The sequence below is a fragment of the Paraburkholderia sp. BR10882 genome (assembly GCF_040948855.1).
In the GTDB taxonomy this organism is placed as follows: domain Bacteria; phylum Pseudomonadota; class Gammaproteobacteria; order Burkholderiales; family Burkholderiaceae; genus Paraburkholderia; species Paraburkholderia nodosa_A.
Map to the genome: position 1 here is coordinate 341659 of NZ_JBFPKP010000005.1, position 57161 is coordinate 398819.

Consider the following 57161-nt stretch of genomic DNA (forward strand, 5'->3'; position numbering starts at 1 on the left):
GTTCGCGCGCCGCGATGTCGGTCGATGCGGTGCGCGCTGTGCGCGACGATTGGTGACGCGATGAGACGGCGCACGTTTCTCTTATCGTCGCTCGCCGCGCTGTCGCAAGGCGTTGCATGGGCGCGCATGCCGGATTTTCCGGCGGTGACGAGCGGACAGCCGCTCGTGTTCCCGCGCGACTATGGCGCGCATTCGAGCTACCGCACCGAATGGTGGTACGTGACCGGCTGGCTGCAACCGGACGCCGACGCGGTTGCCGATGCATCGCTGGGCTTCGAAGCGACATTCTTCCGCACGCGCCCCGCGCTCGACGAAGCGAATCCGAGCCGCTTCGCGCCGAATCAATTGCTGTTCGCCAACGTGGCGCTGAGCGATCCGCACGCGGGCAAGCTGCAGCACGACCAGCGGATTGCGCGCCGCGGATTTGGTCTCGCGCAAGCGAGCGAGACGGACACGGCAGTCCACATCGACGACTGGTCGATCGAGCGCAACACGGATGGCCGCTACCACCTGAACGTCGCTACGCCCGACTTCACGTTCGCCTTGACTCTGGCGCCGACGCAGCCGGTGCTCGTCAACGGGCAGGGCGGGTACAGCCGCAAAGGCCCGCTGCCGGACGAGGCGAGCTACTACTACAGCGTGCCGTGGCTGCAAGTCGACGGCATGCTCAAGCGCGGTGGTCAATCGACTGGCCATGCCGGGCACGTGCGAGGGCACGCGTGGCTCGATCACGAATGGTCGTCGGCGCCGCTCGCAGACGGCGCGGTCGGCTGGGACTGGATCGGCATCAACTTCGACGACGGCGGCGCGCTCATGGCTTTGCAGATTCGCGACAAGGCAGGCCACAAGTTCTGGGCTGGCGGCACGCTGCGCGCCGCCGATGGCAGCACGCATAACCTGTCGCCCGATAGCATCCGCTTCACGCCGCTGCGCCAGTGGCGTTCGCCGCATACCGGTGCACAGTATCCGGTGGCGATGCGCGTCGATGCGCAGGACGTGCATCTGACGCTTGCGCCGCTCATGGACGATCAGGAGTTCGACAGCCGCGCGACCACCGGCGCGGTGTATTGGGAGGGGGCGGTGACGGCGTTTCAGGCGGACGCGGCGAGCACCGATGCTGAGAAAACCGCGACGAAACCCGCAGGAAAACCGCTGGGACGCGGCTATCTCGAACTCACGGGCTATGTTCAGCGGCTCGAGCTTTAGACCTGTCAACCTACCTCGAACGACGTCACGCCGAAGACGCGATCGATCGCAATCGCGGGCGCGTTTTTCGTGTACATCCGCGCGGTTTCGAAGACGCTCGTCATACCGTGCCGTTCTGCCAGCGCGACGGCCGCAGGGTTCGTCTCCGGCACGTCGAGCACGATGACCTCGCCCGGCATGCTCGCCGCCAGCGCGCGAAAGAGGCCCGTGGCGACGTCCGCATCGTCGGCGAAGAGCGGCCCGATCTTGCAGCCCGCCTCGCAGCGACGCACGACGCCGTATCCGGCAACGCGGCCCGCCTCGACCGTTGCGAGCGCAACGGCATCCGGCTGCGCGATCCAGGCGCGGAGGAAACGCTCGCGCCCCGCGGGAAAACAGGCGCGATCGTAGGCAAGCAACTGCTCGAACGGCACGTCGGCGGCTGGCACGACACACGCGCACCCGATGCCGCTCACGCGCCCCTGATAGCGGATGTTGCGGTACGCGAGCCGGAATCCGGACTTCCCGTAGTTCGCCTGTTGGGCGACGACGCCATCGAGACCGATGTTACGGTCTCCCAGGTAACGCATGCCGTGCTGCCAGATGCGCATGCCGAAGCCCTTGCCGCGAAATCCGGGTTTCACGATGTAGAGGCCGATGAAGCCAAAGCTGTCGTCGTACGCAACGGCACAGAGGCTCGCGACGGGCTCACCGCGCAAAACGCCGACGAGGAAGCCGTCCGGGTCCGCTTCACGGAAGCAGCGCGGGTCGTGCCACCCGGGGTTCCAGCCCTCAGCGGCTGCCCATTCGACCGCCAGTGCCACCTCGTCGGTCGACATGGTGCGTACGATGAAGTCGCCGGTTTGATCCATGACGTTCATCCAATGCGCAAGGTCGTGTCGATGCGCGTGCCGCGCTTGATGAAGAGCGTGACGGGCGTCTTTTCGCAAATTTCGGCCAGGCGCGCGCGCTGCGCTTCTTCAAGCGGTCCGTCGACTGCGACGCCGCGCCGGATGTACTGGGTCCCGTCGTGATCCGCATGCAGGCTGACCTCGACGGCGATCGCGGCGGCCGGCCAGGTCTTGCGCTGCATGTACATGCGCAGCGTGGCGGCCGTGCACGCGGCAAGCCCGGACAGCACGAACGCGAATGGCGCGGGGCCGCGGTCCTGGCCGCCTTCGTGCGGGCCTTCGTCGCCGGTCAGCGGGTGGCGGCCGGCCTCGATGGCGACGACGTAGTTGGGCGCGTCGGCGGCGAGGCTGGCAGTAGCGGTAGCGAGCGGCATGGGTAACTCCTCGGTGGTGGGGTCTCGCGGGCGATCACATTAGCGAAGCGGGGGGAGCGTAGCTTACTCGATCGGCTTCCATGGCCAGCCCGTCTTCATCGCAGGCGTAGGTGAAGTTCCGCCGTTCTCCTCGTCATCATCGTTCACCGCTGTCGAGGCGTGCGCCGACTTATCGAGTTCGAGTCCGAACCAGCTGACCTTCTGCCTGATGTAGGCGGCGTACGATGCCCAAGCTAGCGGATCGTCCGCGAAGAGTTCGCGCTGCACCGTCGAGGCGAGCTCGGCGCGATCGAGTTCGGTCTCCAGAAGCGCCCTTGGCCAGCTCGCGTAGGCGCTTGCGGCCCGTTCAAGAAAATCTCTTGCGCGCAAGCGAGGCGACATGTGCTGCAGAAAGGGCAACGCCTGCAAGGAAGGCTCGCGCGAAGCAAGGAGCGCAACGGGCGAAAAGGCTTGAGTCGCGCCGACGTTGCGCATCGCTTCCAGAACATCTCCAAGGTGCAGCAACAGTTCGCGCCGGTCGAATCGGTCGTCCACAATACGTTCCAGGTCATATTCCCCGGCGCGGGCGTACCGCCGCGTGCCGGGGAAAGGGTGATGAGGGGTAACAGCAGGTGCGTTTTGGCAAGCCATTGGCATGCCCGCACGAGAAGTTTACCGACTCATCGTGCACAGAACGTTTCGAGTTGTATCAGGGAACTGAGAGCCTGTCCCTCAATGAGGTCGAGCTACTGGCCGACGAATTCGACTATGTAATTCCGCGCAGGTCAGTGCTTGTGCACCTTTTCCAGTCCATCGGCGGGTTGCACCGCGTGCTGACCGTCTTTCTCGCTTTCGACCTCGTAATACGGGTCGTCCTTCGACGCGGCGACAGTGTGGCCTTCCAGTTCCGTATCCCTGATGATACGGCGGACGACCGTGCCCGTCGTCATGCCTTCCGGGGTGTTCCACGTGACGCGATCGCCTGTTTTGAGTCGATGGGACATGATTGTGCGCTCCGGTGGTTGAATCCCCCTCCGGAGTCGCATTCTTCGTTCCTGCGGCTGAGGTCCCGGCGACGCATAAAAAACGCCAACCCGATTGAGTTGGCGTTTTTACGTCGGGAATGACAGGTGTCAGAACTGATTCATCGTGTTGTCTTTACCCGCCGCCTTCAGCGCCGCTTCGCCGCTGAAATAGTCCTTGTGGTCGTCGCCGATATCCGAGCCGGACATGTTCTGGTGCTTGACGCAGGCGATGCCCTGACGGATTTCCTTGCGCTGCACGCCAGCGACATAACCCAGCATGCCCTGGTCGCCGAAGTATTCGCGGGCGAGGTTGTCGGTCGACAGCGCAGCGGTGTGATACGTCGGCAGTGTGATGAGATGATGGAAGATACCGGCTTCGCGCGACGCGTCGGCCTGGAAGGTGCGGATCTTTTCGTCCGCGGCCTTCGCCAGTTCGCTCTCGTCGTACTCCACGCTCATCAGCTGGGCGCGGTCGTATGCCGACACGTCCTTGCCCGCGGCCTTCATCGCGTCATACGCCTGCTGGCGGAAGTTCAGCGTCCAGTTGAACGACGGGCTGTTGTTGTACACCAGCTTGGCGTTCGGGATGACCTTGCGAATCTCGTTGACCATGCCGGCGATCTGGGCGATATGCGGCTTTTCGGTTTCGATCCACAGCAGGTCGGCACCGTTTTGCAGCGAGGTGATGCAATCGAGGACGCAGCGTGCTTCGCCCGTGCCGGCGCGGAACTGGAACAGGTTGCTCGGCAGGCGCTTCGGACGCAACAGCTTGCCGTCGCGCTTGATGACGACGTCACCGTTGCCCAGCGCGTCGGCCGCGATTTCGTCGCAGTCGAGGAACGAGTTGTATTGGTCGCCCAGGTCGCCCGGCGTGTGGGTCACGGCGATCTGCTTGGTCAGGCCGGCGCCCAGCGAGTCGGTACGGCACACGATGATGCCGTCGTCCACGCCCAGTTCGAGGAAGGCGTAGCGGATCGCGCGGACCTTGGCCAGGAAGTCCTCGTGCGGCACGGTGACCTTGCCGTCCTGGTGGCCGCACTGCTTCTCGTCGGACACCTGATTTTCGATCTGGATGCAGCATGCGCCCGCTTCGATGAACTGCTTGGCCAGCAGGTAGGTGGCTTCCGCGTTGCCGAAGCCCGCGTCGATGTCGGCGATGATCGGCACGACGTGGGTGACGTGGTTGTCGATCTTCTCCTGGATGGCCGCCTTGGCCGGGCCAACAGCGGCGTCCAGCTGACGGAACAGGCCGCCCAGTTCACGGGCGTCGGCCTGGCGCAGGAAGGTGTACAGTTCGCGGATCAGCGCGCTGACGGAGGTCTTCTCGTGCATCGACTGGTCCGGCAGCGGGCCGAACTCGGAGCGCAGCGCGGCCACCATCCAGCCCGACAGGTAAAGGTAGCGGCGCTCGGTGCTGTTGAAGTGCTTCTTGATGGAGATCATCTTCTGCTGGCCAATGAAGCCGTGCCAGCAGCCCAGCGACTGCGTGTACTTCGATGGATCGGCATCGTAGGCGGCCATGTCGGCGCGCATGATCTTCGCCGTGTACTTCGCGATGTCGAGGCCCGTCTTGAACTTGTTCTGGGCCCGCATGCGTGCGGCGGATTCGGGGTTGATGGCATTCCAGGCGCTGCCTTGTTTCTCCTTCAAAGCAGCCACTGCCTTGATGTCGTCCTGATATTGAGCCATGTGTATCTCCTAAGTCTCCGAAGAGCAAAGCGCGATTGAATGAAAGGGGTTCAGCGTGCCGCCACGTACGTCGAAGCGAACTGCATGGCTCAATTGTAGGGGCTTCCTGATGCGTCGCAGCAAAGTCTTATATAAGACATATGAGTTATTTATTCCTTATTTATCAACTAGATAGCGAACAATTTTTGCGCTGTAGAACATGTTTTCACAAAGCGAAACGGCGCCGCTTCGGGAATTCAAGCTGAATTTCACGATGTGAAGTGCGCTTTCGGTGGCCGGGGCGGGCGAGCGCGGATGGCTCGAGCAAAGAGAGGCGGGGGTTTGGGTAGACGTCCGTTCTCACGAACGGACGTCTCAGCGCGCGTCACTGCTTCAGATAGCGATGCGCCAGGGCTTCATACAGCGGCGGCGCGAACAGCTTCGAGACCTGGCTCGACACGAGCGCCGTTGCCATCAACGAGATCACGAGTGCGTGCCCGTCGATCATTTCGATGACGATGACGAATGCCGTGATCGGGCTTTGCGTGACGGCGGCCAGATAGCCGACCATGCCGAGCGCGATCAGCATCGGCAGCTGCATCTGCCCGAACACCATGTGCAGCGCATTGCCGATGCCGGCGCCGATCGCCAGCGACGGCGCAAAAAGGCCGCCCGGCGTGCCCGGCAGGTACGAGCCCACCATCGAGGCCATTTTCAGCACAGGATAAGCGGCGCCGAGCTGCGAGTGGCCTTCGAGCATGCCGCGCGCTTCCGAATAGCCGCTGCCGAACAGGTGGCCGCCGCTCGCCACGCCGATCACGGCGATGAACAAACCGCACAGCGCGCCGAACGCTACGGGGCTGTCCTTTCGGAGAATGAACAAGCGTGCGGGCATCCATCGCTCGGTATTGAGCAGCAGCCAGCAGAACACGCCGCCCGCGACGCCCGTGATCACGCCGACGAGAATGACGGCGACGGCGAGCAGATCGGGAAAATGGCCGCCGATGGCGATGGTGCCGAAATACACATAGTTGCCTTGCAGCGCGAGTGAGACGACGCCCGCAAAGATGATGGCCGTGATGATCACGCCGCTGGTTTTCGCCTCGAAGCTGCGTGTGAGTTCCTCGATGGCGAAGACCACGCCCGCGAGCGGCGCATTGAACGCAGCGGAAAGTCCGGCGGCCGCGCCCGCGAGCGCGAGCTTGTATTCGAGGCCGACGCCGTACATGCTGCGCAGGCGCGCCGGGTAGAAGCGCCGCAGACTGTACATGAGCGCCGCGCCCACGTGGATGGTCGGCCCTTCGCGGCCAATCGTGAATCCGCCGAGAATCGCGAGAAACGACAGGGCGATCTTGCCGATCAGGATGCGCAGCGTAAGAAGGCGCGGGCCGAGTCCGCGCACATCGTGCAACGTCGCGATGACCTGCGGGATGCCGCTGCCCTCGGAACCCGGAAACCAGCGGCGCGTGGCCCAGACGCTGAACGCGGCGATGGCCGGCGTGATGACAAGCGGCAACCACCCGTTATGGGCGGTCATCTTCACAAAGACGTCGAAGCCGAAGTCGATGAGCCGCGCGTACATGACTGCGATGAGCCCTGTCGCGATGGCGCCGGCCCAGAAGACGCCGAAATAGCGCCAGCGCCGATGGCTTCGCACAATCGTGCGCCGATCAAAAATGTTCGAAAATCGCATGGATGGCCGGAGAAAATGGCATTTAAGGCACATTGTGACATAAATTGCCTTTTCCCCCGCGCCAGACCAATAGATCCGCTGCGGGAAGGGCTAGCTGCCGGCCTCGTCGAACACCCAGCCGAACGCGCCATAGACCGCCTTGTGCTCGGCCGCGAGTTCGAGCAGGAACATCTCGCCCTTCGCCGTGAGATGGACCTGCACCTGGCGCCGGTCGGCGGGATCGGGTTTGCGCGTCACGAGCCCGGCCGATTCGCAGCGCGAGACGAGCGCTGCAGTGCCATTCGGGGCCGCCTGTAACCGCTCCGCTAGTTCGCCGACGGTCGCCCAGTTGCGATCGGGAAAGCCGCATACGTGCAGCAGCAACTGGTACTGGAGCGTCGTGATGCCCGCGGCGTTGGCGATTTCTTCGGACGCCCGCAGAAACTTGCGCAGGTCATACCGGAACGCCGACATCGCTTCGAGTTCGCGCTTGCCTGGCAGCCCGCGTCTGGTTGATTTGCCTGAATTCATGTGCGGTTCCTGATGCGTTGCCGGTCGTGCGGAGTGCCTCGCCGGGCGAAGGGGGTGCTGCGGACCGGTCGTCGGGGAGGTTGTGTCGTACTCAATGCGCAGTTCGCGCAAATCCAGCCAGGAGTGCAAGCAGCGTGACAAAGGAGGTTCCTTGACGCTAACGTCAAGGCACGATCACAACGGAAGCGGCCGGTCCTGAAAGATGCTCTTCATCACGAGCGTCGATGTCAGCCGCAGTACCGACGGCAGCGGCAGAAGCCGGCGATCATAGAGGGTTTGGAACGCCTTCAGATCCCGCGTGACGACATGCAGCATGTAGTCGGGTTCGCCGAACAGACGCTCCGCGCGCGTGATTTCGGGAATGTCGATGAGCGCGTCCTCGAACGATTGCACGTTCTCACTGCTGCCTTCGCGCAAGGTCGCGAAGACGATCGCGGAAAAATTCAGGCCGACTGCCGAAGCGTCGATCGTGGCGCGGTAACCGCTGATCACCTGCTCGCTCTCCAGCGCGCGCAGCCGCCGCTGGCATGGGGAGACGCTCAAGCCAACCCGCTCGCTCAGCTCGGTGAGGGAAATTCGTCCATCCTGCTGGATCTCAGCAAGAATTTTTCGATCGATCGCGTCCATGCGCTAAATATTAGCGTTCAGCGCCCGCAACACGCAAGACATAGGGAGCACTTTTCGCGTCCCAGGCCCTACCATTTGCGCCTTCGGGCGGTGGCGCCCGCCTGACAGGAAGCGAGTGTAGAAGTGGAAGCCAGTTTGTTGACGGCGTTCTGGATCGTATCGATCTCGCTGGTGATGGTCCCCGGCGCGGATTGGGCGTACGTGATTTCGGCGGGACTGCGCGGCGGCGCGGTCGCACCCGCCGTTGGCGGCATGCTGGCCGGCTATCTCGCGATCACGCTGATCGTGGCAGCAGGTGTGGGAACGCTGGTGATGAGCGTCCCCGGCGTGCTTCCCGTACTGACTGCCGTTGGCGGGGCCTACCTGGTTTGGCTCGGTATCAGGACATTCATGCGGCCTTCGGAACTCCCGGCTGGACGGGCGCAGGACGAGAGAAGCCGGTGGCGATGGACGTTGCGCGGCTTCGCGATCAGCGGTCTCAATCCGAAGGCCATTCTGTTGTTCGTCGCGCTCCTGCCGCAGTTCACGCGGCGCGATGCCTTGTGGCCGGTCTCCACGCAGATCGTGGCGCTGGGTCTGCTGCACATGATCAATTGCGCGTCGGTGTACTCCGTCGTCGGCGTGGGATCGAAGGCCATTCTGACGACCCGGCCAACGGCTGCCCGCAGGGTGAGCCAGCTGTCCGGCGCGACGATGATCGTGGTTGCGGTCATTCTGTTTGCCGAGCAGGCTTTTGCTTTCATGCGTTGACGGCCGCAGGCGGCTCGACGCCGCTTGCCGAACTACGCCGTTTTCATGGCCGCCGCTTCCGGTCCGCTCAAATAGTAGTCGCGGAATCGTTCGTCTACCCGCTCCCACATCAGTGCCGAAAATAGCAGCGCAGCCTCGAGCGGCCGGTGGTTGATGACGACCGAGTCCGTTTCACCGTTCTCGTTTAAATGCGCGACGACTACGGTCTCGATGGGTTGTCCGTGGATCTGCGACCGGTAGGACTCCAGATAGAGGCTGTCGCCGATTTCCCCTTTGTAGCTGTGATGCTGGAACTCATAGAGAGAAACGGCATGTCTGATCACGGAAAGGATGTCCGCGCGGCCCTCTATCGGACGCTTCAGGACGGTTGCTTCCAGCGTTGCATTGTCTGCCAGTCTCGCCAGCCAGAGCGGCGGCGTGTTCTCGGGCGCCAATACAGGCGCAGTGTCGTTGAATTTCATGTCGGATGTTCCTTCGGTTTCAGGTCGGCGCCGGAAGTCGCGTCCCGGCGCCTTGGAGAGATGGCAGCGCGTTATTGCTGCCGCAGCGGCCGCAAGCCCGCTCGCACCTCTTGCGCGAACAGTTGCGGCTGTTCCCACGCCGCAAAGTGGCCGCCCTTGTCGGGCCGGTTGTAATAGATGAGGTCGTGATAGGCGCGCTCGGTCCAGCTGCGCGGCGCCTGATAGTTCTCGCGTGGGAAGACGCTCACCGCGGCCGGCACCGATACATCGGCGGCGGCCAGGAAATTGAAGTGCGACTCCCAGTAGAAGCGAGCGGCCGAGATGCCCGTGTTCGTCAGCCAGTAGAGCGTGATGTCGTCGAGGACGTCGTCGCGCGTCATCGCCCCAGCCGATTCGCCGTTGACGTCGCGCCCGTATACGGCCGAGGTGAGCGCCGCAGCCGGCTGGATATAGCCGTCGCCGTGATCGAGCAGCCAGCTGGCCAGCGCGATCGGCGAATCCGAGAGCCCATAGAGCGTTTGCGGGCGCGTGCCCTGTTCGAGCGCGTAGGCGCGCCGCGATTTGGCTGCGCTCGCCAGCTGCTCGTAGGCGTGCTTTTCGTCGTCGCCGAGATTGGTTGGCGGGGGCGAGCCGGCTTGCAGCGCCTTGGCGATTTCGGGCGGAATCGTCGCCGGGAAATTCACGTGAATGCCGAGCAGTTCAGGCGGCGCCTGCTTGGCCATCACGTTCGCGACGATACCGCCCAGGTCGCCGCCTTGCGCCGCGAACTTGTCGTAGCCAAGGCGCTTCATCAGCACGACCCACGCGCGCGCGGTCCGCTCGGGGCCCCAGCCCACTTCGGTCGGCCTGGCCGAGAAGCCATAGCCCGGCAGCGACGGAATCACCAGATGAAAGGCGTCTGAGGCGCTCGCGCCGTAAGCCGTGGGATTGGTCAGTGGATCGATGATCTTGAACTGCTCGATGACCGAGCCAGGCCAACCGTGCGTGACGATGAGCGGCATCGCATTCTCGTGCTTCGAGCGCACATGAATGAAGTGAATATCGAGTCCGTCGATTTCGGTCACGTAATTCGGCAGCGCGTTCAGCTTCGCTTCGCAGCGGCGCCAGTCATAGTCGGTCGACCAGTGGCGGGCGACCTCCTGCATCATCGCGAGCGGCACGCCTTGCGAATCGTCGTTCACTGTTTCCTTGTCGGGCCAGCGCGTGGCCTTGATGCGGCGTCGCAGATCGACGAGCTGCGCTTCGGGCACATGCACGCGCAGCGGGCGAATCGCGGTCTTGTCGCCGTTCGGTGCGGACTTGACTTCGGTGATGCCTTGCAGGGTTTGCGAGAACGCCAGCTGGCTCAGCGAGGCTGCGGCCACGGCGGCCGCGGTCGCGCCCATGAAGCGGCGGCGCGATGGCGACGGGATGAGAAAATCGTCAGACATAGGTACTCCGTTTTTCTGATATTGGAGGCAGAGCGCATGGGCATGCTTCGCAATACCAGGCGTAGTGGTGCTGGCGCGCGCATGTGCTGCAGTTTTGCATCGCTCGCCAACGGAATTCGCGCCGGATGTCCCGGCACGCAAACGCACATCGCATCAGGCCGATGTCGTGCCGCCCGAAAATGCAGCGGCGTGGTGCGTCACGAACTCGCGCATGCCGATCGGCGCCTGACCCGTGAGCTTGCGCAGGTCGTCGGTCATGCGGTCGTAGCGGCCTTGCGCATGCAGTTCGGCCATGACCACGAGATGCTTGACGACGTGCGCGGTTATCCCGAGCTCGCCCAGCTTCGCAGCCCATGCCTCGACGGGCACGTCGCGGTAGCGGATCGTGCGGCCCAGGACCTCGGAGAAGAGGCGGGCATAGTGGTCCATATCGCGGGACTCGAGGCCCGTGAGGTGATAGATCTGGCCGATATGCGGCGCCGGATTGTCGAGGATCTCCGCGACGGCACGCGCCACGTCGAGCGACGAGATCGGCGAGGTCCGGCCTTGGCCGAGCGGCAGCACGAGTTCGTCGTGCTTGCGCACGCCCTCTGCCGCTAGAAGCAGGAAGAAGCTCTCCAGAAACACCGTGGGCCGCACGGTGACGACGGGCAGGCCCGACCAGGCGAGCGCCTGCTCGGCGAGCCAGTGCTGCTTTTGCTGCACGCTGTCGGTGGTTTCGGTGATGCTCATCTGCGAGACGGTCATCTGCGACATGTTCACGAACGCTTCCACGCCGTGATGGCGTGCAACGGCCGCTGTGTTGATCGTCGCTTCGAGATACGCAGGCGACACCGACATGCCGAAGTACAGGCGCGAGACGCCTTCCATGGCGCGGTGCATCGAATCGAGATCGGTCAGATCGCCGAGCACGACCTGCGCGCCGAGACGGCGCAGTTCGTCGGCGCGTGCGTCCTCGCGGCGCACCAAGGCGCGCACGCGATGTCCTTTCGCAAGCAGGTTTTCGGTGATGCTGCGGCCGACGGCGCCGATTGCGCCTGCCGCACCCGTGACGAGAATCGGACGGTCATGCTGGCTTTGAGTGGTCATTTCGCTTACCTGTTTCGTAACACTAAAGAGTGTATATACACATTTAGAAAAGAAAGAAGCCTGCGCATCAGTGCGCGCTCAGGCAACGATCGTGCGCGGCTCCTCGCCTTCGTTTGCGGTCGCCGTAGCGGCGTGTTGCACACGTTCATGAACGTTCGCCGCCGGTGTGCGGTCGATCTGCAGACTGAGCAGTTCCGGGCGGTTGTAGTGGCCGGCCGCATCCATCAGCATCTTGCGACGGTCGATCAGCGAGAAGTCGAGATCGGCGATGACTTCGCCTTCGCCATCGCGCAGCGGTTCGCCGATCAGCGTGCCGTCCGGCGCGACGATGGTGGTGAAGCAGCCGCCCGAGATCGGCCCGATCGCGCAGCCCGTGTCGTTCATGATCTGCGCCTGCTGGTCGGCGTCGAGCCACGCGGTTGCGTTCACGACGAAGGCGCCGGATTCCAGCGCGTGCTGGCGGATATTGATTTCCATGCGTTGCGCGAAGCCTTCGCCGAAAGCCGAGCCGGGATACATGGCCGAATGGATCTGCTCGCCGTCGGCGATCATTGCGTAGCGCGCGAGCGGGTTGTTGTGCTCGAAGCAGGCGAGCTGGCCAATGCGGCCCACCTTGCTGTCCACGGCGCGCAGGCCCGAGCCGTCGCCCTGGCCCCAGATCATGCGCTCGAAATGCGTGGGCGTGATCTTGCGGCGGCGCTGGATCAGCGTGCCGTCGGCGTCGAAGAGCAGTTGCGTGTTGTAGATGGTGCCGCCGTCGCGCTCGTTCACGCCGATCGAGACCACCATGCCCGCTTGCCGTGCGGCCTCGCCGATCGCGTCGGTGGCGGGCGAGGGCACCGTCACGGACTGTTCGAGCAGGCGCAGATGCTCGGTGCCCGCGAGCAATTGCATGGGCGTTTGCACCGCGGAAAAGTACGGGTAATACGGCACCACGGTCTCGGGGAACGTGGCGAACTGCACGCCTTTGCGGCCGAGTTCGAGAATCTTCTGCACGACCTTGGCAACCGTTGCCTCGCGGCTGTAGAGCACGGGGCTGATCTGGACGGCGGCGGCTTTGACGACTTTCATTGCAGGCTCCTGATGGTGTTGCATATGCAACATTGACGATGAAGAAAGATTAGACGGTGGCTGACGGGAGATCCGCCGCGATGTTCATGAGCGCGCTCGCGCCCTCGAGGCCAAGCACGCTGGCGGCGCGCTGTTGCGCGGTCGACCACGCAGATCCTGCGGTCTGAAGCAGGGCGCGGCCCGCTTGCGTCACCGAGAGCGCACGGCTGCGGCCATCGCCACCGGGCTCGCCATCGGCGACCCAGCCGTGCGCGATGAGCGGCTGCAGGTTGCGCGTGAGCGTCGTGCGGTCGTGATGATTCTTGCGCCCGAGCGCGGCGCGGCTCAAGGGGCCGTACTCCGCGACGAGCACGAGCAGCGAAAGCTGGGATGAGCTGATGCCGAGCGGGCGTAGCGCGTCGTCGTAAAGGCCGGTCAGTACGCGTGCGATCTGCCGGGTGCGCGTCAGCAGGCAGTGGCGGGCGATCTGCGCGCTCACGCCGCCCGATGCTTCAGTGGTATGCGGAACGGTTTCGGTGCAGGACATGTTTCGCGACTCCAGGGTTCGTGCGGGGCGGTTTGCCCGGTTGACGTATTGAAGCGTGCCGATGTATCCCGAACGTGTCGGGAGGGCCGGCTTTGTGTATGTCCATGTTTCCACGCGGCGGCCAGATACATGGCGATACAAAAGCGGTGCGGGGCGGCCAGGAACGGCGTGCCACACGCACTAGCCCGGCATCCGCAACATTCAGACGATTGGGACAGGCGCGCCGCCCGAACGGCGCGGTGGCTTCAGGATGGCGGCGTGGCGGACGGCTCGTCGGCGGCAGGCGCCGGTGCGGCTACGGTTTCGTCCCGGCAGGACACGCCCGGGCTCGGTCCGGTCTACGCGCATTAACGCGGGATGTATCGGTGTACTGACCTTCCGGCGCCGAAGAAACGATGCGGTAGCGCGGCAGCGCCGAGGGCTCCCCGGCGATATAGACGGCGGCCGGCCGGTGCAGATAGAGCACAGTCACGCCCTGCGCAATCCGGTTGCCGGGATCGTAGCCTTCCGCGTGGATCAGAACGTTGGTGAGTTCCTTGACGAGGCCGGCTTCCGCTTCGGGTGTCAGGGCATCTTCGGGCCATAGTGACACAGCATCGCGCCGTGCCGCGATACGCGTCACCACGACGCCGGTTCGGCGACCACACATCGGTTTTTGCCTTGCCGTTTCGCTTCGTAGAGCGCACGGTCGGCGAGCCGAAACGTTTCGGGTACACCGATTAGCTCCGAGATGCTCGAGACCCCAATACTGACCGTTACCCTGTGTCCGGAAATTCGCGCCGCCGCTACGGTGCCGCAGATTTCACGTGCGAGGGTTTTGGCGCTTTGCTGGTTACCCGGGAAGATCACGCCGAACTCTTCGCCGCCAACGCGACCGCAAAGGTGCGGGCTGGCGCTTTCCTCGATGGTGCGCGCCACGGCGGCCAGGACCTCGTCGCCGGCGTCGTGCCCCGCGGTGTCGTTGATTTGCTTGAAGTCGTCGACATCGATGAGCAACAGCCAGAATTCCTCACTGGACCGGCGGTCCTGGCATTCATTGACCTCCAGCATGAAGCTACGGCGATTCGCAATGCCGGTGAGGGTGTCCCTGAACGCGAGTCGTGCCAGTTCGCGCTGTACCAGAAATGTCTTTTTCCGCTCCTGTGTAAACAGGAGATTGAGCAGGAGACCCAGCGCAAGGGCGGCGAGCGCAAACAGCAAAATCCAGTTGCGGTCCTGTGAGGACATCAGCGCGACCACCTCGCCGTGGGAGATGATCAGCCAGACAGTCAGTGCACTTGCGAGATAGTTGAAATACCCGGAGATCACCGGGGCCATGCCCACGTTGATCGCCACGCCGATCGGCAGGACCCAGAACGCAGGATTGCCGGTGCCGGGCATATTGGAGTGAAACGCAAGTGCCACGAACGCTGCGCATGCGAACCGGCCCAGCGCGTCCATTCGCAGTCCCCGTGAGGCGTACGTCATGCCCATCGCGAGGAGGATGCCGCTGGCGGCTACCAGCGTGCCCGGCACATCGAAGTACGCATGGGGATTCGCGAATGCCCGGGACATGAGCCACGACACCAGCCCGAAGAGTTGGACCGCCACAGCGAGAAGGCGCGAACTTTCCGCCGCACTCTCCAGGAAAAGACGCAGCTCTGTGGCGTCCCGAAAACTGCGTCGTTTCTCGAGAAACCGGGTTCTTCCCGCGTACGGCATGCCAGCGACCATCACCATTCAGGAACATTTGGATTCGCCCCCGGTATAACGACACGGCTGCGATTTCCTTTAGCCTGGCGTGGCCCCATCCCGAGCAGGCCGCGGCGCGGCAATTGCGCGGGGCAACCGATGGGACACCCTAGCCAAAGCGGGCATCCAGCCATCGCTTCGCCCAATTTTCTGCGTAGGCAATCGCATCCTCGCGCGCGTCGAATCCCGCGAGATCGCCGCTGGAGTGGACTTCGCACTCGCTCCCATCGATTCGCCTGGTGCTGATGCGCACGTGCGCCATGTATTCCCCATCCGCCCGGCGTGGCGTTGGGTCGATATGAAAGCGGTCTGGATCTGAACGCATAGGTCTCTCCCTGAATCCCAGTGAGGAATCCGCAAGCCGTCCGAATCTTCGGCCGGCGGTATTCGTGGTCTGCGATGGAGGGGAGCGGCGCGATCCCTGAGAAGTGGCAGGAGGAGCGGCGGGATCGGTCGCAGTCGACGGATGTTTTCATACTACGCCGCCGCCTTCATTTGTACAGCGATAGTTTCGACCGGCATCCTCACGCGTTCCGGACCCGCGTGCGCGTCGAGAGCAGGCCATTGCGTCGCGGATCGTAGGTCGACAACAGCGATCCCGAACGCGGCTGCGTCAGGTGCAGCAACATCCCAGCTGCGAGGCATATACTGGGCTGGTCGCGGTGCCAGCCTTGCCATTCGTTGCGGCCGATTGCGGCGAATCCGGAGAGGGGCATCATGAACGACCCATCGACCGAGGAACTCGAGCTTCTGACCGCAGACCTTCACCTCGCGGAAGCTCGACGGCGGCTGGCGGCGCTCACGGTGTGCGTCCAGCGTCAGCGGGAATGCGGCACCGCCAGCGTGGCAGGAGAAGACTTGCTTTGCGTGATGCGCGACATCATACAGACCATGACGCTGCACCGCGAACTGCTCAGACGCGAGGTCGAGCATCAGCGCAGGCTTTCATGCGATGGGCGCGCACGGTGGCCGGTGAGCTGAACAGTCATTCCTGCGTCAGTGCTGGCAAGCGCCTGACATGAGCCGCGAATCGGGGACGTGTCCGAAAGCTGTGTTTTTCGGCTGCCATTCGCTTTCAGGGTCGATGTATCGCGCAACGGTCGATTGCGTTAGCAAACCTGGCCTGGTGGCGCGCGAACGGCGTCAAAGCACGCGGGACGTCTCGCCTGCCGAAATGCCGATGTTTCATTGCGCACGCAATCATTGTTGACAGAAATCGAGGGAAACCTGCGATTCGTTCACGAGATAGTTTTTCGCTTTATTCGAATGTTGGTAATCGGCTGGGAACGACGTTAAATAACAAAATAATTTTCGAAGAAGGGATAAGCCACTCAAATCGGAAAAATGTTGCACAACGAAATAAGTCACTGGATTTTTAGCTTGCGGCTTAAACAAAAGCGACTATCATCAGTTAAATCGATTTCCGAGCCGAATCTCCCAACGTCAGCGGAGACTGTGTCGGTATGAGGGAAGGAGATGACTGACACATCAATTCCGGTCGATCTGATTCACTGGATTCTGGCAACACTTTCGATCGTCGCGCTGCTCGTCTTTCTCGTGCCGCTTCGCTGGCGCGCGCCTGAGGCCGGTCCGGGTGCAATGTTCGTGGCGGGTTTGATCGCCTTTTTCGCATTCCGCACTCCACTTGGGACATTGACTGTCGCAAGCGCCAAGGGCGTATGGGACGCCATATTCATCCTCTACGTTATGTGGCCGGCATTGTTGCTCTATCAGATCACCAAACAGGCTGGCGGATACGACGCCCTCCGGCAAGGGATTTCCCGCTTTAGCCGGAATGAATTGTTCGTCATTCTCGGGCTCGGCTGGGTCTTTTCATCGTTTCTTCAGGGTATCGCGGGCTTCGGCGCGCCGATTGCCGTTGTGGCTCCGCTTCTGCTCGCAATTGGCGTCAGGCCGGTTTATGCAGCCGCCATTTCGATCATTGCGCATGCATGGGCCCGGTTCTTCGGCACGCTTGGCGTCGGCTGGCTGGCGACCTTGCAGGTGGCGGATGTACAGGACGTGACGCGGGCCGCATTCGAATCCTCGCTACTGCTGTTGATTCCCACCTATTTTGGTGGACTGCTGATTGTATGGTTGTACGGACGCTGGGCCGCAGTGCGTCATGCATGGCCGCTTGTCCTGATTCTTGGCACGATACTCGGCTTTGGGCAGCTGATTTTTGCGTTCCTGAGCCCGGAACTCTCGACGTTCCTCGCGGCGGCCATTGCGATGATCGCACTGTACCCGCTCTCCCGCTGGCGCCGTTTCAGCGAGCCGGTTCCGCAAGCCGATGTGCCGGAGCGGCCCGCAATGGACGAAACGGCGGTCCGTACCGAGTCGGACGCGAGCGAGCCGGTGATGAGCATCGGCATGGCTTTTCTGCCGTATGTCGTGCTCACGGTCGTCACGCTCGGTATTTTGCTGATCGATCCGCTGAATAACGCCTTGCGGCAGTTCCGCATCGGTCTGCCGTTTCCCGAAGTGACCACAGGGTTCGGCGTGACGAACGCGGCGGTCACACGTTATGCGCCGTTTGCGCCGTTCACCCATCCGGGCACGATGCTGCTGATATCGGCCATCATCGTGTGGATCGTGTATCGCGCGAATGGCTACTACGGGGCGTGGCAGTCGCGTCATGGCAAGGAAAACCTCGGGCGCTCGCTCATCGTGGATGGCGTGCCCGCGTCGCTGCCGGTCATCGCGTTCCTCGTGACGAGCCGGGTTCTCGATCACAGCGGACAGACCATGGTGCTCGCGCACGGTATTGCCGACGCCTCGCCCCCGCTCGTCTACGCGGGCATCGCCAGTGTGATTGGCGCGCTTGGCGCGTTCATGACGTCGAGCAGCACCGCATCGAACGTCCTGTTCGGCGGCTTGCAGAGCGACGTCGCGCATTTGCATTCGCTGCCCGTGGAGGCGATCGTGGCGGCGCAGGCCGCAGGCAGCGCCTACGGCAACGCCATCGGCCCCGCGAATATCGTGCTCGGCACCAGCATCACCGGTATCAAGGGGCAGGAAGGCGCGGTCATGAAACTCGCCATCCCGTGGACGATCATCGTGGCCATCCTCACCGGGATAGGCACGATTGTTCTCGTCATGCTCGCGTGAGGTGATCGGCATGGACAAGCTCGTGGCAGAAACGGTGGCGCTGATCCTGATGTTCCTCGCCTTTCCGCTCACCAGCAGGGGCGCGACCACCGGTAACACGCTGCTGCTGAGCCTCGGCCTGCTATGCGTGATTGCCGGCGGCGCGCTGCCGATCATCACGCGGTTCATGGATCACTCCAAAGACAAGGTCAGGGACGCGGGCGTCGAGTTCGACGATCGGGCCTCCTGATCGACTCGCCGCTTTCGCGCGTTGGAGCGTGTCGCTTTGCCGGATCAACATCACGGGAGCGCATTCATCATGAGTCATCCAAACGGCCCTCGCACCGGTCGGCCGCCCACCCGCGCACCGCAAGGGATGGTGTCGACTCCTCACTATCTCGCCAGCCAGGCTGGCCTTACCATGCTGCAACGCGGCGGCACGGCAGTCGATGCCGCGATTGCCGCGAACGCCGTGCTGTGCGTCGCGTACCCGCACATGGCGGGACTGGGCGGCGACGGATTCTGGCTGATCGCCGACGGCAAGAGCGAGCAGGTGTACGCCATCAATGCGAGCGGACCCGCTGCGCAGCAAGCCACACTGGCCCGCTATCGAGGCAGCGCCGGCGCCGACGAAATCGCGGCGCGGGGGCCACAGGCCGTGCTCACCGTGCCGGGCGCGATTGACGGCTGGCGTCTTGCCCACGAGCGCTTCGGGCGGTTGACATGGGCGGACCTGTTTGGGCCGGCGATCGGCTACGCTCGCGACGGCGTGCCGGTGAGCCGCTCGCTCGCGGACTGGACGGCGCAGGACGTGCCGATCCTCACGAAATATCCCGAAACCGCGGCGGTGTTCCTGCCGGGCGGCCGCGTGCCGGCGGACGGCGAACGGCTCGTGCAAAGTGCACTCGCACGCTCGCTGCAGCATCTCGCCGATCACGGCGCGCGGGCGGGATTTTACGAAGGCGATCTTGCTGCACGGATCTGCGGCGCGATCGGTCAGGCGGGCTCGCCGCTGCAGGCGGACGACTTCGCCGCGTATCACGCGCAGTGGGTGACGCCGATCAGCACGACGTACCGGGGCAATACGGTGTATGAGCTGCCCCCGAACACCCAAGGCTTCACGCCGCTGCAAATCCTGAATCTGATCGAAGGCTACGACGTCACCGCGTGGGGCGACGGCACGGCAGACTACTATCACCACCTCGCCGAAGCGGTGAAGATCGCGTTTGCCGACCGCGAGGAGTGGCTGACCGACCCGGATTTCGTCGCGATACCGGTGGACGAACTCATCTCCAAGGCGTATTGCGACGAGCGCCGCAAACTGCTGGACCCCGAACGCGCGCTCGACATCGCAACCGTGCCCGCGGGCATTGCGTATCAGCATCCGCACGAGCGCCGCGCGCCGGACGGCGACACCTGCTACTTCTGCGCCTCAGACAAGGACGGGATGGTCGTGTCGCTGATCCAGTCGATTTATCACGACTTCGGCAGCGCGGTGATGGGTGGCGACACCGGCATCATCATGCAGAACCGCGGCGCGTTCTTCTCGCTGGACGAGCATCATCCGAACAGTCTGCAGCCGGGCAAGCGAACCTTCCATACGTTGATCCCGGCGCTGATGTCGCGCGACGGCAAGCCTTGCCTCGCATTCGGTTCGATGGGCGGGGAAGGGCAGCCGCAGACGCAGGCGGCGCTCGTCACGCGGATCGTGGACTTCGGCTACGACGTGCAGCAGGCCATCGAAGCGCCGCGCTGGCTGATGGGCCGCACCTGGGGCACCAAATCGCGCAACATGTCGCTCGAGGGACGCATCTCCGACGAAGTCGTGCGCGAACTGAAACGCCGGGGTCAGCCCGTGCAGATGGTCACGCACTGGAACGACAACATGGGACATGCGCACGCGATCCGGGTCGATCGCGAACAGGGCTTTTATGAAGGCGGCGCCGATCCGCGTGGAGACGGCGCGGCGCTGGGCTACTAGCTTTCGCGGCTGCTGACGGCGGACTAGTGCACTGTGAAGTCGCACGAAGGGTCGAACACATGAACCCGATGATCGTTACCTCGCTCATCCTCGCTGTAACGATGGTGCTGTTCATCTGGAACAAGCTGCCGGCGGCGGTGGTCGCCGTCATGTCGCTGCTCGCGCTCTACCTTACCGGCGTGCTGACGATGCACGAGGCGTTGGGCGGATTCGGCGATCCGCTCATCGTCTTCATCGCCGCGCTGCTCGGCGTCGGGATCGGCCTCGAGACGACCGGCGTGGGCACGTGGGCGGGCCAGTGGCTCATTCGTCATGCCGGCCAGAGCCAGAAACGGCTCATCGCTTCGCTGCTGATCCTGTCCGCGATCTCGACGGCATTGATCGGCATGAACGGCGCCGTTGTCGCGATGTTGCCGATCGCGGTCATCGTCTGCGTACGCACCCGGCTCGAGCCTTCCCAACTGATGATGCCGGTGTCGATTGCGTGCCTGACCGGCGCCAAGCTCACACTGCTAGGCAGTCCTGTGAATGTCATCGCGGCGAGCGCGGCCGATGCGGCAGGCGGTGCGCCGATCCGTTTCTTCGAATGGTCGATTGTCGGCCTGCCGCTTTTCGCGGGCAGCCTCGTTATCATTCTGGTGCTGGGGCCGCTCTTGCTGCCCAAACGCAGTTCGGGATCGCTGCCGGCCGATTTCAGCCAGCATGCGCATACGCTCGTCGAACAGTACCGCATGGCCGAGGACGTGTGCCGGCTGCGCGTGCGAGCGGGCTCGCCGTTTATCGGCAAGACGGTGGCCGACATCGATCTGTCGCAATACCCGGGCCTCAGCGTCCTCGGGCTCATGGACGAAGAGGATGCGGAGCTGGGCGGCCAAGCCGCGCTCGAGGGACAGCACCTTCTGGTGCGCGGTGACGCGCAGGTTGTCGCCCGGCTGGCAAACGACCTGCACCTCGCCATTCGCGAGCCGTACCGGGAATCGCAGGCAGTGACCAACGCGTTGTTCAACCGTACGTCAGGCCTTGCCGAAGTGGTGATCCCGCAGCGCTCCGCGTTGATCGGTCAAGCCGTGTTTCCGGGTATGGCGACGCACGAAGGAGACCTGATCGTGCTTGCCGTCCAGCGCAGTGGGGAAGACGTGCCGGGACCCTCCACGCATCTGCTCGCCGGCGACCATCTGCTGTTCCGGGGCACATGGGAGGCGCTGGACAAGCACTTCTCCGACCCGCAGATCCTGATGGTCGATGCGCCGCAGGCCGTCCGGCGCCAGACTGTCGCGCTCAGTCGCGGCGCTCGCGAGGCGCTCGTCATTCTCGCCGTGCTGGTCGTGCTGCTTGCGACCAATGTCGTGCCGGCCGCCGTGGCCACGCTGATCTGCGTGACGGCGATGGTGCTGACACGCGTGATCAAACTGAGCCAGCTGTATTCCATCGACTGGAACACCTGCGTGCTGGTCGGCGCGCTGATCCCGCTCGCCACTGCGATGTCGAAGACCGGGCTCGCGTATCTGCTTGGCGACTATGTGATCCAGATCGTCGGCTCCGGCGGCCCGCGCGCCGTGATGGCGGGACTCTTCGTCGTCGCTGCGGTGCTGACCCAGGTCATCTCCAACAACTCTTCCGCGCTCGTGACCGTGCCGATTGCGGTTGCCACAGCGCGGGAACTCGGGGTGTCCGCGACGCCGTTCCTGATCGCGGTCGCGCTGGGCGCGGGCGCAGCCCACCTCACGCCAATGAGCACGCCGGTGAACATCGTCACGTACGGGCCGGGTGCCTACGCGTTCGGCGACTACTGGAAGATCGGTGCGCTGATCGTGTTGTGGTCGATGGCGGTGGTCGTGTTCATTGCGCCGTTGTACTGGCGCTTCTAGTCAGGCATGGGTTGGGGCGCTATTCGGCGTCCGCCTTCATTTCGCGCAGATGCTTGTAGACCGTCGCGCGCCCCATGCCCAGCACCTTCGCCACATAGTTGGCGGAACTCTTGCCCTTGAACGCGCCTTCGGCGTGCAGCGCCTCGACCAGTTCGCGGCGGTGTTCGCGCGTGAGCGAGTTGAGCGCGATCTGCCGCTCGCGCAGCCAGCCGTGCAGAAAGGTGTTGATGCGCTCCTGCCAGTCGTCCCTGAACAGCTCCTCGGGCTGTGCGATTACGCCTGCGCCGCGCAGGAAGAGGTTGAGCGTGGCCTGCATGTCGTCGAACGCGGCGATGTTGAAGTTGATGCACATGACACCCGCCGCTTGCCCTTCATCGTCGAACAGCGCCGTGCTCACGCAACGCATGCGCCGGCCGTCCCAGTTCACCTTCTCGTAGGGGCCGAGCAGCTTGTTGCGCGTGGTTTCCTCGACGTCTTCGAGCGCGGAGTCGTCGCCGACCTCGCGCTTCGAGAGATTGTTCGAGAGATACGCCACGGTCTGGTCCGAGAGGTCGTGAATCACGACCTCCGCGAACGGAAAGAACAGCGTGGTGATGCTGTCCGCCACGTGCGCGTAGCGCGCGAGCAGCAGGTCGCGCGCGGTCTTCGGGCTGGCGGTCTTCTTCACGCGGGTTTTCTCGTCTTCTCGTTTCGGCATCGGTGTGGGACCGGGTTGCGGCAGAAAGGACATCGATGATACTGCGTTCGCTCGACGCCGCGCATCAACGGGCATCAGCGTACGCTTTGCAGCTGCTTGTACAGCGCGTTCGCGACGGCGATATCTTCGAGGCCAAGGCCGATCGAGCGGAAGAACGCGTGGCGCGCGTACGCCGGGCGCGGGCAGGCGTCGTTGGCGAGTTCCGCGAGATCGCCCGCGATCGCATCGGGCGACCAGCCGTGCTCGCGCGCGGCGAGCACCATTTCGCCCGCGCTTTGCGGCGTGGTGCGGCGATAGTCGCAGTACACGTCGAGCGAGAGCAGCGCGGCCGGATCGATTTCATGCGCGTGTGCGACGTTCGTGCTGATCGAGGTGATGAGCGCGGGTTTCGTGAGCGTGTCCAGCGCGAGCACGGGCTTGCCGGACGAGGTGCACAGCATCACTACGTCGGCGTCGTGCACGCAGGCATCGGGCGTTTGCGCCACGCTTGCCCGTGCGTCCAGCGCACGCAGTTCGGCCTGGCGTTGTGCGTCGCCGGCGAGCTTCGGCGAAAACACGCGAATGCTCTCCCACGCGCGCAGCGGCGCAACGTGACGAAGATGCGCCAGCGCGACCGCGCCCGAGCCGATTACGGCCAGGCGCTTCGCCTCGCGCGGCGCAAGGTGGTCGACGGCGAGCGCCGTGGTGCCCGCGGTGCGCTCGGTCGTGAGCAGCGCCGAGTCGCACCACATGAGCGGCTGGCCCGTTTTCATCGACATCAGCGCGGTCCAAGCCGTAATGATGGGCGGCTGGCCCTCGGCGCCCACGATGTACGGCGAGAGCTTCGCGCCGAACACGCCCGCTTCGGCGAGCACGCCGAGATAGGTGATGAAGTCGCCGGCCTGCTTCGGGAACAGCGTCAGGGTTTGCGGCGGCTGCACGGCATCGCCGCGGCCGAGCGAGGCGAACAGGCGGGCGAGTTCGCCTCGCACGTCGAGGCTCGGCAGGGCGGCGCGCACCTGGGCGGCGTCGACGACGAGCGGCGCGGCGAAGGCTGGGGACATCTCGTTCATGGTTGGGACTCCGGAGTCGTGGTGTAGACATTTTTGTCCATTCTAGACTTTATTTTTATTTTTCGTCTATATTCCTCCTGCGGCCGCGGCCCTCGTGAAAGGGCGCCGCACGAAGCGCAGCACACTTGAACAGACACTTATTACGAATTGGGTGACGACGATGAACAGGAAGATGATTCGCTTTGCGGCTGCGGCCAGCCTTGCGTGCCTCGCGGGCATGACGGCGGGCGCGGCGCACGCGCAGGACCCGAAAACGCTGCGCTTCGGCGTGGAGGCCGCCTATCCGCCGTTCGAGAGCAAGACGCCTTCGGGCGATCTGCAAGGCTTCGACATCGATATCGGCAACGCGGTGTGCCAGAAACTGCAGATGAAGTGCGTATGGGTGGAGAACAGCTTCGACGGCCTGATCGCCGCGCTCGAGGCGCGCAAGTTCGACGTCATCAATTCGGCCATGAACATCACCGATAAGCGGCGTCAGCAGATCGCCTTCACGCCCGCCATCTACGTGATGCCGATCCAGATGGTCGCAAAGAGCGGCTCGGGCCTGCAGCCCACGCCCGCGAGCCTGAAGGGCAAGTCGGTTGGCGTGCTGCAAGGCTCGACGCAGGAAGACTATGTCCGCAAGCACTGGGGCACGCAGGGCGTGAACGTCGTCACCTACGAGAACCAGGACCAGATTTTCGCGGACCTCGCGGCCGGGCGCCTGGACGGCGCGGTGCAGGAAGTGCAGACTGCCACGGACGGCTTCCTCTCGAAACCGCAGGGCAAGGGCTTCGAATTTGCGGGCGCGCCGCTCAAGGACCCGGCCACGCTCGGCGAAGGCACGGGCTTCGGCATGCGCAAGGACGACGCGGCGCTCAAGGCGAAGGTGGTGGCCGCGATCGATTCGCTGCGCCAGGACGGGACGCTCACGAAGCTGTCGATGAAGTATTTCGGCCGCGATATCGTCGCGAAGTGATGTCGATCACTTTGGAATCCAGAGCCGATTCATGAGCCAGAGCGCGATCGTTCTCGGTGCGGGCATCGTCGGCGTGAGCGTCGCGCTGCATCTGCAGGCGCGCGGCGTGCAGGTCACGCTCGTCGACCGGCGCGGGCCCGGCGAGGAAACGAGCCATGGCAATGCGGGGTTGATCGAGTCGTCGTCGGTGGTGCCGTATGGCTTTCCACGCGACTGGCGCACGCTGCTGCGCCTCGTGCGCAACGACTCGACCGTGCTGCGCTACGACGTGCGCTCGTTGCCCGCCTACGCGCGCTGGCTCGCGTCGTTCTGGCGCGAGTCTTCGCCGGCGCGCCTCGCGCACGCTGCGCGGGACATGCTGCCGCTCATCGAGCGCAGCGTGGCCGAGCACGACGCGCTGATCGCGCGCGCGGGCTTGCGCGATATCGTGCGGCCCATCGGCTGGCTCGAAGCGTGGCGCTCGGCCGCCGGCTTCGAGCGCGAAATGCGCGCGGCGCAGGGCGTGGCCGACGCACACGGCCTGCATGTGCAGATGTTCGACGCGCCGGGCCTCATCGCACTGGAGCCTTCTCTGAGCGCGGGCTATGCGGGCGCGATTCACTGGATCGATCCCGCGAGCGTGGCGGATCCTGGCGCGCTGACGAAGGGTTATGCGCAACTGTTCCTGCGTGAAGGCGGTGCATTTGCACAGGGCGACGCGAGCACGCTGATGCCCGACGGCAAGGGGTGGGGAGTGCAGACCGACGCAGGACCGGTGAGCGCCGAGCTTGCGGTCGTGGCGCTCGGCCCCTGGTCGGATCTCGTGACGCAGCCGCTCGGCTACCGCGTGCCGCTCATGGTCAAGCGCGGCTATCACATGCACTACGCGAGCGAGGCGCGTGCGCCGCTCGTGCGTCCGGTGGTGGATATCGAAGGCGGTTATGTGGTCGCGCCGATGCGTCGCGGCCTGCGTCTGACCACGGGCGTAGAGCTCGCCACGCGCGAGCGTCCGCCCAACTACGCGCAGCTCGACGCCGCCGAGCGCGAGGCGCGCCCCGTGTTCGGCCTCGGCGCGCGGCTGGACGAAACGCCGTGGATGGGCCTGCGCCCCTGCACGCCCGACATGCGCCCGCTGCTTGGGCCTGCCCCGCGCCATGCGGGACTGTGGTTCGCATTCGGTCACAATCATCATGGGCTTACGCTCGGGCCCGTCACGGCGCGCCTCGTCGCCGAGCAGATCGTCGGCGAAACGCCGTTCATCGATCCCACGCCGTATTTGCCCGCGCGATTCGGCTAAAGCACGCGTTGGACCGATAGCCACCCGGACCGCGGCGACCAGATAGTCGCCGCGCTCGATCGCCTCCAGTTACACGAGTGGAATGTCAATGTCGGTCTGTCACTCGTCCTGCGGCGTTTCCGGAAACGCACTCAAATTTTGAAAGACAGCGGGTGGGCGCGCAGTTCTTGTCCGCTTGCAGGATCTCGACTCTCAAGTTTCACTCACTGTTGCCGATAATCCGTCCGGGGTGACTCCCGCAAAGTAAGCATCGAACATGATCTGCGAAGCCTGAGCCATGGCCGAATGGCGCCGGCAGTTGGAAGATGAATTGAAAGGATTGGAGAGCGGCGGGCACGCTCCTGAACGTATGGGTACAAGCCCCAGGCAATCGAGGCCCGGCCGCTGAAAGTCAACGCGTAGGGAAGGGGGGGAATTCGTGATAAACGGTGGGGGCGCTAACGTACGGGGGCCGTCCGGCCGGATATCTGGTGTCCAGGTATCCGCGTGCCACACGCGCGAGACCTTTACCCATCCATCTTTTCGCGATTCACGGATTCTCTATGCTTATCAAGAACGTCGCAGTCAGTCTCCCTTCGAGGGTCGTCACGAACGAAGAAGTCGTCGATATGATCCGGTCCCACTCTACCGCTTTCGATGGCGACATCGACAGGACCGTGCGAACCATCAAGACACTGCTTGACCGCAGCGGTCTGGTCCATCGTCGCTGGTGCGACAGCCATGAGTCGCCCATCGATCACGTTGCGATGGCGACGCGCAAGGTGTTATCGGAAACCTATCTGAGGCCGGAGCACATCGAGCTGTTCATCTTCGTCGGCATCGGTCGCGGGTTTCTCGAGCCGGGCAACAGCCACATGATGGCGAGCACGCTCGGCTTTGGAAACGCCGAATGCTTCGATGTGGTCGATGCCTGCATGAGCTGGACGCGGGCCATGTCGATCGTCGACAGTCTCTTCAAGACTGGCCAGTATAAGAACGCGATGATCGTGAATGCCGAATTCAATATGCTCGCGGGGGGGCCGCTCTATCCTTCGAATTTTGCGCTCAAGCATCACGCCCAGGTCGAATATACCTTGCCGTCGTTTACGATAGGCGAAGCGGCGACGGCCACGCTGGTGGTGGCGAAGGAGCCGGATAACTTCAGCTTTGCGTTTCGCGGCAAGCCGGATGTTTCGGACCTGTGCACGATTCCGATTCCTGGTTACGAGGGGTATTGCCACCCCACCGACCGTATCGGCAAGAACGGCGAAATGCGGTTTACCTCGTTCGGCCACGAACTGCACAAAAATTCAGATGAGCTTACCGAAGTCTTCTCCAGACTCTCTGTTCCCAAAAAAGACATCGACATCGTGTTTACGCATGCCTCCTCCAAGGCCGCGTGGCACGGTTACGGCGTGAAGGCAGGCATCGACGATAAGATGTATCACATCTATCCGGATACCGGAAATCTCGTTTCCGCGTCGATTCCGGCTGCGATTTCAATGGCCAAGGAGACAGGGAAGTTGAAGCGGGGAGACAGGGCGTTGTGCTGGGTCGGCAGCGCCGGCATGTCGTTCAACGTGAGCAGCTTCCTGTTCTGAGGCTCGGTATCAGTCTATCGAGAACGATATGAAAGGCATGGCAGGAGGCGTTCGCTATCTGATGCAGCGGGTCCGCGACGCGTATGGATTGTCGGACCTTAGCGTGCTGGCGGTGGGCGTCATCGGGACCATCGGGCATCCGCTGTACTGGTTGTGGTGGACGTACATCGACCCCCAGCCCAATGAAAGCACGCTGATGCGCGTTATCGGCGCGCTCGCCTGTCTGCTGTTGCTGCTGCGCCGCTTCTGGCCCGCAGCAGCAGTGCCTTTCCTGCCGTGGTATTACTTCCTGACGGTAGCTTATACGCTACCGTTCTTTTTCACCTACTACCTGATCACCGGCCACTATTCGATGATCTGGTCGATGGCGGAAGTCGGGATGATGTTTTTCCTGATCGCGATCTTTCCGTCGTTCGTCGCGCTGGCGCTGAACCTCGCGCTCGGGGTTGGCCTCGCCATTCTCTGCGCGCGGATCGTCACTCCGGAGTCCCTGCACGTCGACGGCCATTTGCTGCTCTACACCTACCTGCCGGTTTTCGCATTCGGCATCTGCGCGGGCCTGACGTTCAGCTACAGCAACATGCGGGGGATTACGGCGCAGGCCAAGAACGGCGCACTTCGGGCGCTTGCGGGCACGATCGCCCATGAAATGAGGAATCCGCTCAGCCAGCTCAGGTACGTGCTCGATCGCGTCGAGGAGGCGCTGCCCGCGATGGCCGAGTCGAAGCCCTCGCCGGCGTTGCCCGTCGACGCAGTGGCTTCGCTTTCGCAGCACGTCGCGCACGGACAGCTGGCGATCGACCGCGGGCTCAGAATCATTGCGATGACGCTCGATGAAGTCAGCGCCAAGCCCATGCAGTCGGACAATCTCAACTATGCGAGCGCGGCGGAGGCGACACGCAAGGCGATCGACGAGTACGGTTTTGGCGGCAGAAAAGAGCGCAGCCGCGTCAAACTGATGGTCCTCGAAGACTTCACCTTCAAGGTGGACGAGACCGTCTATCTGTTTACCTTGTTCAATCTGATCAAGAATGCGCTGCATCACATGGCGGCGCATCCCACGGCAACACTCACGCTGACTGTCGACCGGAACAAGGTGATCGTTCACGACACGGGACCGGGCATTGCAGCCGAGATGATGTCCCATCTGTTCGAGCCTTTCCGCACCCAGGGAAACACTGCCGGCACGGGTTTGGGGCTTGCTTACTGCCAGCGTGCGATGCGCTCGTTCGGCGGCACGATCGAGTGCCGTTCGGAACCCGGCAAATTCACCCAGTTTACGCTCGAGTTTCCGGCTATACCGGAGAGCGAAATCGCGGCTTACCGGCAGACGCTTCTCGCGCGCGCCACGGAGTTCTTCAGCGGGAAGACGATACTGTTTGTCGATGATGACGCGGTGATACGCGAGAAAGTCTGCCATGCGTTTTCAGGGGTGGGCGCGCGGGTGGTCGAAGCGCAGAGCGGTGAACGCGCGCTGACGCTCCTTCGAGAGCGTTCCGCCTACGATCTCGTGCTGATGGACATCAATATGCCGGGTCTCGACGGCTACACGACCACGGAGAAGATCCGTTCCGATGCCGATCTGGCTGGCGGCGGCCTTCTTGTGGTCGGTTATACGGCCGAAGCTCACAACCTGGCTCGCGTGCTCGCGAAGGGCGCCGGCATGGACGCAACGATCAGCAAGTCCATACGCATGGTGGAGCTGGTGAGTACGCTGCAAAAGCTCATGGAAAGCGGCGATCGCCATTTGCGCCACCCGCGCTTCGATGGATTCGCGGGCAAGACGATTCTCGTCGCGGACGACGACACCTACAGCCGGATGGTCGCGAAGAGCTATCTGGAGCGATGTGGCGCCAGCGTCGTGGAGGTGGAAAACGGACAGGGCGTGATCGCGCGTCTGCAGGGCGGTGACAATGTCGACGCCATCGTGATGGACATGAACATGCCCGGCATGAATGGCGTGGAGGCGGCGGGGTGGATTCGCGCCCGCGTGGACGAGTATGGCGAGATGCCTATCGTGGCCCTGACCGGCCAGTCCGATATGGCGGCAGTCAGGACCTGTCTCGCAGCGGGCATGAATGAGGTCATGACGAAACCGGTGCAGGTCGGCGTGCTCTATGCGTGTCTCGCGCGACAGTTTGCACACTCGCGCGTGGCGAGCGCCCCGGAGAAACGCGAGCGGCCGGCGGTGCCGGTCATGCAGGTTGCCAATCGAGCTGCAACTCGGGCCGCAACTCGGGCAGCGATCGCGGAAAACGACCTGCTCGATGAGGCGCATCTCGACGAACTGGCTTCGCTCGACATGCTGGATCAGACCTTCCTCAAGGGCATTGCGCAAATCCGCTCGCTTCTCGCGCAGCTTGCAACTAGCGTGGAGGCCGGTGACATCCGGGCGGTGCACGCGACGCTGCACGTTCTGCTAGGTATCAGCGGGAATATCGGCGCGAAAGCGCTGCACCTGTATGCGAAGCAGATCTATCCGCGGGTCCTCGATGGCCAATGGCCGGACGAGACCGACTGGTTCGAACAGACCACCGCGCTGGGAAACCGCTCGGCCGACGCGCTGCATCGATATTTTGTGGCTGCGATCAGCCCGGCCGATCAGCCGGGTGTATCGAGCGAGGACTGAGGTTCTAGCGGCCGTTGCGTGTCAGTGGCTTTCGCGCGTTCCTTGCGGGAGCCGAAACGCATGGTGACGATTGTGGTTTGCGCAATCAGTGCGATCGTCGCCAAAGGCGTGTTCAACTCGTGCGCGAGGAACGCGAGCGTTTCATCCATCGCCAGCAATTCATGCTGACGCGTTTCACGCTCGGTCCACTGCGCAATCGCCTCGCGCAGCGTCTCGCGTACCGTGTCGATCCGCAGCGGCTTTTCGATGATGCGAAATACGCCTCCCGTATTCACGGTCCGCAACAGCATGTCCTTGTCGGCGTGAGCGGTCACCAGCATCCGCACGATCCGGGGATAGCGTTGGGCGGCTTCGCGCAGCAGTTGATCGCCGTTGCTGACCGGCATGCGGAAGTCGGTCACCAGGACTGCGATGTCCGCGCCGTGCTCCTCGAGTATCTCGATGGCTTCGTCCGCGTCGCGTCGCTCAGACGATGACGTTTTCGCCGAGCGTGGCAAGCGATGGCCGCGGTAGCGGGCTGCCGTCGGCGAGTACACGCGTGATGCTTTCGGCATCGAGCGGCCTGCTGAAGCGGAATCCCTGCGCCTCCACGCAACCGAGCGCGAGCAGAAACTCCTGTTGCGCGAGCGTCTCCACACCTTCTGCGATGACGGATAAACCGAGCGCTTGCGCAAGCGTAACCATCGCCTTCACGATCGCACCCGTGTCCGTTTCCCCGATGCCTTGCACGAACGCACGGTCGATCTTGATGCGATCGACCGGCAGCGCGCGCAACTGACTCAGGCTCGAGTAGCCCATGCCGAAATCGTCGATGGCAATACGGATACCCGCGCGGCGAAATTCGTGAAGGCGGCGCGCGGCGATCTCCGGTTGCTTCATCAATGCAGTCTCGGTGACCTCGAGCTCGAGCATCGTCGGATCGACGCCTGTCTCCTGCAGAATGGTTTGAAAAGTCTCGACCATGTCCGTGCGTTGCAACTGAAGCGGCGACAGATTGACCGACAGGCGCACGGGCGCAATCCCCATGTGCCTCCAAAGCGCCGACTGCCGGCAGGCCTCATGCAGCACCCACTCGCCGAGTATCGCGACAAATCCCGATGCTTCCGCCATCGAGACGAATTCGGCCGGGGCGACGTCGCCGTATATCTCATCGTGCCAACGTACCAGTGCTTCGACGCCGAGCACGCGGCCGTTGCGCATGTCGACCTGTGGCTGGTAGTACACGCGCAGCGTCCCTGTTTCGATCGCCTTTCTGAGACGCGCCGAAAGGATGAGCTTTGCGTCGGCGTTCTCGCCCATTTCAGGCCGATAGCGATCCCAGCAATTGCGGCCATGACTCTTGGCCGCGTACATCGCCATGTCCGCGCACGAGATCAGCGTTTCCACATTGTCTCCGTCCGCGGGAAACACGCTGATGCCGACGCTGGCGCTCACCACGAGCTCGTTCCCGCCGACGAGCATTGGTTTCGCAATTGCCGCGAGTACGGCATCGGGAAGATCGAAGCGCGCGTCGTCCCGCCCGCGCGGCGCAACGATCATGAACTCGTCGCCGCCGTAACGACCAAGCATGTCGCCCGGTTGGGCGCACGCCCGCAGACGCCCGGCGACTTCGACGAGCAGCTGATCGCCGACGCTGTGCCCGAGCGCATCATTGACGGTCTTGAACGTGTCCAGGTCGAGGAAAACAACGTATACGGATTCGCCGTGGCGGGCGGGGTCAGTCAGGACTGCCTGCAATCGTGCGCTGAGCGCCGAACGATTCGCGAGCCGGGTCAGGCTGTCGCACTCGCTGAGTTCGCGCAAACGGCGCGAACGATCGAGAAGCCTGGTCGACACGTCATGGGTCGTTTTGGCGAACAGGAGTGGATAGATGAAGATGATGGGCAGCCACACCGGCGCGATCCGTACGTCCAGCGGCGTGGTGGCGATACCGAAGATTGCGGCCCCGGCGATCAGGCCCGCCGCACTCGCACCCACACCGGCCACGAAGAGCGGCCAACCACCCACGGCCATGGTGTCGAGCGCAAACATCAGCAGGATGACGACGGTTGCAACCGGTTCGAAATGAACCGCCGCGGCCAGCCCGCCGCCGAACGCCGAATCGAACAGCAGGTTCCATTTCTCTTTGCGGAGTGCGTCGTCAGTGTTGTTGCGTACCCGCGAATAAGCGACATGCGGCCAGACGAGACAGATGACAAGGACGCCGACGAAGAGCAGCGCCGGCGCACGTTGCACGTGCAGCAACGCCAGGACGGGTATGGAGCCGATCGCGTAGCCGAGGACCCTGAGAACATAAATGCGGCGCAAAATGCCGGCGGTCCAGAACTTGTCGCCCCTGGCGGACGTAAGCACGTCGTCTCCCCGATTCAAATCATATGATTTCGTGAGCATAGACCAGATCGGACTCCGGGATGCGGAGAACTGATTCCGACCCCTGGGCGAACCGCAGCTGCGCCGACGTCTTCGGGTCCCGGCCTGGCCTTTGCGTTATGTGCGTATCCGCACCACGGAGTTTTCCCAATATATGGAAAATCCGCTTGCGTTCCATCGCGGAACTCCTAGACTGACAACTTGCGATTCGAGCCGCGATCCCACTCACTAGCCGCACTGCACGGAGTGTCCATGCGACTGACCATCCTGATCAATGGTTCTGACCCGGCAGTCAATCACGAATTCGCCCTTGTGTGGATCGATCTCGACCAGAAACGCTGGTCGCGCGAGTCACATGAAGGCGTCGACCTGCCTTCGTGGGGCGACGTCCGCGCCGGCGGCGACGAGACGGTCTTATGCGCTCCGCAAACCGATGCACCCCTTTGCATCATGCGCGGTCTGAGCCTGAACGAACGGCAGGAAGTTCACTCGGGCCATGGCGATGCGAGCTGGCCGGACAACAGCGCGTGCAGAGAAACAGCTTGGCAGTGGCGCTTGCAGGCCGTTGACCGTAAATCGGTGCGCGCCGCGAATTCGCTTTTTGCCTGCTAGTCGTTGGCAAGACGGCTCTGTGAGCCATCGCCGATGCCGTGTGCCATTACTCCTTCAATGTCGCGAGTAGCCGGTCGATTTCGTCGAACTGGCTTTTCGACAATTGATGGCTTTGCATGATTTCCTGCAAGCGCTTTCGCCAATAAGCCGGCGGCAAACGCGACTCGTTCAGGTCCTCTGCAGACAATCGCTGAATCACGGATTTGATGTGGAGGATATCGCTGTGAGCGGCTTGCGACGACCAGGTACCCGACTTTCTCGGTTGGCCGCCACCGTCCAAACCCCTTTCTGACACTGTTCCCATCTTTATTTGCCGTCGGAATATGGCGCCGCGCATACATGCCCCGAGCGCGTCACCGGCCCTACGGCCTCCTGTTGTCATTTACCTGGGTGAGGCACGCCACGAATCAGGCGTCCTGTATGCCGAATAGATATTTTGTTCGGCCAGGCCGAACGTCGTTCGGCGCATTATTTATGGTAGTTTCCACCTTGATGACTGTCAATATTGGCAGCGCTAAGCTGGCTGAAACGCTCGACCGCCCGCTAGCGGATAAAAGACGAAATACAAATGACACAAACGGACCAAACCATTGGCGAGCGCAACGCGCTTCGCAGCGTCAGCCGGGCGCTCGATGTCCTGGAGACACTGGGGGCCAGCGATAACGAGGGGCTTACCGTTGCCGAAATTGCGATGGCAATCGGCGTGTCGAAGAGCACGGCGTTCGAGTTATTGCAGACCTTGCTCGCCCGTCATTACGTCACCGATGTACGCCTTGGCGGCTCACGGCGCTATCGGCTCGGCTTTGCGCTCGTGCACCTCGGCGACCGGGCGGCGGCAGACGTCGGCATCTCCCAGCTTGCGATGCCGGTTCTGCGCGAGCTGACCGACACGACCGGTCTCACGTCGCGGCTCGCGGTGCTCGACGACAACGGCTATGCCGTCGCAATCAACCGGGTGGAGGCGCCCGGCATCGTGCGGATCGCGTCCGCGCTCGGACAACGCGAACTCCCGCATTGCTCGGCGCTCGGCAAATCCCTGCTTGCGTTATTGCCGCCGGCGCGCGTCGTCAAGCTGCTCGCGCATACCGGCATGCCCCGCCGCACCGAGTACACCCGCCTGACACCCGCTGAGCTGATGAAGGATCTGATTCTCGTCGCCGAGCGCGGCTACGCATTCGATGACGAAGAAGACAATCTGGGCGTGGTTTGCGTCGGCGCGGCAATCACGAACCGGGACGGCGAAGGCGTGGCTGCGATCAGCGTGACGACGCTCAAGAACGGGCTGGATGACGACGACCTGCACGCGCTGGGGCGCACGCTGCGCGCTCATGCCGAGCGCATCAGCCGGATGCTCGGCGCCCAGATTGTCCCGCAACGCGGCGCGGCGAGCTAGCGCGCATCTATCTCCCTGGCGGATCACCGGTGCCCCCGCGACGGGGCGAGGACCTCATGCTGACCACCTTTTTCGATCTGTTCGATCTGCACGACGCGAACAGCTATCTGCCCGATCTGCTCAAAGGGGCGCTCACGAGCATCGAGCTGACCTTCAGCATCCTGGCGCTCAGCCTGCCGTTCGGCCTGCTGCTCGCCATCGCCAGAATCAGCCGCGCACGGCTGCCGAGAGCCATTGCGTCGGTCTATATCGAGGTCATTCGCGGCACGCCCGCGCTGCTGCAACTGTTCTACATCTACTTCGTGCTGCCTTCGTTCGGGATTCGCTTCGCTCCGTTCACGGCGGGTGTCATCGGGCTGTCGATCAACTACTCAGCGTATCTCGCCGAGGTGTATCGCGCGGGCATCGAAGCCGTGCCGAAGAGCCAGACGCAAGCCGCGAAGGCGCTCGGCATGTCCGGCCGCCAGACGATGCGCCTGATCGTGCTTCCCCAGGCCATCCGTATCGTCGTGCCGCCGCTCGGCAACTATGCGATTTCGCTCTTCAAGGACACCTCGCTCGTGTCGATCGTGACGGTCAAGGAGCTGATGTTCACCGGCCAGATCATCTCGTCGACGAACTTCCAGTACGTCACGATATTCACGCTGGTCGGCGCGCTTTACCTGGCGTTTTCCTGGCCGAGTGCCCTGGCCGTGCATTGGCTCGAGCGCAAGATGGGCACCACGCGGCCGGCGAACGCCGCAGTGCGTGCGCGATGACCGGCGCCCTCGAGCGAGAGGCAGCAACGCGATTGACGCGATCGATTCGCCACATGTGGATAACTAACTCATTCGGGGTGCTTCATGCGCAAGGCTACGCAGGTTTTTGCATCGATATTGATAGGCGTTGCAACGTCGCTGTCCAACGCCCATGCGACTGATAGCGGCGCAATCAGCGATGTGCGCTTCGAAGGCGGAGACGGCTCGTATGCGCGCGCAATCAGGAACGGCATCACGCTCGTGATCGCCGCCGACCCGCCGTCGACCTTCCGCGACGAGAAAACACACACGTTCGACGGCGCGGATGTGCGCATCTTCCGCGAAATCACGAAGCGGCTCAAGATCACGAAGGTCACGTGGGACATCGTGCCGTTCGACGCGATGATTCCGGCACTGCTCGCCGGCCGCGCCGACGTCATCGTCGACAACCTGCACGAGAACGAGCAGCGGCTGCGCGTCGTCGCATTCACGAGCCCGGCATACTGGTACGGATCGGGCATCGCGGTGCAGCGTGGCAATCCGTCGAAGATTCATGGGTGGGACGACTTTGCCGGGCATACCGTCGGCACGGTGCGCGGAAGCTTCAATCACCAGTTGCTCGAAGGACGCAAGGACCTCAAGGAGCTCAAGCTCTACACGAGCAGCGAGGCGGAGTTCTCCGATCTGATCGCTGGGCGCATCGACGTTGCGATGGAAGACGACATCAAGATCGGGCAATTCCTGAAGCAGCATCCAGCTGCCGCAATGCAAATGGTGGCTGATTACAGGCCGCTGCCGCAGGAGTATGGATACGCGCGCTACGCGTTGCGCAAGGGCGACATCGATCTGAATAACGCGGTGTCGCGAACGCTCGACGAACTTCGCGCCGACGGAACGCTGGGATCGATCATCAGGCAGTTCGGCTATACCGACCGCAATCTCTGGTATTTCCCGGTGAAGAACTGATTTCGTCGCGTACCACGCTGCCTGTCGGTTTCAGGCAGCAAATGCGCGGTCGCAGATCTCGACGCGGTTACGGCCGAGATGCTTGGCGTGATAGAGCGCCGTGTCGGCATCGCGCGCCAGCTGCTGGATCGTTGCTTCGGCAGCGGCGAGACAGGCCACGCCGATGCTGCATGTGTATCGAATGACGGGCGCGGTGAAGCCGGGCTCAGCGATTCGCGTGCGGACCACTTCGGCCAGTTCGTGAGCCTGTTGCAGGGAGAGTGCAGGCAGCAACACGGCGAACTCTTCGCCTCCCCAGCGCGCGAGACAGGCTGACGCCGGTATTGCCGCACTGGCGCGTTCCGCGAAGTCGATCAGGACGTTGTCTCCCATATCGTGCCCATGCTCGTCGTTGACCCGCTTGAAGTGGTCGAGGTCGATCAGGAGCATGGAGAGCACGGCCCCGTTGCGCTTCGCCAGTTCACGTTCCTCTTCGAATGCGAGCGCGAGCGCGCGGCGGTTCAGCAGACCTGTCAGCGGATCGCGGTAAGACTGCCGCTCGAGCTGGATACGTAAGCGCTCCATGGCAATCAGCAGAAGACCCACTGTCACGAGCAGGGAAAACGCGGCGCCCACGGTGAGATAGAACGTCTGCATCCATTCAGGATGGAAGAGATCGGGTAGGCCCTTCGTAGCAAGACCGATGGAGATGCAGCGTGCGGCTGCGACTGCGCATTCGGCAAGAAGCAGTGCGCCAACGGCAAGCGCCGTGCGGCTGGGGCGGCCAAGGCGCAGCATCACCACGCCGTGCGTGCCGTAGAGCACCGCGAGCACCCCGGTGATCACGATCATGCGGCCCGCAATCGATGGATGGACCAACCACAGCCAGGTCATGCCGGCCGCGGCAACGGAAACGAGCAACGAGACGAAGCGCCAGCTGGGCTGGCACCCATAGAGGAGCTGGGTGCCAACGAGTCCCAGCCCCGCGCCAAAAACGATTCCGCAGTTCGCAACCAGAATCGAAAGCCAGTCCGGCACGCTGCCACGAAACGCGAGGAGGAGTACCGATACGCTGACCACCAGCGCACCCGATGCCCAATGACGGACGCCGCGTATGTTCTGAGGAAAGCTTCGGGCCAGCGAGAACAGCGCGATTGCCATGAGTCCCGGCATGACCGAAGACATCAGGATGACCGTGCGCAGATCGAAGAGCGGCATGCAGGTTCGGCGAGAGTAGGCACTGCGCCTATATAACATATCGATGTCGTCGAGCGCGATGCCAGAGTGAGGCGTGATCGATAACACACGCAAGCGTTGCATAAATTCGCGGGCAATGCCCGTCATGCGCGTGCCGGAAATTCATCGGCTCCCATTTTTACGCCCTTCAGAATTTCCGTATCCTGCCGTTACCGCATGGATGGCATGCCGTGTTGCGCGTTGTTGAAGTTGCCGGTTCCGGGAACGCGTGCGTAGATGGCGTTGTACGAGCACACATTCTCTTTGACAGCATGAGAAACCCTGGAATGGACGCAGAAAGCGAGTACGGCGAGCCGCTCAGCAACCTGCCTATGCCGGTCATCCGTTACGACGCGCAGGGCCAACGGCGCTACATGAATGGCGCAGCCGTGGCGATGATGAGGGCTGCATCCGAAGGCGCCTGCGCGACGAATGCCGAAGCCCGGGTGTTTTCGTCCGAGGCATTGCAGCAGTACCTCGATACCATTCGCGAAGTCGCGATCACCGGCGTTGCGCGCGAGCTGGAACTCCCATTCGCCGGCCTGCCGCAGACGCACGGTGAGCATTACCTCGTGCAGTTCGTAAGCCATCCGACACCGGACTCGGCTCCTGCGGTACTCGCGATCTATTTCAACATCACGGCGCGCAAACGTGCGGAGGCAAAGCTCCGTGAACGCGAGTCGTTTCTCGAATCGTTGCTCGATACGATGCCCATTCCTGTCTTTTCGAAAGACAGGGAAGGGCGGTACCTTCATCTCAATCGGGCGTTCGAAGAATTTCTTGGTGTCCCCAAGGAGCGATTCATCGGCAAGACCGTCTTTGAGACGAGTCCGCACGAGCTGGCGCAAACCTATTTCGCCATGGACGAGGAGCTGTTCGCGAAAGGCGGCATCCAGCGCTACGAATTCAAGGTCCAGAACGCCACGAAAGCGGTGCGCGACGTGGAATTCAGCAAGGCGGTTTTCCACGACGATGAGGGCCACCAGGCCGGCTTGATCGGTGCGATTCTGGACATCACCGAACGCAAGCGGGCGGAGTCCGAGCAGCGGGCTCAATACGAGAAGATCCTTCAACTCAACGGCCGCCTCGAAGACAAGGCGCGTGAACTGTCCGACGCGCGCGCCCAGTTGATGACCGTGCTCCATACCATTCCGGATCTGGTGTGGCTGAAGGACACCGCCGGCAACTTTCTGCTTTGCAATTACAGCTTCGAGCAGTTTGTCGGCAGGCCGAAAGCTGAAATTCTCGGCAAAACCGATTACGACATTTTCGATGCCGAGCTGGCGGACTACTTCCGGGAACGCGACAAGGCAGCAATCGATGCGCTGCATGTTTGCGTGAACGACGATTGGGTGGTCGCTCCGTCGACCCGCGAACGGACCTTGCTCGAAACTCGGCGTCTGCCGGTGTTCGGTGCAGGGGGGACGGTGGCGGGTGTCCTCGGCGTGGCACGCGACATGAGTGAGCGGCGCCGTTTCGAAGAAAAGCTGGCCCGCCGGGAACGCGAGTTTCGAACCCTCGTTGAAAACTCGCCCGATACGGTCGCCCGTTACGGACGGGATTGCCGACGCCTCTACGTCAATCCAACGTTCGCAGCGCTCGCCACTGGAGGAGCGCAAGCGCTGCTGGGCAGGACACCGGCTGAATACCCAGGCGGGCCAGGGTCCGTCCTCTATGAGCAGCAGCTCAGGGAAGTATTCGCCACGGCAAGCGACAGGGAATTCGAATTGGTCTGGGGGCCTGACGAAAACAAGGAACTGTGCCAGCTGATCCGCTTGACAGCGGAACTGGGTGCGGACGGCAAGGTGGAAACTGTCCTTGCCGTAGGGCGGGATATCTCGGAACTGCACGCTTCCAGAGGAAAGATCCATCGGATGGCGTATTTCGATGCGCTAACGGCGCTGCCGAATCGCGTCCTGTTCAACGAGCAATTGCGTCAGGCAATCTCGAACAGCAAGCACGGCCACTATACGGCCGTCATGATGATCGACATGGACCGCTTCAAGGGTGTCAACGACACGATGGGTCATGCGGTCGGTGACGAGTTGCTGCGTGAGGCCGCGCGTCGGCTGGTTGCCTGCGTGCGTGTGGGGGACACGGTGGCCCGCTTTGGTGGTGACGAGTTCGCCGTTCTGCTGCCGGAGACTGCCGATCGCTGCATCCTCGAGGAAATTTCCGCGAGGATCATCCGGCGGCTCGACGAACCTTTCCTGCTCGACGGCAGAGAAGTCTTCATTTCGTGCAGCGTCGGAATCGCGCTGCATCCGCTCGACAGCACCGACGCGAAAGATTTGTTGAGATACGCAGACTCCGCGATGTACCTTGCGAAGCGCTCAGGGCGCCGCGGCTTTCGCTTTTACACAAAGGACCTGACCGTCGAGGCCACGGCACGTCTTTCGCTCGAATCCGAGCTGCGGCGCGCAGTCGATCAGGGCGAGTTCGAGTTGTATTACCAGCCTCAGGTGACGCTTCGCGGTGCGCAAGTCATCGGCTCGGAAGCGTTGTTGAGATGGAATCGCCCCGGAGAAGGCTTCATTCGCCCGGATCAGTTCGTGCCGCTTGCGGAGGAAACCGGTCTTATCGTCGATCTTGGGCGGTGGGTGCTTCGCGAGGCTTGTTGCTCGGCCGTCGAATGGAATACCGGGCGTGGCCCGCGCCACAGGGTGTCGATCAATCTTTCCGCGCGACAGTTTCAGTCGCGCGACCTCGCACTGACGGTCAAGGATGTCCTCGATGAAACCGGTTGTCGACCGGAATGGCTGGAGTTCGAGATTACGGAAAGTCTGCTGCTGGAAGAGGACGACTCGGTTCTGAACGCGCTTCTCGAATTTGAAAGCATGGGTCTATCGATCGCGATCGATGATTTTGGCACCGGCTATTCCGCACTCAGCTATTTGACCCGATTCCCGATTGATACGCTCAAGATCGATCGTACGTTCGTGCAGCGAGTCACGACGGATCGGCGCCATGCCGAACTCGTGAAAGCGATCCTTTCCATCGCACGTTGCCTCGGGCAGCGGGTCGTTGCAGAAGGCGTCGAAACCATAGAGCAGGCCGCCTTTCTCGATGCCCATGGATGCGAGATTGCGCAGGGCTTTCTCTACAGCGTGCCGCTGCCAAAGCCTGCCATTGCATCGCTTCCGCGCCATCTCGATCCAGGCGCTGCGTACACGGGCAATCCGTAAGGGCGTGCGAGGCCCGACGAAATAAATTCCTTCCAGCTGTAACCGGGAAGCGCAACCGAGCGAACTAAGAGGCAGTCCTGTCGTTCTGGAGACAGATCATGTCCGTTCGGCTCGTTGCTATTGCGTTCTTTTTTCTCGTCGCGCCCGTCGTGGCCTCAGCCAGGCCGGTCGTGGTCGAGCTGTTCACCTCGGAAGGGTGCTCCTCGTGTCCGCCCGCGGATGCCTACCTTTCTGAGCTATCTCGCGAGCGCCGGGAGGTGCTTCCCCTCGCATTTCATGTGACGTACTGGGACGGCCTGGGCTGGCGCGACCCCTACTCGCTGGAAGCCGCCACGCAGCGCCAGGCCGAGTACAGCGCGCGTTTTGGTGAGAGCGCCTACACGCCCGAAATGGTGATCGACGGCCAGAAGGGACTGGTGGGTTCGAATCGACGTGCAGCCGAGGCGGCGATCGCGATCGCGCAGAAAGCGGATGAAGCAGGGGTGGATGTGAGTGGTGTGCGCCACGGCGGGACGTTATCAGTCATGGTGGGACGCGGCACCGGCCACGGTCGGGTCTTGCTGGTTGGCTATGACACCGGGCATGTCACCGACGTCGGGCGAGGCGAAAACACGGGGCGTACGCTCAGGGAGTCCAACGTCGTTCGCTCGATACAGGCCGTCGGCGAATGGACCGGCGCGCCGTTGAAACTCGAGCCTCCTTCGCCGGCCGGTGAACAGGCGGCAATCCTGATCCAGTCGACGGATGGTGCGATCATCGGCGCGGCGCGAGTGACCAACGGTGCGCCTTGAGCCGCCGGGGATGGTGCTAACAGGTCTTTCCATCGCCATTACTAAGGTGTGCTTTGTATATCGTCGAACGACGCTATGAGGGCAGAAGGAGTGCGCAGTGCAGTGGCAGTTCCCCTAACGAAGTCGTGTCTACCAGGCAAGGAGTTCGTCATGTCATTTGTCACGTTCGCTTCATCGTTTCCTTTGCGGACCATCGCGTTCGCCGCAGCGCTGGGATTCGCTTCAAGCAGCTTTGCGCAAGCCGCTTCCGAGGCCGATCCGCCCGGGGCCGTCTACGTCATGTCGAATCAGCCTTCCGGAAACTCGGTTCTCGTCTATGCTCGAGCCACAAACGGAACACTGACCTACGCGGCTACCTACCAAACCGGCGGAAAAGGAGCGGGCACGGGCGCCGATCCGTTGGGCTCGCAGGGCGCGCTGACGTTGGACTCGGGCTTTCTGCTTGCGGTGAATGCCGGCAGCAATGATGTTTCGCTTTTCGCAATCGATGGCAGCAAACTGACGCTGCTCGACAGAAAGCCGTCGGGCGGTCAGATGCCCGTCAGCGTGACGGTCAAGGGGCCGATCGCGTATGTGCTCAACGCCGGCGGCACGCCGAACATTAGCGGCTATTTTGTCGACGCACTCGGCAAGCGCCTCGTTGCGTTACCCGGCTCGCAACGGCCGCTGGCCGGCGGAACCGCCGCCCAGCCGGCGCAAGTCAGGTTCGCACCGGAAGGCAACGAATTGCTGGTGACCGAAAAGGGCACGCAACTCATTGACACGTATTCTGTCGGCTTTACCGGCTACGCCTCGACATCGACCCCTCATGCCTCGAACGGCGTTACGCCGTTCGGCTTTTCCATCACGACACGCGGATATGCAATCGTCTCCGAGGCCGGGTCCGGTTCCGTTTCCTCATACGAAGTCGAAGACGGCAAACATCTCGAGTCGATCAGCGCGGCGATCCCGCTGGGCCAGGCCGCTCCTTGCTGGCTTGTCACGACCGGCGACGGACGTTTCGCCTTTACTGCCAATGCCGGTAGCGGCACGATCAGCAGTCTGCGCATTGCCGCGGACGGGAAGATCAACCTGCTCAATGCCGCTGCTGGTACGCTCAGCGCTCCGCTCGACATGGCGCTCAGCAGTCGGAGCAAATTCCTCTATGTGCGGGAAGGCAACGGCGCCGTAAGCGGCTTTCGCGTGATGCCCGACGGCACGCTCGAACCGATTGGTTCGGTGACCGGCGTACCGCCCGGAGCCCAGGGGATCGCGGCGCGCTAGCAGCGCGCAAGTCACGTCTGATCAAAGAGACGTTATAGAGGAGGTTTTCGAAATCCTCGCATTCGCTTGATTCTCTATGCAACTGGTTGCATTATCGACCTCGCCGTCATACAACCAGTTGCATAAACATGACCAATCACTATCCCCATCTTCTGCGCCCACTCGACCTGGGCTTCACGACCTTGAAGAACCGCGTGCTGATGGGCTCCATGCACGTCGGTCTGGAGGAAGCGCCGAACGGCTTCGAACGTATGGCCGCGTTCTATGCGGAGCGCGCGCGTGGCGAAGTTGGCTTGATCGTGACCGGCGGCATCGCGCCGAACGAACGCGCGCGCCCCATGCATGGCGGCGCGATGTTGACGACAGAGGGGGAAGCCGAGCGGCACCGTACGATTACGCGCGCCGTCCACGCGGAAGGCGGCAAGATTGCGATGCAGATCCTGCATTTCGGCCGCTACTCGTACCAGCCGATGCTGGTCGCACCCAGCGCGCTGCAAGCCCCCATCAATCCGTTTACCCCTCACGCGCTGAGTGACGACGAGGTTGAAGAAACCATCGACGATTTCGTCCGCTGCGCAGCCCTCGCGCAACATGCCGGCTACGACGGCGTGGAGATCATGGGCTCCGAGGGCTACCTCATCAACGAATTCATCGCGATGCGTACCAATCATCGCACTGACCGCTGGGGCGGCAGTTACGAGAACCGCATACGTTTCGCGGTGGAGATCGTGCGCCGCGTGCGCGAGCGCGTCGGCCGCAATTTCATCATCATCTACCGGCTTTCGATGCTCGATCTGGTCGAGGGCGGCTCGACGCTGGAGGAAGTCATCCAGCTCGCACAGGCTATCGAGCAGGCGGGCGCCAGCATCATCAATACGGGCATCGGCTGGCACGAGGCGCGCATTCCCACCATCGCCACCAAGGTGCCGCGCGGCGCCTGGGCCTGGGTCACGCAGCAACTAATGGGGAAGGTCGCGGTGCCGCTCGTCGCCACCAATCGCATCAACACGCCCGAGCTCGCCGAACAGCTGCTCGCCGATGGCGCGTGCGACATGGTGTCGATGGCGCGCCCATTCCTCGCCGATGCCGAATTCGTGCGCAAGGCTCGCGAGGGCCGCGCCGACGAGATCAATACCTGCATCGGCTGCAATCAGGCTTGTCTCGACCATACATTTGCTGGCAAGGTCACGTCCTGCCTCGTCAATCCGCGCGCCTGTCACGAGACGGAAATCGTCATCCGGCCCGCCGCGCAGCCAAAGCGCGTGGCGATCGTGGGTGCGGGTCCGGCCGGTCTCGCCTGCGCGGTGACCGCGGCCAGCCGCGGTCATGCCGTTACGCTCTTCGAGGCCAGCACCGAGATCGGCGGCCAGTTCAATATCGCCAAAAAAGTGCCGGGCAAGGAAGAGTTCAATGAAACGCTGCGCTACTTCCGCCGCCAGATCGAATTGACGGGCGTCGAGCTTCGCCTCGGCACGCGTGCGAGCGCCGAAGCGCTGATGCAGGAGGGCTTCGATGAGGTGGTCGTGGCAACCGGCGTTCTGCCGCGCGAGCTGCGCATCGAAGGCGCCAGCCATGCCAAGGTGCTGGGGTATCTGGACGTGCTGCGCGACGGCAAGCCGGTGGGATCTGACGTCGCCATTGTGGGGGCTGGCGGAATCGGCTTCGACGTGGCCGAGTACCTCGTGCATGAAGGCGAGTCCGCGAGTCTCGATCCGCAAAAATTCTTCGCCGAATGGGGCGTCGATACGAACTATGCCGGACGCGGTGGATTGCGTCGGGCGGTCGTGAGTCCGGCGGCTCGCAGCGTGCATCTGCTGCAACGCAGGCGCTCGAAGGTTGGCGAGAACCTTGGCAAGACGACAGGATGGATTCACCGGACGGCCTTGAAGGCGCGCGGCGTCGGCATGTCCTCCTCGGTGGAATATCAGCGCATCGACGACGATGGGCTGCACGTGAGCATCGACGGTGTGCCGCAAATCCTCGCTGTCGAGAACGTCGTGGTTTGCGCAGGACAGGAGCCGCTGCGCGAGCTGGCGGACCAGTTGCTGGCCGCCGGCCGCAAGGTGCACGTGATCGGTGGTGCTGCCGAGGCTGCCGAACTCGACGCCAAGCGGGCCATCCATGAGGGCACCACGCTTGCCGCTTCGTTGTGAGCGCGCTGCGTTTTCCCCAGGACCTGAAAACGGACCCGATATGACTGACGCCATACTCAATCTTTCTCCCGCTGTCGCGCGGTCCCTCGCGATCTGGCATGAGCTCGTGGACAGCAAGGATCTCAGCCGGCTGGAGTCCATCGTGCATCCGGAGGCCGTTTTTCGCTCGCCGATGGCGTTCAAGCCCTACGGTCCCGCGCCCGCCTTGCTGATGGCGCTGCGTACGGTGATCACCATTTTCGGGGACTTTACCTATCATAGGCAGTTCAGCAGTGCCGACGGGCTGAACGTCGTGCTTGAGTTCAGCGCGACCGTGCAGGACAAGCAGCTCAAAGGCATCGACATGATCCGCTTCGATGAGGCGGGCCTCATCGTCGAGTTCGAAGTGATGATCCGGCCGTTCAATGCACTGCAGGTACTGGGTGCCGAGATGGGCGCGCGTCTGGCTCATGTTCTCCCCGCGTATAAAGCCGCGAGCCATCCATGAACGATCAATACTTTCGCCTCAGTAACGAAGCCGGCATCGCGCATCTTCAATTGAACCGTCCCGACCGGCTCAATGTGATGGACCCTGCGTTTTATACGGGCCTGCGCGAAATCGTGCAGGCACTCGATGCGAGCGGCGAGGTCCGCGTGCTCGTCATCAGTTCGACGGGCAAGCACTTTTCGGCCGGAATGGATTTCGAGGTGTTCGCCAACATAGCGAACGACTTCGACACCCGCAGTCCACGCAAACGCCTCGGTTTTCAGCGCGCTCTCGCAGATCTGATGGACTGCTTCGACGTGCTCGACAAGGCACGTTTCCCTGTTATCTGCGCCGTGCAGGGCGGGTGCATCGGAGGCGGCCTCGACCTTGCCGCTGCTTGCGACATTCGCGTGTGCACGGCGGACGCCTTCTTCTGCCTGCAGGAAACGCAGATCGGCATGGTGGCCGATCTGGGCGTGCTGCAACGCCTGCCCAAACTCATTCCTGCGGGCGTCGCGCGCCAGATGGCGTACACCAGCGAGCGTTTGAGCGCCGAACGGGCGCTCGCCGTGGGGCTCGTCAATGCCGTGCTGCCCGACGCCGATGCGCTCCAGCACCATGCGATGGAGCTGGCCCGCAGCATCGCATCGAAATCGCCGCTGGCTGTGGCGGGGAGCAAGACGGCGATGAACTTCGCCCGCGACCACGCAACCGCGGAGTCGCTGCAGCACATGGCCCTGCTTCAGAGCGCCATATTCGATACGGCGGACCTCTCCGAAGCCATCGCAGGCTGGCAGGCCAGGCGTGACCCGCGCTTCGATGGCTTGCCGCCGTTGCCTGACTGATCTCCCGCTCTCGCACTACGTCTGCCTATACTGGACTTCGTAAGTCAGTCACGCGAACCAGTACTGAAGAAGAGGCGCGTCATGTCGAGAACAAGCAAAACTCTGCTCGTCCGAATCGCATTGATCTGCGTGTGCAGCTGCCTCGCGAACGCCTCACGCGCGCAGGTGACGCGAATGGAGGTCATCCCGATTCCGTCCGTGACGCTCACGGACCAGGAATTTCTGAGCGGGCGCGAGGATGGCAAACCTGTTACGGTGGCTGGCGAACTTCGGCTTCCCCGAAACGGTACTGACCGGCTTCCGCTCGTCATCCTGCTGCATGCGTCCGGCGGAATCGGCAGCAGCATCACCGACTGGGAGGAGTATTTTCTATCGCTCGGTGTCGCGACTTTCGTAATCGACAGCTTCTCCGGCCGAGGTATCGTCAACACGATCAACGATCAAGCGCAACTCGGCCGCCTGGCACAGACCGAGGATGCCTATCGCGCCATTGCGACGCTTTCGAAGCACCCGAGAATCGACCCGAACCGGATCATGCTCATGGGCTTCTCGCGTGGAGGGCAAAACGCGCTCTATGCAAGCCTGAACCGGTTCCAGAAGATGCACGCCCAACCCGGCACCCAGTTCGCGGCGTTCGTCGCTTTCTATCCCGACTGTACCTCCACGTATCTCGAAGACGAGGATGTCGTTGGCAAACCAGTGCGTATTTTCCAGGGGACTGCAGACAACTACAATCCCGTCGCGCCATGCCGTGCCTATGTGGAACGTCTGAGAACGAAACTGCATGACGTCCAGTTGACCGAGTACGTCGGCGCCAGTCACTTCTTTGACGCGCGAGCGCTCAGGCAACCCCAGCAGCTATCGCAGGCACAGACCACACGAAACTGCCGGACGGTCGAGGTCGAAAACGGACTGCTCGTCGACGCCACAACGAAGCAACCGTTTAGTTATAGCGATGCGTGTATTGAGCGCGGGACAACCATCGCATACGACGAAAACGCGGCGGCCAGTGCCAAAGAAGCCGTCGGCGGAATCGTCAGGGCCGTGCTGAAGCCATAGGTTCACTGTGACCGGGTCGAAGGCCGGGAGCTTCGCCAGTCCCGAAACGGAATTTCACATCGGGCGACGAAAGGCCGTGGCGCAAGCCCGTACTGCCGTCGGCCGCATAGAATTCGCGCGGTTTGGGTTCGAACCGCGATACGAATGGCCCGTCGCAGTGCCCGAAACGGGTGCGCCGCGACGCATATTAGTGCACGTTGTTACCGGCGCAGGGCGAAGAAACGCCTTCCACGCCACAAAGCCGTGCCTGGGTTCATTGGCACGCTTCTCGCTTTAAGGAGTGGGCAAGGAGCCGGCGCAGCATCCGGTTCAGACAATCTGGAAATGGACAGCTAGGGTTCCGGCCTGCTTCTCGCAGGTGCTGGTCCGAGAGCTGGCGACCTCAGGCGAGGTTACACGGCGGGATAAAAGCCCGGGAGAGAACGCGATGTTTGCGCTGCTCCCTGCCGTTGCTAACCGTCCCTTTCGAGGTCAACCTCATGCGCAAGCTCGTTCGCTGTCTTGGCATCGCCGCCGTCTCCCTCGCCACCTTCGCTTCAAGTTCCGTGTTCGCTGCGGGCCGCAGCGACTTCAAGGTTTGCTGGACCATCTACGCCGGCTGGATGCCGTGGGGCCAGGCAAAAACCCAGGGCATCATCTCTAAGTGGGCCACGAAGTACGGCATCAAGATCGATGTCGTCCAGCTGAACGACTACGTCGAATCCATCAATCAGTACACGGCTGGCAAGTTCGACGGCTGCGCAATGACCAACATGGACGCGCTCACCATCCCGGCTTCGGGCGGCGCCGATTCGACTGCGCTGATCGTGAGCGATTACTCGAACGGCAACGACGGCGTGCTCATGAAGGGCAAGGGCAGGCAGATCGCCGACCTGAAAGGCCAGCAGGTCAATCTCGTGCAGTTCTCGGTCTCTCACTACCTGCTCGCACGCGCTTTGGAAAGCGCCCATATGAGCGAGCGCGATCTCAAGGTCGTGAACACATCCGACGCCGATATCTCGGGCGCATTCGCGACGCCGACTGTTCACAACGCGGTGACGTGGAACCCGATGCTCGCCGATCTGAAGGCGCAGCCGAACGTTACCGAAGTCTTCGATTCGAGCAAGATTCCCGGCGAAATCATGGACATGATGGTCGTCAACACGAAGACGCTGCAAGAGAACCCGGTGCTCGGCAAGGCGCTGACGGGCGCATGGTTCGAAATGGTTGCGCTGATGCACAGCAATTCGGCGGCGAGCACCAGCGCGCTGACGTCGATGGCGAAGGCCTCCGGTACCGACCTTGCGAACTTCAAGGGGCAGCTGTCGACCACCGCGCTCTTTTACACACCTCAGGCGGCAGTCGCTTTCGTCACGAGCCCGGACATGCCGAAGATCATGACGCGCGTCGCGAAGTTCTCCTTTGACCACGGTCTGCTCGGCCAGGATGCAAAGAGCGCGGATTCCGTGGGCATGGCATTCGACAAGAATGTGATCGTCGGCGACAAGAACAACGTCAAGCTGCGTTTCGACCCGAGCTACGTCGAGATGGCGGCCGCGGGCAAGCTCTGAGACTGATTTCGAAGCCACAACCAGGCGGTCACCATGCGACTCATCAATCGACATCCGAGCCGGATCGGCAGCATGATGCTGCTCCTGCTGCCGTTCGTCGTGCTGTTTGCCGTGTATTTCACGGGATCTGCGCAGCGGCTCAAGCTCAATCCCGACGACAAGCTGCTTCCGAGCGCGGCGCAAATGAGCGATGCCGTGAGATTGGTCGCATTCACCGAAGACAAGCGCACGGGGGAATATCTGTTGTGGGACGACACGCTGTCGAGCTTGCGACGACTGGGTATCGGTCTCGTCGTGAGCGCGGTAATCGCGCTGGTGGCCGCTATCGCGACCGGCTCGTTTCCGCTCGTCAGCGCAACGCTCTCGCCATTCATCACCGTCGTCTCGATGGTGCCTCCACTGGCCGTGCTGCCGATTCTTTTCATCGTCTTCGGGCTCGATGAGCTATCGAAGGTCGTGCTCATCGTTTTCGGCATCACGCCGATGATCATTCGGGACCTGCATGCCCGTGCCCGCGAGATACCCGCCGAGCTGTGGGTCAAGGCGCAGACGTTGGGGGCCACGAGCTGGACGGTGATTCTGCGTCTGGTTTTGCCCCAACTCCTGCCGCGCCTGCTGGTGGCGATGCGGCTTTCGCTCGGAGCTGCATGGCTCTTTCTCATCGCCGCCGAAGCGATCGCATCGACGGACGGCCTGGGCTATCGCATCTTCCTCGTGCGCCGCTACCTCTCCATGGATCTGATTCTGCCGTACGTCGCCTGGATCACGCTGCTCGCGTGGCTCACCGATGAACTGCTTCGCCGCATCACGCAGTGGTCCTTCCCCTGGTACGGCGGAGGTGGGCGATGATCGAAGTCCGTAATGTATGGAAAGAGTACGGCGACCAGGTGGTTCTGGAACGTTTGAATCTGACGATCCAGGAGGGCGAGTTCTGTTCGATGGTCGGCGCGTCCGGCTGCGGAAAGTCGACGTTTTTGCGGCTGCTGCTGGGTCAGGAGCAAGTGACGCGCGGCGAGATCCTGCTGGACGGTCAACCGCTGCCGGGCGAGCCGGATGCCCATCGTGGCGTGGTGTTTCAACGCTACTCGGTGTTCGAGCACCTGAGCGTATTGCGCAACGTGATGCTGGGACTGGAGCTTCCGAAAGCGAAGCTCACGGGCAGACTCTTCGGGGCGCAGCGGCGCGCCGCGCGAGACGAGGCGGCCGCCATGCTCGAGCGGGTGGGGCTCGGTGCGGCCTTGAACAAGTACCCGCAGCAACTCTCCGGCGGTATGCAGCAACGCCTCGCCATCGCACAGGCCCTGATGATGAAGCCGCGCGTCCTGCTGCTCGACGAGCCGTTTGGCGCACTCGACCCCGGTATCCGCAAGGACATGCACACGCTGCTCTCGGACCTGTGGCGCGAAGCGAAGCTGACCATTTTCATGGTTACGCATGACCTCAAAGAGGGCTTCACGTTGGGAAGCCGCGTGCTGGTTTTCGACAAGGTCCGCGTGGACCCCCAGGCGCCGGGTGCCTACGGAGCCCGTGTCACCTACAACATTCCACTCGACCGCAGCCGCGAATCGGTGTCCGCGGTGCATCTGGCGCGCGCGGCCGTTCAAGGCGCGTCCAGCATCGAAGCGGTCTCATGAAGGGAACTCGAACATGAAGTTATTGCTTGAAGAAACCGTACCGGGCGGGGGCCATACCTCGCTCATCGTGAAGCGCGGGCAATCGCTGCGCGTGACCGACCTGCACGGTGGCGCCAATGTCAGCGTCATGATGGTCAATGCAACGGAGAAGAGCGAGCGACTGAATCTCCCGGATTCGCTGAAGTGCCAGCACACTGCAAAGCTCACGAGGGGGCACTGCCTGTACTCCGATATGGGGCGTGTTCTCGCTGCCATCGTCGACGACACATGCGGGTGGCACGACAGCATCGGTGGTGTCTCGAACGCCGACGAGGTCACGGCGCGGTATGGCGCTGGCCGTTATCAGGAACTGCGCAACGCGTTCTACCGGAATGGCACGGACAACTTGCTCGTCGAGATGGGCAAGTGGGGCCTCGAGATCTCAGACCTGCTGATGACGCTCAATCTTTTCAGCCGCGTTGATGTCACGAGCGAAGGAGAGCTGAATTTCGTGAGCCACAACTCGAAGGCCGGCGACTACGTCGAACTGTATGCGCCGATGAACACGCTTGTCGTGCTCACCGCGATTCAGCACCCGCTCGACCCGAACCCTGAATATGCGCCCAAAGCGGTGAAACTCGAATTGAGCGAGGCGCAGCCTGGTGTGGCTGAAGTGTGCCGTACCGCATGCGAGGAAAACGTGCGCGGCTTTATCAACACAGAGCGATTCTTTCTTTGAGCGGAGGCCACTTCATGATGAGCACGCTTGTCGTCAGCGACAAACAGCCCGAGAGCGCGGTCTACCGCGAGACGGTGGCCGCGGGTGAGCCCTGGCTTCACGAAGTGAAGGCGGGCCAGACACTGCGCATCGTCGATCTGGAGGGCAACCAGGCGGTCGATACGCTGTTCTACAGCCTCGCCGATCCGCGCGAGCGCTTTGACCCACAACGCACGCTGCGTCGGCAGAAGAGGCTCTACCTGACGGCCGGCTCGGTGTTGTACTCGAATCTCGGCAATCCGATGCTGACCGTCGTTGCCGATACCTGCGGACGCCACGATACGCTCGGCGGTGCCTGCGCACAGGAGAGCAACACCGTGCGCTATGCGCTGGGAAAGCGCTATATGCACAGCTGCCGCGACAACTTCCTGCGCGCTTGCGCGCATGACGGCCGCCTCTCGAAGCAGGACATCGGCGCGAACGTCAACTTCTTCATGAATGTGCCCGTGACGGCGGAAGGGGGCCTCACCTTCGAAGACGGCATTTCCGCACCGGGGAAGTACGTCGAGCTGCGTGCCGAGATGGACGTGATCGTGCTGATTTCCAACTGCCCCCAGTTGAACAATCCGTGCAACGCCTACAACCCGACGCCCGCGGAGCTGCTGATATGGGACTGAAGCATCTCCGCAGCTGGATCTCGTTCGCCATGCTCGTGCGCGCGGGACGTCATTTCACGCTCACGCGCGAAGCGCTGACTCAGGCAGATCGCTGACGCGAATACGGCCGTGGACGACCGCGGCTCGCATCTCCCACGGCGGGACGGCCCGCCTCTGAATCAAGATTCCTTCCATGTTCGAGAAGATTCTTATCGCCAATCGTGGCGCTATCGCGTGCCGGATTCTCAGAACGCTGCGCGAACTCGATGTCACCGGAGTCTCCGTTTTTGCGGAGGCGGATAGAGCGAGCCGTCATGTAAGCGAGGCTCCCGTCGCGCACTGCCTGGGCGACGGGCCCGCGGCAATGACCTATCTCGAGACGAAAAAAATCCTCGAGATCGCTCGCCGCGAGGGCGTGCAGGCCATTCATCCCGGGTATGGATTCCTCTCCGAGAACGCCGCCTTTGGCGAGGCTTGCGAAGCGGCAGGGATTGCATTCATCGGGCCCACGCCCGCGCAGTTGCGCGCCTTCGGCCTGAAGCACACGGCGCGCGAAATCGCGGAGAAGGAGGGCGTGCCGATGCTCAGGGGCACCGGCTTGCTCGGTGACCTGATGGCGGGGCTGGAAGCGGCGGAAGTCATCGGCTATCCGGTGATGTTGAAGAGCACGGCCGGCGGCGGCGGTATCGGCATGCGTGTGTGCTGGAATGCAGCCGAACTCAGTGCGCATTTCGATGCCGTGAAGCGGCTCGGTGAAAACAATTTCAGCGACTCCGGCGTTTTCCTCGAAAAGTACATCGAGCGGGCGCGACATCTTGAAGTGCAGGTCTTCGGAGACGGCACGGGCGATGCCATCGCACTCGGCGTGCGCGACTGCTCTGTGCAGCGGCGCAACCAGAAAGTGCTCGAGGAAACGCCCGCGCCGTGCTTGCCGGACGGGATTTCCGAGGCACTCTGTGCGGCTGCCGTGAAGCTCGCGAAGGCGGTGGACTATCGCTCCGCCGGCACCGTCGAGTTCGTGTACGACAGCGCCGCCGAGCAGTTCTACTTCCTCGAAGTCAACACGCGCCTGCAGGTGGAGCACGGCGTAACGGAGCAGGTGTGGGGTGTCGACCTCGTGCGCTGGATGATCGAGCTGGCAGCGGGCACGCTCGAGCCGTTGCATGAACTCGCAGCGAAGCTGACGCCGCGCGGCCATGCGATTCAGGCGCGGCTCTATGCAGAAGACCCCGGCCGGGACTTCAAGCCCAGCCCCGGCCTGCTGACCGACGTCGCGTTCCCGCCAGCCGACGGTCGCGCGCTACGTATCGACACGTGGATCGAAGCCGGCTGCGAAGTGCCGCCGTACTTCGACCCCATGCTCGCCAAGGTGATTGCCTGGTCCCCGACTCGCGACGAGGCGCGCAGCGCGCTCAAGGACGCGCTCCAGGACACGTGCATTTACGGCGTGGAGACGAACCGCGACTATCTGCGTCAGATCCTGGACGACAAGCCGTTTGCATCGGGCGAACCATGGACCCGGTGCCTCGAGGGACTCAAGTACGAGGCCAGTACGGTCGAAGTCGTCAGCGGCGGTACGCAGACGACGGTCCAGGATTTCCCCGGCCGTCTCGGATACTGGGCAGTCGGCATTCCGCCTTCCGGGCCGATGGATGATCGCGCCATGCGGCTGGGCAACCGCCTGCTTGGCAACGCCCCCGATGCCGCCGCGCTCGAAATCACGATGAGCGGCCCGACGCTGCGTTTCAATACCGACGCGGTCGTTGCCATCACGGGGGCGGACATTCCCGTACTGCTCGGCGACGTCAAGCAACCGTTGAATACGAGCCTCTTTGTCCCGGCAGGCTCGACGTTGTCGCTCGGCACCATTCGCGGCGCCGGCGCACGCGCTTATCTGTGCGTACGCGGCGGCCTGGACGTCGGCGTGTATCTCGGCAGCCGCAGCACCTTCACGCTCGGTCAGTTCGGCGGGCATGGCGGGCGCGCAATACGCGCAGGTGACGTACTTCACCTCTATCCGCTCGAGAATCCTCAGTTTGGCAAGACGCTGAATGCCGTGCCGAAGCTCGAAGACGTGCGGAGCCTCCGCGTGATCTATGGTCCGCATGGCGCGCCAGAGTACTTCAGCTCGCGCTATATCGAAAGGTTTCTGGACACGGATTGGGAAGTTCACTTCAACTCGAGCCGTACCGGTGTGCGCCTGATCGGGCCGAAGCCGGAATGGGCACGCGAAGACGGCGGCGAGGCCGGGCTGCACCCGTCGAATATTCATGATAATCCCTATGCGGTCGGCGCCATCGATTTCACGGGCGACATGCCCGTGATTCTCGGCCCCGATGGACCGAGTCTTGGCGGCTTCGTCTGTCCGGTGACCATCATCGAGGCCGACCTCTGGCACATCGGGCAACTGAAGGCCGGCGACAAGATCCGCTTCGTTCCGGTGGAGGTAGAAGAGGCGCGTGAAGCCGCACGTCAACGCGCCCGCGAACTGGAAAGCCTGGAGGTCGAGTCGAACGCGTCGACCTGCAAACGCTCGTCCCTGACCTCGCCCATCGTGCTCGACCTGGGTTCGGCCGGCGAGCGGCTCGTTGCGCGCGTGTCCGGTGACACGCATCTGCTGCTCGAGATTGGGCCCGCCGAGCTGGACCTCGTCTCGCGCTTTCGTGGACACGCGCTCATGCAGTCTCTCGAGGCCATGGCGCTTCCCGGCGTCGTCGATCTGACGCCTGGCATCCGTTCCCTCCAGATTCACTATCGACCGGAGCAACTGGCGCTCGCGCAATTGCTGGATGTCGTACGTCAGGCGTGGGGGCAGGTCTTGCTGAAGAAGGATTTGCGCGTGCCGTCGCGGATCGTGCACATTCCGCTCTCCTGGGATGACCCGGCGTGCCAGCTCGCGATTGAAAAATACATGACTACGGTGCGCAAAGATGCGCCGTGGTGCCCGAGCAACCTCGAGTTCATTCGCCGGATCAACGACCTCGAATCCATCGATGCCGTCAAAGAGATCGTGTTCGACGCGAGCTATCTCGTGATGGGTCTCGGTGACGTCTACCTGGGTGCACCCGTTGCGACCCCGCTCGATCCGCGTCATCGCCTCGTGACGACCAAATACAACCCGGCTCGTACGTGGACCGCGGAGAACTCGGTCGGCATCGGCGGCGCGTATCTGTGCGTGTACGGCATGGAAGGGCCCGGCGGCTATCAATTCGTCGGCCGCACGCTGCAGATGTGGAATCGCTATCGCAAGGTCGCGGATTTCGCCGGTCAGCACTATTTGCTGCGCTTCTTCGACCAGATTCGCTTCTACGAAGTGTCGGCCGACGAATTGCTTCGCATCCGCGCCGATTTTCCGCTTGGGCGTTATCCGTTGAAGATTGAGGAGTCGGAACTCTCGCTGCCGGATTATCAAGCGTTTCTCGAGAGCGAAGCCGACAGCATCGGCAAGTTTCGTTCGCGACAGCAGGCGGCCTTCCAGGCCGAGCGCGAGCGTTGGCGCGAAGCGGGCACCCCTGAAGAGGCAATTGAGGCACCGGACGCGGAGGACGCCCAACTGGCTCCGTTGGAAGACGGGCAGGTATCCGTGGACTGTGAAATCGCCGGCAGCCTCTGGCAGGTGAAGGTGAAGACGGGAGACGTCGTTGCTGCGGGCGACGTATTGCTCATTGTCGAGTCGATGAAGATGGAGATTTCGGTGTTCGCCTCCTGTGCGGGGACCGTCGGCGAGATTTACGTGGCCCCTGGCTCGCCCGTGCGCGCAGGGCAACGAGTCGCAGTCATTGAACGCCATTAAGTACAAGGACAGAAAATCATGCCGACATTCGATCTGCGGCTTTCCACGCTTCGCAGCGCGTATCGTGACGGGCGCCTCACGCCGCGCACGCTCGTGACTGAACTGCTCGGAAAAGCGAGCGCGCTGAATCCGGAGTTCAATCTCTTCATTCATCTACTGACCGAAAGCGAAGTCGCGCCATACCTCGACTGGCTCGAGAAGCAGGACTTCGAGCGTCTGCCGTTGTACGGCGTCCCGTTCGCGATCAAGGACAACATCGACCTTGCAGGAGTCCAAACGACCGCCGCGTGCCCCGCCTTCGCGTACATGCCAAAGGAGTCCGCGACGCTCGTCAGCCAGCTGATTTCGCTTGGCGCCATCCCGATCGGGAAGACCAATCTCGACCAGTTCGCGACGGGTCTGAACGGCACGCGTTCGCCATACGGCAAATGCCGCAACAGCGTGCATCCTGACTACCCGTCGGGTGGTTCCAGCGCGGGTTCATCGCTTGCCGTTGCATTGGGCGTGGCGAGTTTCGCGCTCGGTACCGACACGGCGGGGTCGGGACGTGTGCCTGCCGGCCTGAACAATCTCATCGGACTCAAGCCGACCAAAGGCATCCTGTCGACGGCGGGTGTCGTCCCGGCCTGCCGCACACTCGATTGCGTGACCTACTTCACGGCAACGGCCGGCGAGGCCAGTGAGCTTCTCTCATTGACCGCACAAACCGACGTTCGCGATGCATACAGTCGCAGAAACCCGCAATGGAACTCGGCAAGGGGGTTCGGCAAGCCTACGTCGTTCCGGTTCGGGGTTCCGGCGCGTCTTGAATTTGCGGGATGCGCTGAGAGTCCGGAATTGTTCGCAAGCGCGCGTGCGCGTCTGGAAGCAGCAGGCGGCGAGGCAGTGGAGATCGATTTCGAGCCCTTTGTCGAGGCCGCGAATCTCCTTTATCAGGGCCCGTGGGTTGCGGAACGCTACAGCGTGGCCGGCGAGTTGATGTCAGCGACGCCAGACGCCGTGCTTCCCGTTATTCGGAACGTGCTGGCCAAGGCGCCGGGCGCGACGGCGGTCGAACTGTTTCGCGCGCAGTATCGTCTGCAGGCGTTGAAGGCGATCTGCGATGCGGTGCTCGATTCATTGGACTTCGTGCTGACGCCGACGTATCCGCGTCCTGTGACGCTCGCTGAACTGGAGAAGGACCCGATTGGGCCGAACTCATTGCTCGGCTACTACACGAACTTCATGAATCTGCTCGATTACGCGGCCGTCGCCACGCCGACAGCGTTCATGAAGAACGGGCTCCCGTGGGGCGTGACGGTCTTTGGCCGCGCGTTCACCGACCAGTATCTGCTGGGGGTTGCCGATGTGTTGCACACGGCGAGTGGCATCGAATGTGTTGGCGGAAGCCGCCCGGAGCCTTCCGCCAGGCGAGTCGCGGCCAACGACCGGATTCGCGTCGCGGTGTGCGGTGCTCACATGCAAGGGCTGCCGTTGAACAAGGACCTGGTTTCGCGAGGCGCGCGACGCATGCAGGTAACGCATACGGCTGCCCATTATCGGCTGGCCGCGCTGCCGCCTTCCGCGGACGGCACCCGACGCCCGGGATTGTGGCGAGTTGCCGGGAACGGCTCCG

51 protein-coding genes, 1 pseudogene and 1 riboswitch (2 of these 53 only partly in view) are annotated in these 57161 nt (G+C 62.8%); of the genes and pseudogenes, 30 read left to right on the plus strand and 22 right to left on the minus strand.

Going from position 1 to position 57161, the window contains the following annotated elements:
* On the plus strand, positions 1-56 hold the end of the coding sequence (locus AB3X99_RS16330; protein ID WP_368617507.1) for an FtsX-like permease family protein. Its footprint begins 2587 nt before the window's first position; only the last 56 of its 2643 coding nucleotides appear in the window; its start codon lies beyond the left edge, outside the window; its stop codon occupies positions 54-56.
* Between the two features lie 4 nt (positions 57-60).
* On the plus strand, positions 61-1206 hold the full coding sequence (locus tag AB3X99_RS16335) for a lipocalin-like domain-containing protein (RefSeq protein ID WP_368617508.1): 1146 nt from the start codon (positions 61-63) through the stop codon (positions 1204-1206).
* A gap of 5 nt (positions 1207-1211) precedes the next feature.
* On the opposite strand, the gene AB3X99_RS16340 is transcribed toward AB3X99_RS16335, so the two are convergent.
* From AB3X99_RS16340 to AB3X99_RS16375, 8 genes are all read right to left on the minus strand, one after another.
* Positions 1212-2057 carry a GNAT family N-acetyltransferase gene (locus AB3X99_RS16340; RefSeq protein WP_368617509.1) on the minus strand — a complete coding sequence of 282 codons (846 nt, stop codon included), beginning with the start codon at positions 2055-2057 and terminating at the stop codon, positions 1212-1214.
* A 5-nt stretch (positions 2058-2062) separates the two neighbouring features.
* Positions 2063-2470 carry an OsmC family protein gene (locus tag AB3X99_RS16345; RefSeq protein ID WP_368603165.1) on the minus strand — a complete coding sequence of 136 codons (408 nt, stop codon included), beginning with the start codon at positions 2468-2470 and terminating at the stop codon, positions 2063-2065.
* 63 nt (positions 2471-2533) lie between these two features.
* Complete coding sequence (locus tag AB3X99_RS16350; RefSeq protein ID WP_368617510.1) at positions 2534-3100, minus strand: hypothetical protein; 567 nt, start codon at positions 3098-3100, stop codon at positions 2534-2536.
* Between the two features lie 134 nt (positions 3101-3234).
* A complete protein-coding gene (locus AB3X99_RS16355) occupies positions 3235-3453 on the minus strand; it encodes a DUF2945 domain-containing protein (RefSeq protein WP_069262129.1) in 219 nt (72 codons plus the stop codon).
* A gap of 129 nt (positions 3454-3582) precedes the next feature.
* Positions 3583-5163 carry an isocitrate lyase gene (locus AB3X99_RS16360; RefSeq protein WP_368617511.1) on the minus strand — a complete coding sequence of 527 codons (1581 nt, stop codon included), beginning with the start codon at positions 5161-5163 and terminating at the stop codon, positions 3583-3585.
* A gap of 364 nt (positions 5164-5527) precedes the next feature.
* Positions 5528-6835, minus strand: coding sequence for a chloride channel protein (locus tag AB3X99_RS16365; protein ID WP_368617512.1), 1308 nt, complete (start codon positions 6833-6835; stop codon positions 5528-5530).
* Between the two features lie 90 nt (positions 6836-6925).
* Positions 6926-7345 carry a MarR family winged helix-turn-helix transcriptional regulator gene (locus AB3X99_RS16370; RefSeq protein ID WP_069262126.1) on the minus strand — a complete coding sequence of 140 codons (420 nt, stop codon included), beginning with the start codon at positions 7343-7345 and terminating at the stop codon, positions 6926-6928.
* Between the two features lie 174 nt (positions 7346-7519).
* On the minus strand, positions 7520-7972 hold the full coding sequence (locus AB3X99_RS16375) for an Lrp/AsnC family transcriptional regulator (RefSeq protein WP_069262125.1): 453 nt from the start codon (positions 7970-7972) through the stop codon (positions 7520-7522).
* A gap of 135 nt (positions 7973-8107) precedes the next feature.
* Here AB3X99_RS16375 and AB3X99_RS16380 point away from each other — a divergent pair, with 135 nt between their 5' ends.
* Positions 8108-8722: a LysE family translocator gene (locus tag AB3X99_RS16380; RefSeq protein WP_368617513.1), complete on the plus strand. Its 615-nt coding sequence runs from the start codon at positions 8108-8110 to the stop codon at positions 8720-8722.
* A gap of 32 nt (positions 8723-8754) precedes the next feature.
* Here the strand turns inward: AB3X99_RS16380 and AB3X99_RS16385 are convergent, their stop codons facing one another.
* From AB3X99_RS16385 to AB3X99_RS16425, 9 genes are all read right to left on the minus strand, one after another.
* Positions 8755-9183, minus strand: coding sequence for a hypothetical protein (locus tag AB3X99_RS16385; RefSeq protein ID WP_368617514.1), 429 nt, complete (start codon positions 9181-9183; stop codon positions 8755-8757).
* 71 nt (positions 9184-9254) lie between these two features.
* Positions 9255-10613 (minus strand): epoxide hydrolase family protein, encoded by a 1359-nt coding sequence (locus AB3X99_RS16390; RefSeq protein ID WP_368617515.1) that lies wholly within the window; start codon positions 10611-10613, stop codon positions 9255-9257.
* A gap of 153 nt (positions 10614-10766) precedes the next feature.
* Positions 10767-11702: an NAD(P)H-binding protein gene (locus AB3X99_RS16395; protein ID WP_368617516.1), complete on the minus strand. Its 936-nt coding sequence runs from the start codon at positions 11700-11702 to the stop codon at positions 10767-10769.
* A 78-nt stretch (positions 11703-11780) separates the two neighbouring features.
* Positions 11781-12773, minus strand: coding sequence for a carbon-nitrogen hydrolase family protein (locus tag AB3X99_RS16400; protein ID WP_368617517.1), 993 nt, complete (start codon positions 12771-12773; stop codon positions 11781-11783).
* Positions 12774-12822: 49 nt separating this feature from the next.
* Positions 12823-13299: a MarR family winged helix-turn-helix transcriptional regulator gene (locus tag AB3X99_RS16405; protein WP_069262120.1), complete on the minus strand. Its 477-nt coding sequence runs from the start codon at positions 13297-13299 to the stop codon at positions 12823-12825.
* A gap of 295 nt (positions 13300-13594) precedes the next feature.
* The gene (locus tag AB3X99_RS16410; protein WP_368617518.1) at positions 13595-13924 is read right to left on the minus strand and encodes a hypothetical protein; all 330 of its coding nucleotides are present in this window, start codon (positions 13922-13924) and stop codon (positions 13595-13597) included.
* Entirely contained in the window at positions 13918-15018 is a 1101-nt protein-coding gene (locus AB3X99_RS16415) for a GGDEF domain-containing protein (protein ID WP_368617519.1), read from the minus strand. Before AB3X99_RS16415 ends, AB3X99_RS16410 begins: the two co-directional genes overlap by 7 nt.
* 121 nt (positions 15019-15139) lie before the next feature.
* The gene (locus tag AB3X99_RS16420; RefSeq protein WP_069262118.1) at positions 15140-15355 is read right to left on the minus strand and encodes a hypothetical protein; all 216 of its coding nucleotides are present in this window, start codon (positions 15353-15355) and stop codon (positions 15140-15142) included.
* Positions 15356-15554: 199 nt separating this feature from the next.
* Positions 15555-15749, minus strand: a complete 195-nt coding sequence (locus tag AB3X99_RS16425) for a hypothetical protein (RefSeq protein WP_342948147.1) — start codon at positions 15747-15749, stop codon at positions 15555-15557.
* Between AB3X99_RS16425 and AB3X99_RS16430 the strand changes: the two genes are divergently transcribed.
* The 5 genes from AB3X99_RS16430 (at position 15748) to AB3X99_RS16450 (ending at position 21969) form a co-directional block, all read left to right on the plus strand.
* Entirely contained in the window at positions 15748-16011 is a 264-nt protein-coding gene (locus tag AB3X99_RS16430; protein ID WP_368603155.1) for a hypothetical protein, read from the plus strand. The genes AB3X99_RS16425 and AB3X99_RS16430 overlap by 2 nt on opposite strands.
* 495 nt (positions 16012-16506) lie before the next feature.
* A complete protein-coding gene (locus AB3X99_RS16435) occupies positions 16507-18141 on the plus strand; it encodes an L-lactate permease (protein ID WP_368617520.1) in 1635 nt (544 codons plus the stop codon).
* A 10-nt stretch (positions 18142-18151) separates the two neighbouring features.
* Positions 18152-18370 (plus strand): EmrB/QacA subfamily drug resistance transporter, encoded by a 219-nt coding sequence (locus AB3X99_RS16440; protein ID WP_069262417.1) that lies wholly within the window; start codon positions 18152-18154, stop codon positions 18368-18370.
* 69 nt (positions 18371-18439) lie between these two features.
* Positions 18440-20101, plus strand: a complete 1662-nt coding sequence (ggt, locus tag AB3X99_RS16445; RefSeq protein WP_368617521.1) for a gamma-glutamyltransferase — start codon at positions 18440-18442, stop codon at positions 20099-20101.
* 59 nt (positions 20102-20160) lie between these two features.
* A complete protein-coding gene (locus AB3X99_RS16450; protein ID WP_342948144.1) occupies positions 20161-21969 on the plus strand; it encodes an SLC13 family permease in 1809 nt (602 codons plus the stop codon).
* A 19-nt stretch (positions 21970-21988) separates the two neighbouring features.
* Here AB3X99_RS16450 and AB3X99_RS16455 read toward each other — a convergent pair whose 3' ends face one another.
* The gene (locus AB3X99_RS16455) at positions 21989-22666 is read right to left on the minus strand and encodes a transcriptional regulator (RefSeq protein WP_368617522.1); all 678 of its coding nucleotides are present in this window, start codon (positions 22664-22666) and stop codon (positions 21989-21991) included.
* A 74-nt stretch (positions 22667-22740) separates the two neighbouring features.
* Entirely contained in the window at positions 22741-23718 is a 978-nt protein-coding gene (locus AB3X99_RS16460; RefSeq protein ID WP_368617523.1) for an ornithine cyclodeaminase family protein, read from the minus strand.
* Positions 23719-23878: 160 nt separating this feature from the next.
* On the opposite strand from AB3X99_RS16460, the gene AB3X99_RS16465 reads away from it, so the two are divergent.
* From AB3X99_RS16465 to AB3X99_RS16480, 4 genes are all read left to right on the plus strand, one after another.
* Positions 23879-24676, plus strand: a complete 798-nt coding sequence (locus AB3X99_RS16465; protein WP_368617524.1) for an ABC transporter substrate-binding protein — start codon at positions 23879-23881, stop codon at positions 24674-24676.
* Positions 24677-24707: 31 nt separating this feature from the next.
* Positions 24708-25952, plus strand: a complete 1245-nt coding sequence (locus AB3X99_RS16470; protein ID WP_368617525.1) for an NAD(P)/FAD-dependent oxidoreductase — start codon at positions 24708-24710, stop codon at positions 25950-25952.
* A 542-nt stretch (positions 25953-26494) separates the two neighbouring features.
* The gene (locus tag AB3X99_RS16475; RefSeq protein WP_069262111.1) at positions 26495-27532 is read left to right on the plus strand and encodes a 3-oxoacyl-[acyl-carrier-protein] synthase III C-terminal domain-containing protein; all 1038 of its coding nucleotides are present in this window, start codon (positions 26495-26497) and stop codon (positions 27530-27532) included.
* 37 nt (positions 27533-27569) lie between these two features.
* Complete coding sequence (locus AB3X99_RS16480) at positions 27570-30161, plus strand: hybrid sensor histidine kinase/response regulator (RefSeq protein ID WP_368617526.1); 2592 nt, start codon at positions 27570-27572, stop codon at positions 30159-30161.
* A gap of 74 nt (positions 30162-30235) precedes the next feature.
* Here AB3X99_RS16480 and AB3X99_RS16485 read toward each other — a convergent pair.
* Positions 30236-30619, minus strand: a pseudogene (locus AB3X99_RS16485) (response regulator); the annotation flags it as partial.
* Positions 30620-30626: 7 nt separating this feature from the next.
* Positions 30627-32513, minus strand: coding sequence for a putative bifunctional diguanylate cyclase/phosphodiesterase (locus tag AB3X99_RS16490; RefSeq protein ID WP_368617527.1), 1887 nt, complete (start codon positions 32511-32513; stop codon positions 30627-30629).
* Positions 32514-32783: 270 nt separating this feature from the next.
* On the opposite strand from AB3X99_RS16490, the gene AB3X99_RS16495 reads away from it, so the two are divergent.
* The 4 genes from AB3X99_RS16495 to AB3X99_RS16510 all read left to right on the plus strand — a co-directional run bounded on the left by AB3X99_RS16495 (position 32784) and on the right by AB3X99_RS16510 (position 36239).
* The gene (locus AB3X99_RS16495; RefSeq protein ID WP_368617528.1) at positions 32784-33143 is read left to right on the plus strand and encodes a DUF3564 family protein; all 360 of its coding nucleotides are present in this window, start codon (positions 32784-32786) and stop codon (positions 33141-33143) included.
* Between the two features lie 568 nt (positions 33144-33711).
* Entirely contained in the window at positions 33712-34536 is an 825-nt protein-coding gene (locus AB3X99_RS16500; RefSeq protein WP_083245058.1) for an IclR family transcriptional regulator, read from the plus strand.
* A 56-nt stretch (positions 34537-34592) separates the two neighbouring features.
* Complete coding sequence (gene ehuD, locus AB3X99_RS16505; RefSeq protein WP_342948138.1) at positions 34593-35294, plus strand: ectoine/hydroxyectoine ABC transporter permease subunit EhuD; 702 nt, start codon at positions 34593-34595, stop codon at positions 35292-35294.
* Positions 35295-35378: 84 nt separating this feature from the next.
* Positions 35379-36239 (plus strand): substrate-binding periplasmic protein, encoded by an 861-nt coding sequence (locus AB3X99_RS16510; protein ID WP_368617529.1) that lies wholly within the window; start codon positions 35379-35381, stop codon positions 36237-36239.
* A gap of 30 nt (positions 36240-36269) precedes the next feature.
* Here the strand turns inward: AB3X99_RS16510 and AB3X99_RS16515 are convergent, their stop codons facing one another.
* Positions 36270-37436, minus strand: a complete 1167-nt coding sequence (locus AB3X99_RS16515; RefSeq protein WP_368617530.1) for a GGDEF domain-containing protein — start codon at positions 37434-37436, stop codon at positions 36270-36272.
* Between the two features lie 305 nt (positions 37437-37741).
* Between AB3X99_RS16515 and AB3X99_RS16520 the strand changes: the two genes are divergently transcribed.
* The 14 genes from AB3X99_RS16520 to atzF form a co-directional block, all read left to right on the plus strand.
* Entirely contained in the window at positions 37742-40639 is a 2898-nt protein-coding gene (locus AB3X99_RS16520; protein ID WP_368617531.1) for an EAL domain-containing protein, read from the plus strand.
* Between the two features lie 98 nt (positions 40640-40737).
* Positions 40738-41430, plus strand: a complete 693-nt coding sequence (locus AB3X99_RS16525) for a DUF1223 domain-containing protein (protein WP_368617532.1) — start codon at positions 40738-40740, stop codon at positions 41428-41430.
* Positions 41431-41580: 150 nt separating this feature from the next.
* The gene (locus AB3X99_RS16530) at positions 41581-42693 is read left to right on the plus strand and encodes a beta-propeller fold lactonase family protein (protein ID WP_069262100.1); all 1113 of its coding nucleotides are present in this window, start codon (positions 41581-41583) and stop codon (positions 42691-42693) included.
* Positions 42694-42821: 128 nt separating this feature from the next.
* Positions 42822-44846 (plus strand): FAD-dependent oxidoreductase, encoded by a 2025-nt coding sequence (locus AB3X99_RS16535; RefSeq protein WP_368617533.1) that lies wholly within the window; start codon positions 42822-42824, stop codon positions 44844-44846.
* A 40-nt stretch (positions 44847-44886) separates the two neighbouring features.
* Positions 44887-45333, plus strand: coding sequence for a nuclear transport factor 2 family protein (locus tag AB3X99_RS16540; protein WP_368617534.1), 447 nt, complete (start codon positions 44887-44889; stop codon positions 45331-45333).
* Entirely contained in the window at positions 45330-46157 is an 828-nt protein-coding gene (locus AB3X99_RS16545; protein WP_368617535.1) for an enoyl-CoA hydratase-related protein, read from the plus strand. The genes AB3X99_RS16540 and AB3X99_RS16545 overlap by 4 nt, the downstream gene beginning before the upstream one ends.
* 174 nt (positions 46158-46331) lie before the next feature.
* Positions 46332-47216, plus strand: coding sequence for a dienelactone hydrolase family protein (locus AB3X99_RS16550; RefSeq protein WP_368617536.1), 885 nt, complete (start codon positions 46332-46334; stop codon positions 47214-47216).
* Positions 47217-47537: 321 nt separating this feature from the next.
* Positions 47538-47637: riboswitch (guanidine-I (ykkC/yxkD leader) on the plus strand.
* Positions 47638-47695: 58 nt separating this feature from the next.
* Entirely contained in the window at positions 47696-48766 is a 1071-nt protein-coding gene (locus AB3X99_RS16555; RefSeq protein WP_368617537.1) for a putative urea ABC transporter substrate-binding protein, read from the plus strand.
* Positions 48767-48799: 33 nt separating this feature from the next.
* A complete protein-coding gene (locus AB3X99_RS16560) occupies positions 48800-49615 on the plus strand; it encodes an ABC transporter permease (protein ID WP_069262094.1) in 816 nt (271 codons plus the stop codon).
* Complete coding sequence (locus tag AB3X99_RS16565; protein ID WP_368603135.1) at positions 49612-50400, plus strand: ABC transporter ATP-binding protein; 789 nt, start codon at positions 49612-49614, stop codon at positions 50398-50400. The genes AB3X99_RS16560 and AB3X99_RS16565 overlap by 4 nt, the downstream gene beginning before the upstream one ends.
* A gap of 13 nt (positions 50401-50413) precedes the next feature.
* Positions 50414-51118: an urea amidolyase associated protein UAAP1 gene (locus AB3X99_RS16570; protein WP_368617538.1), complete on the plus strand. Its 705-nt coding sequence runs from the start codon at positions 50414-50416 to the stop codon at positions 51116-51118.
* A 14-nt stretch (positions 51119-51132) separates the two neighbouring features.
* Positions 51133-51774 (plus strand): urea amidolyase associated protein UAAP2, encoded by a 642-nt coding sequence (locus AB3X99_RS16575; RefSeq protein ID WP_069262091.1) that lies wholly within the window; start codon positions 51133-51135, stop codon positions 51772-51774.
* Positions 51775-51946: 172 nt separating this feature from the next.
* Positions 51947-55546, plus strand: a complete 3600-nt coding sequence (gene uca / locus AB3X99_RS16580; protein ID WP_368617539.1) for an urea carboxylase — start codon at positions 51947-51949, stop codon at positions 55544-55546.
* An 18-nt stretch (positions 55547-55564) separates the two neighbouring features.
* Positions 55565-57161, plus strand: the 5' portion of a protein-coding gene (atzF, locus tag AB3X99_RS16585; protein WP_342948125.1) for an allophanate hydrolase. 206 nt of this gene lie beyond the right edge of the window; 1597 of the gene's 1803 nt are visible here — the first part of the coding sequence; it begins with the start codon at positions 55565-55567; its stop codon lies beyond the right edge, outside the window.

Bases quoted from the DNA above. Each gene is read 5' to 3' on its own strand.
- AB3X99_RS16335 (WP_368617508.1), top strand. From the start codon at position 61: ATGAGACGGCGCACGTTTCTCTTATCGTCGCTCGCCGCGCTGTCGCAA.
- AB3X99_RS16340 (WP_368617509.1), bottom strand. From the start codon at position 2,057: ATGGATCAAACCGGCGACTTCATCGTACGCACCATGTCGACCGACGAG.
- AB3X99_RS16345 (WP_368603165.1), bottom strand. From the start codon at position 2,470: ATGCCGCTCGCTACCGCTACTGCCAGCCTCGCCGCCGACGCGCCCAAC.
- AB3X99_RS16350 (WP_368617510.1), bottom strand. From the start codon at position 3,100: ATGGCTTGCCAAAACGCACCTGCTGTTACCCCTCATCACCCTTTCCCC.
- AB3X99_RS16355 (WP_069262129.1), bottom strand. From the start codon at position 3,453: ATGTCCCATCGACTCAAAACAGGCGATCGCGTCACGTGGAACACCCCG.
- AB3X99_RS16360 (WP_368617511.1), bottom strand. From the start codon at position 5,163: ATGGCTCAATATCAGGACGACATCAAGGCAGTGGCTGCTTTGAAGGAG.
- AB3X99_RS16365 (WP_368617512.1), bottom strand. From the start codon at position 6,835: ATGCGATTTTCGAACATTTTTGATCGGCGCACGATTGTGCGAAGCCAT.
- AB3X99_RS16370 (WP_069262126.1), bottom strand. From the start codon at position 7,345: ATGAATTCAGGCAAATCAACCAGACGCGGGCTGCCAGGCAAGCGCGAA.
- AB3X99_RS16375 (WP_069262125.1), bottom strand. From the start codon at position 7,972: ATGGACGCGATCGATCGAAAAATTCTTGCTGAGATCCAGCAGGATGGA.
- AB3X99_RS16385 (WP_368617514.1), bottom strand. From the start codon at position 9,183: ATGAAATTCAACGACACTGCGCCTGTATTGGCGCCCGAGAACACGCCG.
- AB3X99_RS16390 (WP_368617515.1), bottom strand. From the start codon at position 10,613: ATGTCTGACGATTTTCTCATCCCGTCGCCATCGCGCCGCCGCTTCATG.
- AB3X99_RS16395 (WP_368617516.1), bottom strand. From the start codon at position 11,702: ATGACCACTCAAAGCCAGCATGACCGTCCGATTCTCGTCACGGGTGCG.
- AB3X99_RS16400 (WP_368617517.1), bottom strand. From the start codon at position 12,773: ATGAAAGTCGTCAAAGCCGCCGCCGTCCAGATCAGCCCCGTGCTCTAC.
- AB3X99_RS16405 (WP_069262120.1), bottom strand. From the start codon at position 13,299: ATGTCCTGCACCGAAACCGTTCCGCATACCACTGAAGCATCGGGCGGC.
- AB3X99_RS16415 (WP_368617519.1), bottom strand. From the start codon at position 15,018: ATGGTGATGGTCGCTGGCATGCCGTACGCGGGAAGAACCCGGTTTCTC.
- AB3X99_RS16420 (WP_069262118.1), bottom strand. From the start codon at position 15,355: ATGCGTTCAGATCCAGACCGCTTTCATATCGACCCAACGCCACGCCGG.
- AB3X99_RS16430 (WP_368603155.1), top strand. From the start codon at position 15,748: ATGAACGACCCATCGACCGAGGAACTCGAGCTTCTGACCGCAGACCTT.
- AB3X99_RS16425 (WP_342948147.1), bottom strand. From the start codon at position 15,749: ATGATGCCCCTCTCCGGATTCGCCGCAATCGGCCGCAACGAATGGCAA.
- AB3X99_RS16435 (WP_368617520.1), top strand. From the start codon at position 16,507: ATGACTGACACATCAATTCCGGTCGATCTGATTCACTGGATTCTGGCA.
- AB3X99_RS16440 (WP_069262417.1), top strand. From the start codon at position 18,152: ATGGACAAGCTCGTGGCAGAAACGGTGGCGCTGATCCTGATGTTCCTC.
- ggt (WP_368617521.1), top strand. From the start codon at position 18,440: ATGAGTCATCCAAACGGCCCTCGCACCGGTCGGCCGCCCACCCGCGCA.
- AB3X99_RS16450 (WP_342948144.1), top strand. From the start codon at position 20,161: ATGAACCCGATGATCGTTACCTCGCTCATCCTCGCTGTAACGATGGTG.
- AB3X99_RS16455 (WP_368617522.1), bottom strand. From the start codon at position 22,666: ATGCCGAAACGAGAAGACGAGAAAACCCGCGTGAAGAAGACCGCCAGC.
- AB3X99_RS16460 (WP_368617523.1), bottom strand. From the start codon at position 23,718: ATGAACGAGATGTCCCCAGCCTTCGCCGCGCCGCTCGTCGTCGACGCC.
- AB3X99_RS16465 (WP_368617524.1), top strand. From the start codon at position 23,879: ATGAACAGGAAGATGATTCGCTTTGCGGCTGCGGCCAGCCTTGCGTGC.
- AB3X99_RS16470 (WP_368617525.1), top strand. From the start codon at position 24,708: ATGAGCCAGAGCGCGATCGTTCTCGGTGCGGGCATCGTCGGCGTGAGC.
- AB3X99_RS16475 (WP_069262111.1), top strand. From the start codon at position 26,495: ATGCTTATCAAGAACGTCGCAGTCAGTCTCCCTTCGAGGGTCGTCACG.
- AB3X99_RS16480 (WP_368617526.1), top strand. From the start codon at position 27,570: ATGGCAGGAGGCGTTCGCTATCTGATGCAGCGGGTCCGCGACGCGTAT.
- AB3X99_RS16495 (WP_368617528.1), top strand. From the start codon at position 32,784: ATGCGACTGACCATCCTGATCAATGGTTCTGACCCGGCAGTCAATCAC.
- AB3X99_RS16500 (WP_083245058.1), top strand. From the start codon at position 33,712: ATGACACAAACGGACCAAACCATTGGCGAGCGCAACGCGCTTCGCAGC.
- ehuD (WP_342948138.1), top strand. From the start codon at position 34,593: ATGCTGACCACCTTTTTCGATCTGTTCGATCTGCACGACGCGAACAGC.
- AB3X99_RS16510 (WP_368617529.1), top strand. From the start codon at position 35,379: ATGCGCAAGGCTACGCAGGTTTTTGCATCGATATTGATAGGCGTTGCA.
- AB3X99_RS16515 (WP_368617530.1), bottom strand. From the start codon at position 37,436: ATGCCGCTCTTCGATCTGCGCACGGTCATCCTGATGTCTTCGGTCATG.
- AB3X99_RS16520 (WP_368617531.1), top strand. From the start codon at position 37,742: ATGGACGCAGAAAGCGAGTACGGCGAGCCGCTCAGCAACCTGCCTATG.
- AB3X99_RS16525 (WP_368617532.1), top strand. From the start codon at position 40,738: ATGTCCGTTCGGCTCGTTGCTATTGCGTTCTTTTTTCTCGTCGCGCCC.
- AB3X99_RS16530 (WP_069262100.1), top strand. From the start codon at position 41,581: ATGTCATTTGTCACGTTCGCTTCATCGTTTCCTTTGCGGACCATCGCG.
- AB3X99_RS16535 (WP_368617533.1), top strand. From the start codon at position 42,822: ATGACCAATCACTATCCCCATCTTCTGCGCCCACTCGACCTGGGCTTC.
- AB3X99_RS16540 (WP_368617534.1), top strand. From the start codon at position 44,887: ATGACTGACGCCATACTCAATCTTTCTCCCGCTGTCGCGCGGTCCCTC.
- AB3X99_RS16545 (WP_368617535.1), top strand. From the start codon at position 45,330: ATGAACGATCAATACTTTCGCCTCAGTAACGAAGCCGGCATCGCGCAT.
- AB3X99_RS16550 (WP_368617536.1), top strand. From the start codon at position 46,332: ATGGAGGTCATCCCGATTCCGTCCGTGACGCTCACGGACCAGGAATTT.
- AB3X99_RS16555 (WP_368617537.1), top strand. From the start codon at position 47,696: ATGCGCAAGCTCGTTCGCTGTCTTGGCATCGCCGCCGTCTCCCTCGCC.
- AB3X99_RS16560 (WP_069262094.1), top strand. From the start codon at position 48,800: ATGCGACTCATCAATCGACATCCGAGCCGGATCGGCAGCATGATGCTG.
- AB3X99_RS16565 (WP_368603135.1), top strand. From the start codon at position 49,612: ATGATCGAAGTCCGTAATGTATGGAAAGAGTACGGCGACCAGGTGGTT.
- AB3X99_RS16570 (WP_368617538.1), top strand. From the start codon at position 50,414: ATGAAGTTATTGCTTGAAGAAACCGTACCGGGCGGGGGCCATACCTCG.
- AB3X99_RS16575 (WP_069262091.1), top strand. From the start codon at position 51,133: ATGATGAGCACGCTTGTCGTCAGCGACAAACAGCCCGAGAGCGCGGTC.
- uca (WP_368617539.1), top strand. From the start codon at position 51,947: ATGTTCGAGAAGATTCTTATCGCCAATCGTGGCGCTATCGCGTGCCGG.